48 protein-coding genes and 1 pseudogene (1 of these 49 running past the window's edge) are annotated in these 57,671 nt (G+C 64.0%); 29 read left to right on the forward strand and 20 right to left on the reverse strand.

What is annotated here, in order from left to right; all coding sequences use genetic code 11:
- Both SPMU_RS05695 and SPMU_RS05700 read left to right on the forward strand, forming a co-directional pair.
- A protein-coding gene (locus SPMU_RS05695; RefSeq protein ID WP_088332685.1) for an aspartate carbamoyltransferase catalytic subunit crosses the window boundary here: on the forward strand, positions 1 to 867 show its 3' portion. Its footprint begins 123 nt before the window's first position; the window shows 867 of its 990 coding nt (coding positions 124-990); the start codon falls outside the window, past its left edge; the stop codon is at positions 865 to 867.
- Positions 864 to 2,075 (forward strand): dihydroorotase, encoded by a 1,212-nt coding sequence (locus tag SPMU_RS05700; protein ID WP_088332687.1) that lies wholly within the window; start codon positions 864 to 866, stop codon positions 2,073 to 2,075. Before SPMU_RS05695 ends, SPMU_RS05700 begins: the two co-directional genes overlap by 4 nt.
- A gap of 47 nt (positions 2,076 to 2,122) precedes the next feature.
- On the opposite strand, the gene SPMU_RS05705 is transcribed toward SPMU_RS05700, so the two are convergent.
- Positions 2,123 to 3,412, reverse strand: coding sequence for an SPOR domain-containing protein (locus SPMU_RS05705; protein WP_088332689.1), 1,290 nt, complete (start codon positions 3,410 to 3,412; stop codon positions 2,123 to 2,125).
- A 241-nt stretch (positions 3,413 to 3,653) separates the two neighbouring features.
- Here SPMU_RS05705 and SPMU_RS17390 point away from each other — a divergent pair, with 241 nt between their 5' ends.
- On the forward strand, positions 3,654 to 4,661 hold the full coding sequence (locus SPMU_RS17390; protein ID WP_088332691.1) for an SPOR domain-containing protein: 1,008 nt from the start codon (positions 3,654 to 3,656) through the stop codon (positions 4,659 to 4,661).
- A 14-nt stretch (positions 4,662 to 4,675) separates the two neighbouring features.
- Here the strand turns inward: SPMU_RS17390 and SPMU_RS05715 are convergent, their stop codons facing one another.
- Positions 4,676 to 4,897, reverse strand: coding sequence for a hypothetical protein (locus SPMU_RS05715; protein WP_088332693.1), 222 nt, complete (start codon positions 4,895 to 4,897; stop codon positions 4,676 to 4,678).
- 51 nt (positions 4,898 to 4,948) lie between these two features.
- Between SPMU_RS05715 and SPMU_RS05720 the strand changes: the two genes are divergently transcribed.
- The 3 genes from SPMU_RS05720 to SPMU_RS05730 are packed head-to-tail and all read left to right on the forward strand — an operon-like array spanning position 4,949 to position 7,254.
- Positions 4,949 to 5,752, forward strand: coding sequence for a hypothetical protein (locus SPMU_RS05720; RefSeq protein WP_211275712.1), 804 nt, complete (start codon positions 4,949 to 4,951; stop codon positions 5,750 to 5,752).
- Between the two features lie 42 nt (positions 5,753 to 5,794).
- The gene (gene crcB, locus SPMU_RS05725) at positions 5,795 to 6,169 is read left to right on the forward strand and encodes a fluoride efflux transporter CrcB (RefSeq protein WP_088332697.1); all 375 of its coding nucleotides are present in this window, start codon (positions 5,795 to 5,797) and stop codon (positions 6,167 to 6,169) included.
- A complete protein-coding gene (locus SPMU_RS05730; protein ID WP_088332699.1) occupies positions 6,166 to 7,254 on the forward strand; it encodes an RluA family pseudouridine synthase in 1,089 nt (362 codons plus the stop codon). The genes crcB and SPMU_RS05730 overlap by 4 nt, the downstream gene beginning before the upstream one ends.
- A gap of 250 nt (positions 7,255 to 7,504) precedes the next feature.
- Here SPMU_RS05730 and SPMU_RS05735 read toward each other — a convergent pair whose 3' ends face one another.
- On the reverse strand, positions 7,505 to 7,681 hold the full coding sequence (locus SPMU_RS05735; protein ID WP_245832792.1) for a hypothetical protein: 177 nt from the start codon (positions 7,679 to 7,681) through the stop codon (positions 7,505 to 7,507).
- Between the two features lie 216 nt (positions 7,682 to 7,897).
- Between SPMU_RS05735 and SPMU_RS05740 the strand changes: the two genes are divergently transcribed.
- Both SPMU_RS05740 and SPMU_RS05745 read left to right on the forward strand, forming a co-directional pair.
- Positions 7,898 to 8,107: a hypothetical protein gene (locus SPMU_RS05740; RefSeq protein WP_088332703.1), complete on the forward strand. Its 210-nt coding sequence runs from the start codon at positions 7,898 to 7,900 to the stop codon at positions 8,105 to 8,107.
- The gene (locus SPMU_RS05745) at positions 8,107 to 8,790 is read left to right on the forward strand and encodes an ATP12 family chaperone protein (protein WP_088332705.1); all 684 of its coding nucleotides are present in this window, start codon (positions 8,107 to 8,109) and stop codon (positions 8,788 to 8,790) included. Before SPMU_RS05740 ends, SPMU_RS05745 begins: the two co-directional genes overlap by 1 nt.
- Positions 8,791 to 8,794: 4 nt before the next feature.
- On the opposite strand, the gene gmk is transcribed toward SPMU_RS05745, so the two are convergent.
- From gmk to SPMU_RS05765, 4 genes are all read right to left on the reverse strand, one after another.
- Complete coding sequence (gmk, locus tag SPMU_RS05750) at positions 8,795 to 9,469, reverse strand: guanylate kinase (protein WP_088332707.1); 675 nt, start codon at positions 9,467 to 9,469, stop codon at positions 8,795 to 8,797.
- Positions 9,470 to 9,612: 143 nt separating this feature from the next.
- On the reverse strand, positions 9,613 to 9,828 hold the full coding sequence (locus tag SPMU_RS05755; RefSeq protein ID WP_088332709.1) for a hypothetical protein: 216 nt from the start codon (positions 9,826 to 9,828) through the stop codon (positions 9,613 to 9,615).
- 46 nt (positions 9,829 to 9,874) lie between these two features.
- Positions 9,875 to 11,263, reverse strand: a complete 1,389-nt coding sequence (fumC, locus tag SPMU_RS05760) for a class II fumarate hydratase (protein ID WP_088332711.1) — start codon at positions 11,261 to 11,263, stop codon at positions 9,875 to 9,877.
- Between the two features lie 98 nt (positions 11,264 to 11,361).
- Entirely contained in the window at positions 11,362 to 11,847 is a 486-nt protein-coding gene (locus SPMU_RS05765; RefSeq protein WP_088333200.1) for an SspB family protein, read from the reverse strand.
- Between the two features lie 72 nt (positions 11,848 to 11,919).
- Here SPMU_RS05765 and hisB point away from each other — a divergent pair, with 72 nt between their 5' ends.
- The 11 genes from hisB to SPMU_RS05820 all read left to right on the forward strand — a co-directional run bounded on the left by hisB (position 11,920) and on the right by SPMU_RS05820 (position 25,316).
- A complete protein-coding gene (gene hisB, locus SPMU_RS05770) occupies positions 11,920 to 12,507 on the forward strand; it encodes an imidazoleglycerol-phosphate dehydratase HisB (RefSeq protein ID WP_088332714.1) in 588 nt (195 codons plus the stop codon).
- Between the two features lie 43 nt (positions 12,508 to 12,550).
- The gene (gene hisH / locus SPMU_RS05775) at positions 12,551 to 13,156 is read left to right on the forward strand and encodes an imidazole glycerol phosphate synthase subunit HisH (protein ID WP_088332716.1); all 606 of its coding nucleotides are present in this window, start codon (positions 12,551 to 12,553) and stop codon (positions 13,154 to 13,156) included.
- Positions 13,153 to 13,887 (forward strand): 1-(5-phosphoribosyl)-5-[(5-phosphoribosylamino)methylideneamino]imidazole-4-carboxamide isomerase, encoded by a 735-nt coding sequence (hisA, locus tag SPMU_RS05780; RefSeq protein ID WP_088332717.1) that lies wholly within the window; start codon positions 13,153 to 13,155, stop codon positions 13,885 to 13,887. The genes hisH and hisA overlap by 4 nt, the downstream gene beginning before the upstream one ends.
- 79 nt (positions 13,888 to 13,966) lie before the next feature.
- Positions 13,967 to 14,728, forward strand: a complete 762-nt coding sequence (hisF, locus tag SPMU_RS05785) for an imidazole glycerol phosphate synthase subunit HisF (RefSeq protein WP_088332718.1) — start codon at positions 13,967 to 13,969, stop codon at positions 14,726 to 14,728.
- Between the two features lie 281 nt (positions 14,729 to 15,009).
- A complete protein-coding gene (locus SPMU_RS05790; RefSeq protein ID WP_088333201.1) occupies positions 15,010 to 15,345 on the forward strand; it encodes a phosphoribosyl-ATP diphosphatase in 336 nt (111 codons plus the stop codon).
- Positions 15,346 to 15,355: 10 nt separating this feature from the next.
- Positions 15,356 to 15,748 carry a histidine triad nucleotide-binding protein gene (locus tag SPMU_RS05795; RefSeq protein ID WP_088332719.1) on the forward strand — a complete coding sequence of 131 codons (393 nt, stop codon included), beginning with the start codon at positions 15,356 to 15,358 and terminating at the stop codon, positions 15,746 to 15,748.
- A 127-nt stretch (positions 15,749 to 15,875) separates the two neighbouring features.
- Positions 15,876 to 17,453 carry an amino acid permease gene (locus SPMU_RS05800; protein WP_088332720.1) on the forward strand — a complete coding sequence of 526 codons (1,578 nt, stop codon included), beginning with the start codon at positions 15,876 to 15,878 and terminating at the stop codon, positions 17,451 to 17,453.
- A 109-nt stretch (positions 17,454 to 17,562) separates the two neighbouring features.
- On the forward strand, positions 17,563 to 19,674 hold the full coding sequence (ligA, locus tag SPMU_RS05805; protein ID WP_088333202.1) for an NAD-dependent DNA ligase LigA: 2,112 nt from the start codon (positions 17,563 to 17,565) through the stop codon (positions 19,672 to 19,674).
- Positions 19,675 to 19,839: 165 nt separating this feature from the next.
- Entirely contained in the window at positions 19,840 to 23,208 is a 3,369-nt protein-coding gene (locus tag SPMU_RS05810; RefSeq protein WP_088332722.1) for a TonB-dependent receptor, read from the forward strand.
- 103 nt (positions 23,209 to 23,311) lie between these two features.
- Entirely contained in the window at positions 23,312 to 24,430 is a 1,119-nt protein-coding gene (locus SPMU_RS05815; protein WP_088332724.1) for a sensor histidine kinase, read from the forward strand.
- Positions 24,431 to 24,515: 85 nt separating this feature from the next.
- Positions 24,516 to 25,316: a LytR/AlgR family response regulator transcription factor gene (locus SPMU_RS05820; protein ID WP_088332726.1), complete on the forward strand. Its 801-nt coding sequence runs from the start codon at positions 24,516 to 24,518 to the stop codon at positions 25,314 to 25,316.
- Positions 25,317 to 25,358: 42 nt separating this feature from the next.
- Here the strand turns inward: SPMU_RS05820 and SPMU_RS05825 are convergent, their stop codons facing one another.
- Positions 25,359 to 27,716: a TonB-dependent receptor gene (locus SPMU_RS05825; protein ID WP_088332728.1), complete on the reverse strand. Its 2,358-nt coding sequence runs from the start codon at positions 27,714 to 27,716 to the stop codon at positions 25,359 to 25,361.
- 201 nt (positions 27,717 to 27,917) lie between these two features.
- On the opposite strand from SPMU_RS05825, the gene SPMU_RS05830 reads away from it, so the two are divergent.
- Positions 27,918 to 29,768 (forward strand): ABC-F family ATP-binding cassette domain-containing protein, encoded by a 1,851-nt coding sequence (locus SPMU_RS05830; protein ID WP_088332730.1) that lies wholly within the window; start codon positions 27,918 to 27,920, stop codon positions 29,766 to 29,768.
- Between the two features lie 72 nt (positions 29,769 to 29,840).
- On the opposite strand, the gene SPMU_RS05835 is transcribed toward SPMU_RS05830, so the two are convergent.
- Entirely contained in the window at positions 29,841 to 30,302 is a 462-nt protein-coding gene (locus SPMU_RS05835) for a DUF1465 family protein (protein ID WP_088332732.1), read from the reverse strand.
- Between the two features lie 80 nt (positions 30,303 to 30,382).
- The gene (locus SPMU_RS05840) at positions 30,383 to 30,580 is read right to left on the reverse strand and encodes a YdcH family protein (RefSeq protein WP_088332734.1); all 198 of its coding nucleotides are present in this window, start codon (positions 30,578 to 30,580) and stop codon (positions 30,383 to 30,385) included.
- Between the two features lie 184 nt (positions 30,581 to 30,764).
- Here SPMU_RS05840 and SPMU_RS05845 point away from each other — a divergent pair, with 184 nt between their 5' ends.
- On the forward strand, positions 30,765 to 30,920 hold the full coding sequence (locus SPMU_RS05845) for a YdcH family protein (RefSeq protein WP_088332736.1): 156 nt from the start codon (positions 30,765 to 30,767) through the stop codon (positions 30,918 to 30,920).
- A 46-nt stretch (positions 30,921 to 30,966) separates the two neighbouring features.
- On the opposite strand, the gene SPMU_RS05850 is transcribed toward SPMU_RS05845, so the two are convergent.
- From SPMU_RS05850 to SPMU_RS05865, 4 genes are read right to left on the reverse strand one after another with little or no spacing between them, the layout of a single operon-like run.
- Positions 30,967 to 32,376, reverse strand: coding sequence for a coniferyl aldehyde dehydrogenase (locus SPMU_RS05850; RefSeq protein ID WP_088332738.1), 1,410 nt, complete (start codon positions 32,374 to 32,376; stop codon positions 30,967 to 30,969).
- A gap of 33 nt (positions 32,377 to 32,409) precedes the next feature.
- Positions 32,410 to 32,853, reverse strand: coding sequence for a hypothetical protein (locus SPMU_RS05855; protein ID WP_088332740.1), 444 nt, complete (start codon positions 32,851 to 32,853; stop codon positions 32,410 to 32,412).
- Positions 32,850 to 33,599, reverse strand: coding sequence for a prepilin peptidase (locus SPMU_RS05860; protein WP_088332742.1), 750 nt, complete (start codon positions 33,597 to 33,599; stop codon positions 32,850 to 32,852). Before SPMU_RS05860 ends, SPMU_RS05855 begins: the two co-directional genes overlap by 4 nt.
- Positions 33,592 to 33,843, reverse strand: a complete 252-nt coding sequence (locus SPMU_RS05865) for a hypothetical protein (RefSeq protein ID WP_245832793.1) — start codon at positions 33,841 to 33,843, stop codon at positions 33,592 to 33,594. Before SPMU_RS05865 ends, SPMU_RS05860 begins: the two co-directional genes overlap by 8 nt.
- A gap of 90 nt (positions 33,844 to 33,933) precedes the next feature.
- Here SPMU_RS05865 and SPMU_RS05870 point away from each other — a divergent pair, with 90 nt between their 5' ends.
- The 4 genes from SPMU_RS05870 (at position 33,934) to SPMU_RS05885 (ending at position 39,038) form a co-directional block, all read left to right on the forward strand.
- Entirely contained in the window at positions 33,934 to 35,118 is a 1,185-nt protein-coding gene (locus tag SPMU_RS05870) for a thiolase family protein (RefSeq protein WP_088332744.1), read from the forward strand.
- 4 nt (positions 35,119 to 35,122) lie between these two features.
- Positions 35,123 to 35,878: a polyphosphate kinase 2 family protein gene (locus tag SPMU_RS05875; protein WP_088332746.1), complete on the forward strand. Its 756-nt coding sequence runs from the start codon at positions 35,123 to 35,125 to the stop codon at positions 35,876 to 35,878.
- A 117-nt stretch (positions 35,879 to 35,995) separates the two neighbouring features.
- Entirely contained in the window at positions 35,996 to 37,816 is a 1,821-nt protein-coding gene (locus SPMU_RS05880) for a flavin-containing monooxygenase (RefSeq protein ID WP_088332748.1), read from the forward strand.
- A gap of 97 nt (positions 37,817 to 37,913) precedes the next feature.
- Positions 37,914 to 39,038, forward strand: a complete 1,125-nt coding sequence (locus tag SPMU_RS05885) for a zinc-binding dehydrogenase (RefSeq protein ID WP_088332750.1) — start codon at positions 37,914 to 37,916, stop codon at positions 39,036 to 39,038.
- A gap of 20 nt (positions 39,039 to 39,058) precedes the next feature.
- On the opposite strand, the pseudogene SPMU_RS05890 reads toward SPMU_RS05885, so the two are convergent.
- From SPMU_RS05890 to SPMU_RS05910, 5 genes and pseudogenes are all read right to left on the reverse strand, one after another.
- Positions 39,059 to 40,808, reverse strand: a pseudogene (locus SPMU_RS05890) (glycogen debranching protein).
- Positions 40,809 to 41,056: 248 nt separating this feature from the next.
- Positions 41,057 to 43,087, reverse strand: a complete 2,031-nt coding sequence (locus tag SPMU_RS05895) for a hybrid sensor histidine kinase/response regulator (RefSeq protein ID WP_245832794.1) — start codon at positions 43,085 to 43,087, stop codon at positions 41,057 to 41,059.
- Entirely contained in the window at positions 43,084 to 44,565 is a 1,482-nt protein-coding gene (locus tag SPMU_RS05900; RefSeq protein ID WP_169715638.1) for an ATPase domain-containing protein, read from the reverse strand. The genes SPMU_RS05895 and SPMU_RS05900 overlap by 4 nt, the downstream gene beginning before the upstream one ends.
- Before the next feature lie 761 nt (positions 44,566 to 45,326).
- On the reverse strand, positions 45,327 to 46,880 hold the full coding sequence (gene treA, locus SPMU_RS05905; RefSeq protein ID WP_088332752.1) for an alpha,alpha-trehalase TreA: 1,554 nt from the start codon (positions 46,878 to 46,880) through the stop codon (positions 45,327 to 45,329).
- Positions 46,877 to 47,935 (reverse strand): alpha/beta hydrolase, encoded by a 1,059-nt coding sequence (locus SPMU_RS05910; protein WP_245832795.1) that lies wholly within the window; start codon positions 47,933 to 47,935, stop codon positions 46,877 to 46,879. Before SPMU_RS05910 ends, treA begins: the two co-directional genes overlap by 4 nt.
- A gap of 154 nt (positions 47,936 to 48,089) precedes the next feature.
- Here SPMU_RS05910 and SPMU_RS05915 point away from each other — a divergent pair, with 154 nt between their 5' ends.
- The 4 genes from SPMU_RS05915 (at position 48,090) to SPMU_RS05930 (ending at position 55,701) form a co-directional block, all read left to right on the forward strand.
- Positions 48,090 to 50,588, forward strand: coding sequence for a TonB-dependent receptor (locus SPMU_RS05915; RefSeq protein ID WP_245832796.1), 2,499 nt, complete (start codon positions 48,090 to 48,092; stop codon positions 50,586 to 50,588).
- Between the two features lie 153 nt (positions 50,589 to 50,741).
- Positions 50,742 to 52,139, forward strand: a complete 1,398-nt coding sequence (locus SPMU_RS05920; protein WP_211275713.1) for a sulfatase family protein — start codon at positions 50,742 to 50,744, stop codon at positions 52,137 to 52,139.
- Positions 52,139 to 53,698, forward strand: coding sequence for a sulfatase family protein (locus tag SPMU_RS05925; RefSeq protein ID WP_088332758.1), 1,560 nt, complete (start codon positions 52,139 to 52,141; stop codon positions 53,696 to 53,698). The genes SPMU_RS05920 and SPMU_RS05925 overlap by 1 nt, the downstream gene beginning before the upstream one ends.
- 8 nt (positions 53,699 to 53,706) lie before the next feature.
- Complete coding sequence (locus tag SPMU_RS05930) at positions 53,707 to 55,701, forward strand: glycoside hydrolase domain-containing protein (RefSeq protein WP_169715639.1); 1,995 nt, start codon at positions 53,707 to 53,709, stop codon at positions 55,699 to 55,701.
- A 649-nt stretch (positions 55,702 to 56,350) separates the two neighbouring features.
- On the opposite strand, the gene SPMU_RS05935 is transcribed toward SPMU_RS05930, so the two are convergent.
- Positions 56,351 to 57,652, reverse strand: a complete 1,302-nt coding sequence (locus SPMU_RS05935) for a 50S ribosomal protein L11 methyltransferase (RefSeq protein WP_245832797.1) — start codon at positions 57,650 to 57,652, stop codon at positions 56,351 to 56,353.
- Positions 57,653 to 57,671: the final 19 nt, after the last annotated feature.

Consider the following 57,671-nt stretch of genomic DNA (forward strand, 5'->3'; position numbering starts at 1 on the left):
GAAGGCTGGATCGCCGCCAACCGCGAGCGCGGCACACCCGACAAGCGGCTTGCCGGTCTTACGCAAATCAACGCCTTTTTCGAGAACTCCACGCGCACGCTGCTGAGCTTCGAGATCGCCGGCAAGCGCCTGGGCGCCGATGTCGTCAACATGCACGCGGCGCAGTCCAGCGTGAAGAAGGGCGAAACGCTGATCGACACGGCCATGACGCTCAACGCCATGCGCGCCGACGTGATCGTCATCCGCCACATGTCCTCGGGCGCGGTTCGGCTCATCGCGGACAAGGTGGATTGCCCCGTCCTCAACGCGGGCGACGGCCGTCACGAACATCCAACCCAGGCACTGCTGGATGCCCTCACCATCCGCAGGCGCCGTGGCACCATTCATAATCAGCGCGTCGTGATCTGCGGCGATGTGCTGCACAGCCGAGTCGCCCGGTCGAACATTCTGGCGCTGACGGCGCTCGCGGCCGAGGTTCGGGTCTGCGCGCCGTCGACCCTCATGCCCCCCGCAATCGAGCGGATGGGCGTCACGCCCTTCATCGATTTCGATGCGGCGCTTGAGGGCGCCGACGTCGTGATGATGCTGCGGCTCCAGACAGAGCGGATGGCAGGCGGTTACGTGCCGTCCACGCGCGAATACCATCTACGCTACGGCCTCACGTTGAAACGGCTGGCACGTGCGAAAGCGGACGCCTTGGTGATGCATCCGGGACCAATGAACCGTGGGGTGGAGATCGACTCCAACGTCGCTGATCACGCGGAGCGCTCCGCGATCACGGAACAGGTGGAGATGGGTGTTGCCGTTCGTATGGCTTGCCTGGACGTGCTGACCCGCCGGTCGCGCGGCGTGGAGGGCTGGGCATGAGCGGCGCGCTCCATTTCCGGAATGCCCGGATCATATGTGCCGAGGGTGGCGAGCGCCACGGCGACCTGTTCGTAGCCGATGGGCGGATCGTCGACTCTGCCCGAGGCGCAGAAACGATCGACTGCCGCGGCGCGCTTTTAATGCCTGCGATCGTCGACCTCGGCGTTGCCAGCATCGATCGCGCGGCGTTTCGCGCGGGTGGCATCGTGCGTGTCGGGCTAATGCCCGATCAAAGCCCCGTGCTCGATGAGCCAGGGATCGTGCAGCGCTCCGCGCTGATCGGCCGGCCGGACCTGTGGATTCATCCGATCGCCGCTGCCACGCGCGGGCTGGCGGGAACGGATCTTGCCGAAATGGCGATCTGTGCTTCGGCCGGGGCACGCGCGGTGGGCACCGGTCGCGGCTGGATCACCGATTCGGGTGTCATGGCGCGGGTGCTCGCTTATGCCCGTGATCTGGGCCTTACCGTTGTCGCTCATTCCGAAGACGCCGGGTTGGTTGGCGATGCCGTGGCGACAGAGGGCGAAACCGCCACCCGGCTCGGCCTTCCCGCCGCCCCCGCGCTCTCGGAGCCGCTGGCAATCGCCCGCGACCTCATGCTCACGGAAGCGGCAGACGCGAGGCTTCACCTCCGGCAAGTCACAACGGCAGCGGGTTTCGAGCTCGTCCGGGCTGCCAAACGCCGCGGTGTCCGGGTGACCTGCGGGATCACGCCGGCGCACCTGCTGCTGTCGGACAATGCAATGAGCGATTTCCGCACCTTTACGCGGCTATCTCCCCCGCTCAGGTCGGAGGAGGATCGCAGGGCAGCACTCGCAGCGCTGGCTGACGGCACCATCGACGTACTGTGCTCCGGCCATGATCCGCGCGGCCCGGAAGAAAAGCGCCTCCCCTTCGCGGATGCCAGTGCCGGCGCCGCTGGTGCTGTCACTTTGCTTCCGCTGGCGCTCGGCCTCGCACGGGACGGGCACCTCAGCCTGGAACGACTCTCGGCGCTGTTATCGCGCAATCCCGCGGCCGTCCTGGGGATCGACGCTGGATCGCTTCAGCCAGGCGCTGAGGCAGACATCATGCTGGTGGATCAGAACGCGCCGTGGCAGATTTCCGCCGATACTCTCCCGGGCACCGCTGGAAATACACCGTTCGACGGTCTGCCGGTTCAGGGCCGCGTCCTTCGCCTCTTCAAAGGAGGCCGCGAACTCGGGTGAGTCCTGGCCCCAAGACCTGATCGAGTTCGGCCTCCGCCTCGCGTTGCTCAGCGTCCCGCGAGTTGCACCTTTGCCGCTTTTGCCCAGGCTGCCGTCTGATCGCCCGCGCTCGTCCGGACGAAGCATGCGCCGCCGTTGCTCCGATAGCCACGACACAGCTCATTGGCTTCCGCGCGCGAATACCCGCCGACCGAGAGGCGATAGAAGGACTTGAACGCCATGCCCGTGGGGGTTTCACCCGCGAACGCCGGATGGCGCCGCTGCGCCCGCTCCCACGCGTCCTTTGCGACTGCCGCCGAATCATAGGCGCCGAGCTGGACGAACCAGCGGCCTCCGCCTTTCGACTTCCCTGTGCTCTCCCGGTCAAGTGCCGCGAAGCGCGTCTGCGGCGCCTCCACGGCAGCTTGCCGGATGGGAGCGCTACCGCGGGGCAGCTGCTGCACTACCTCGCGCCGCTCCGCGAAGACGATGCGGGTGCCCGGCGCCGAGGTCTCGCCCGCCGCCGTCATCGCGGCCGGCGACGCTTCCCCAGCCGCAGCCACCGATGCGTCGGCGAGAAGCGTCGCGGCCGGCATGGCGCTTGCCGGCGAAAGCGTGTTCAGCGCGAGGGCGACTGGCTGCCCCGGATCCTTGACCGGCCGCACGCCGAGCAGCGCCGAGACCTGGTCCGCCGCGCCAACGGGCTTGGCAAAGGACGCCCATTGCAAAACGCGCGCATCCGCTTCGGTCGGCCCCATGTCGATTCCTGCGATCTGGCGCGATTCGGTCCAGCGACCGGCAAGCGCCAGCACCAGGGCAAGGTTCTGCCGGGTCTTCGCATCCGCGTTGGGTGAGCGTGCCGCAGCGGTGAGCAGCTCGACGCCCGTGCCCGGATCACCCGCCAGCGCAACCGCAAGGCCGCGATCACTGGCCGGCACGATGGCGGCATGCTCTTCCAGGCTGGCGCGCGCTTCATCCCATTGCCCTTCGGCGATCATGGCGAGCGCGAGATTAAGCGCCGCCTTGCCGTTCTCGGGCGACAGGCTCAGTACGTCGGCATAGGCAGCATGCGCAGACGTAAAGCGTCCGGCCTTCAGATAAGTCGATCCCAGCAGTGCGCGATAATTGGCGTTCCGCGGTTCGCCCTCCACCGCCGCTTCGGCAAAGCTGATCGCCTTCGTGAGATCGCCCTTGGCAAGCGCGTCTGTAGCCTGCTGAGCATTGCGCGCCGCCTGTTTCGCGAGCGCCGCTTCGCTGCGCGTGCTGACCGTGGAGATGCCGCCCTGTGCGCAGCCGACCATGGCGCCGCCCAGCATCAGGGCCGAAAGGCTGAAACCTGCAAGTGCACGCTTGTTCATCGTCGGATCCCCGAGCCATTTTCATGGGTGAAGCCGCGCCCACGTCCCAATGCGGGAATCCGCTGGTGCCGTGGGGCTTCCCCCTGTCCCGCGTTTGATGCCAATTTCTTCATAAGGAATGGTAAACACGCGGCGGTGCGGGGTATCGAGCGGGTGATCGAAGGGTTAGCGATAGAGTAACCTCGCGCGTCCACATCGTGCGCCATCGGCAGAAAGCTCGCGGATAATTCGGGGAAGACGGATGAAGAATGCGTATCTTGCTGGGGCGGTCGCCGCGGTTCTTGTCGCGGGGGTTGCCGGCGCGGATGTGAAGCAGGGCGTGGATGCCTGGAGCCGGGGTGACTACAAGGCAGCCGTCGACATCTGGCGTCCGCTTGCCGCGGCGGGTGACGCGGACGCGCAGTTCAACCTCGGGCAGGCGTTCAAGCTCGGCCGCGGCGTACCCGCAAATCTCCCGACCGCGACCGAATGGTTCCGCAAGGCGGCCGCTCAGGGCCATAGCCAAGCCATCGATAATTACGGGCTCGCGCTATTCCAAGACGGGAAGAAGACGGAAGCACTGCCGTGGCTGGAAAAATCGGTCGCGCGCGGCGAGCGGCGGGCGCAACTCGTGCTCGGCACCATGTTGTTCAACGCGGATGGCGTACCGCGCGACTGGGTCCGCGCTTATGCGCTGGTGACCCGCTCGTCGCAGCAGGATCTGCCACAAGCATCGCAAACGCTGGCCCAGATGGATCAATTCATTCCCGAAGCGCAACGGCAGCAGGGGCTGACGCTTGCCCGCAAATATGAAGCGGACGCTCGCGCACTGGCGATGCGCCTTCCGCCCACGACGCCGGGTGGAACGGTCGCCAACGCGGCCCCGCCACGCATCACCGCGCCCAGCCCTGCCGCTTCCTCGCCGTATCCCGCGCCAAGCGCGAGAACGTCGCCAGCACCAGCGACGGCAGTGCGCACCTCCCCGGCGCCCGCCCGGCCCACCACGACGGTCGCGACGCCGCCAGCCACCTCCGCCCCCGAGCGCGCGGCAGCTGCAAGCGGGCCATGGCGGATCCAGCTCGGCGCGTTCCGGGACGCAGGCAATGCCCGGACTCTGTGGGGGCAGGTCGGCAGCCGCACCGGCGGCAGCCCCGCTTACGTCCAAGGCGGCGGGGTCACACGCCTTCAGGCAACAGGGTTCGCATCACGTGCCGCCGCGCAGCAGGCATGCGCAAAGTCCAAGGTCAGCTGCGTCGTCGTTGCGCCCTGACGGCGCAAGGCTGTTCAGACGATCCCGCCGCCGAGCATGAGCCGAAGGGCGAAGATGATGATCAGCACGATGTTGAGGTTACGGCCGGCGTTTCCGGAAGAAAGCGCGCCGACTGCCGCACCCACGATGCCGATCGGGATCACCAGCCAGTTCATCCAGCCTAGCAAGGGCATGAACGCGACAAGGCCCAGCACAAGGGTGACGAGGCCAATCAGGATCGAAACGATGTTGAGCATGGCCTCAACATGGAGGGACAGTCAGTGTGTTACAAGGGCGAGACACATAGGATGCCACTGTCGCGCGGCTCTCGTCATGGCGTGATGCCGGCGGAAACCCGACTTCGCAACGGATTGCGTAGCACCGGTATCAGCACGTTAGCCGCGCTGGCCCTGCTCACCGCCTCGTGCGGCCAATCATCGGACGAGCAACCGGGCGACGCCACTGCAGCTGCAAACCGCACGCAAGGCGACGGGACGCTGGCGGAGAAGGACCCGGTGCTCGCCGGCGCGCTGCGGGATCAGATCATGGTTGATCCCAAGCTGGTGCAGCAGGCCAATGCGGATACGCTCCGTCCCCCCGCCCAACCCGAATCACTCGCGCTTCCGCCCGAGACGATCGCGGACGCCGCGTTCAAACCCGCCGCAGGCGCGCTGCGGTCAGCGCCCGCCCCCGGCGGCAGTTGCCCCCAATGCACGGCGGCTAAGCGGGCGCTCACCCTCGGCGCCCTTGCCGCTACCCAAGGCGCCTCGGCCAATTGCGTACGAAACGTCGCTTATTCCACCGATTGGGCCAATCGATTGCCGCAAGCGGTGCCGCTATACCCCGACGCGCGGGTGACCGAGGCGGCCGGCGCGGACCAGCAAGGGTGCGCGCTGCGTGTGGTAAGCTTCGTCAGCGCAGCGCCGATGCAGCGGCTGCTTGACTGGTATTACACCCGCACTGCCGAAGCCGGCTATCGCACCGGTCATGGTGTCGAGGGAGATGAGCACATCCTTGCCGGCACTCGCCCATCGGCGGCCTTCATGCTCAGGTTGCGGCCACGCTCCGCAGGGGGCACGAATGTCGACCTGATGGTCGACGACGCACGCTGACCACCCCTTCCGCGTTGCTGTCCATGGGTCTAGGGCGGGAGAATGAATGCATTGTTTCTGGTGATGGCGGGCGGCGCGATCGGCGCCGGGCTGCGCCATCTTGTTGGCCGCGCGACGCTGTCGGCGTTCGGCGCCGCCTGGCCGTGGGGTACGCTGTTCGTTAATATCGCGGGCGGGTTTGCCATGGGGCTGCTCGCCGCGTCGGTCGCGCGGGTCGCGAATGGGGAAACGTGGCGCCTGTTCTTGGCCGTGGGCGTGCTTGGCGGCTTTACGACGTTTTCGGCCTTCTCTTTTGATGCGGTGGTCATGATGGAGCGTGGCGCCTGGGTGCAGATGCTCGCCTATGTGCTGATCTCCGTCATCGGGTCGATCGCGGCGCTGGCGGTGGGATTCGGTCTGGCGAGGTCGGCGGCATGAGCGAGTCGGTTCGCCAGTTCACCGTCGGCACGGACGACGATGGCATTCGTGTCGATCGCTGGTGCAAGCGGCACCTTCCGGACACGAGCTTTACCACCGTCGCGAAATGGGCGCGCACCGGTCAGCTTCGCCTCGACGGCGCCCGCGTCGGGCCCGGCGATCGGGTCGTATCGGGTCAGGTGCTTCGGGTTCCACCGGCCGAACCGGTCCGCGTCGATGTTCGGCCCAAGCGTGAGCGTCCGCCGATCAGCGGGGATGAAGCCGCGTTCGCGCGCGACATGGTGGTCCACAAGGATCAAGCCGCGCTGGTGCTGAACAAGCCGCCCGGCCTTGCGACTCAGGGCGGCACCAAGACGACGTCCCACGTCGATGGCCTGCTCGATGCGCTGCAGTTCGAATCGGAAGGGCGGCCCAAGCTCGTTCACCGGCTGGACAAGGACACCTCGGGTGCCCTGCTGGTCGCCAGATCGGCACGGGCGGCGGCTTTCTTCGCCAAGGCGTTCTCCAGCCGCTCGGCAAAGAAGGTTTATTGGGCGCTGGTCGTCGGTGTTCCCTCGATCGACGACGGTACCGTCGACCTCCCCATCGCGAAGCAGCCGGGCACCGGCGGCGAGAAGATGCACGTCGATGAGGAGAACGGTCAGCCCTCCCGCAGCCGCTATCGCGTGATCGAGCGTGCGGGCAATCGCGCGTGCTGGGTGGAATTGCAGCCGTTCACCGGCCGCACCCATCAGCTGCGCGTCCATATGGCGGCGATCGGCCATCCTATTGTGGGCGACGGCAAATATGGCGGGCCGGCGGCCTTCCTCACCGGTGGAATAAGCCGCAAGATGCATCTGCACGCACGGCGCATCCGTGTTGATCACCCGGACGGCGGCGTCATCGATGTCACCGCCGAACTGCCCACGCACTTCGCCGAAAGCCTCACCAACCTCGGCTTCGAGGAGGCGCAAGGTGACGCCATGCCGTCTGATACGCGCCCGCCGATCACGCGGGAGATCCGCAAGGCCCAGGCGCGTGCGCATGCCAAGCAAGTGCGCAAGGGTCGCCGCGGCGAGCGTCGCGGCCGTGGATCTTCGGAATAGCGCGCTGCCACTGACCGTGTCGTGTAAATCAAGGGGCTCCGCAGGCCTGTCTCTATCGGACAGGCCACCTCTCCGGCGACGCGCACCGAATGCCGGCGGCAACGGGATCATCGGGGCGCCCTAAAGCGACAGCCTGCGGGCGTGATCCCACCCGCCTCCTCCGGTCATGACGGTGCAACGCCTCGCTGGGGCGGGGAGCAGCCAACGCTCACCGCGCTTCATCAATCCTGATGAAGCGCGCGCCTCCTCGTCAGAGTGTCAGCGCAATCAGCGGCTGTCCGATCGACAGGCCGATGGCATGGGCAAACAACAGCAACGATACACCAGCGGTCACACCTACCAGCACATAGCCAAGGTACGTCACCATTGGCGGGTTCGGGCGCTTCAGCTTCGCATTCTGCGACGCCCCCGAAAAAATGAAGCTCACCAACAAACCATATACGAATACTGCCGCGCCGACCATCGCCGTACCATTCCTGATAGAGATATGTGAGGCTCGCCCCCCCGGGCCCGCGCTCGCCAATTTGCCTTGGTGGAACTATAAAGTCCATGTGTCACCAAAGAGTTGACGACTGTTTGATCGCATATCGCGACCGCCTTGTCGTGGCTGGCGCCGTTCGTCAGGCTAGGCCATAGGCGCCCTATGGCAACTGATCTCGCCCGCTCGCGCTGGCTCATCCTGGTGCTCGTCCGCTTGGCTACCGCCGCCGCTGCCGTTCTCGGCATCATCCTGCTGGCGCGTTCGGAGGACGTGCCAGGCAGGATCCTTGGCGGCGCCGTCGTACTGAGCGCCCTGTGGAGCATGGCCGTGCTACCCAGAGCGTTGGCGCGCCGTTGGCGGAGTCCGTCGTAATGAAGCGCTTCTGGGCAGATGTCGCAATAGATACCGATGGCGTGATTCGCCTCGATGGTCGCCCCGTGCGCACGCCGGGCCGTGCGCCGCTCGCCCTTCCTACCCCGGCCCTGGCCGATGCCATTGCTGACGAGTGGCGCGCCGTTGGGGACACCATCGATCCTCGTGCGATGCCGCTCACCGGCCTCGCCAATGCTGCCATCGATCGCGTTGCTCCCGATCCGCAGGCATTTGCAGCGGGCCTTGCCGCTTATGCGGAAAGCGACTTGCTTTGTTATCGTGCGGAAGCGCCGGCAGAACTCGTCACTCGGGAAGAAGCGGCGTGGGATCCGCTGCTCGCCTGGGCGCGCAAGCGGTACGACATCCACTTCGAGACGATCAGCGGCGTGATGCACCAGCCACAGCCCGCGGCCACCATCGCCCGGCTTGCCGATGCGGTCGCGAGTCGCCCGCCGTTCGAGCTCGTCGCCCTTCAGCCGATCGTCACCATCGCCGGAACCCTCGTTGGCGCCCTCGCGCTAGCAGAAAAAGCGATTAGCGCGGACGATCTCTGGTCAGCCGCCATTGTTGACGAAACCTGGCAGGCCGAGTTGTGGGGCGAGGATCCGGAAGCTGCAAAGGCGCGCGCCGCACGCCGGCAGGACTTCGACTCGGCGGTGCGCTTCCTCTCGCTGCTCGAGTAGCGCCTCAGGCGGGATCGTTGGCTGCACTATGCTTCAGAAGGCTGCGGATGAAGCCGATAATGCCGGTCTGCCGCGAACGCTTGAGCCGCTCCGCTGCCAGGATCATGCGCACGCACTGGAAGCAATGCTCAAGGTCGTCGTTGACCAGGACATAGTCATAACCGTCCCAGTGGCTCACTTCATTCGCGGCCCGCGCCATGCGCGCGTCGATCACTTCCTGGCTATCGGTGGCGCGCTTCTGCAATCGGTCGCGCAATGCCGCCATCGACGGCGGCAGGATGAACACTCGGACTACGTCACCGCCGGCCAGCTGGTGCAATTGCTGCGCACCCTGCCAATCGATGTCGAACAGGATGTCATGGCCTTCGCTGAGCGTGTGAAAAACGTCAGCCTTGGGCGTGCCATATCGATTGTCGAAGACGTGCGCCCATTCGAGGAATTCGTGGTTACCCACCATTTCGCGGAATTTCTCGAGCGAGACGAAGTTATAGTCCTTGCCATCCACCTCACCAGGGCGAATCGGCCGCGTCGTGTAGGAAACCGACATCGAAAGCTCGGGCTCGGCCGCGAGCAACTTTTGCGCAATGGTGGATTTGCCGGCGCCCGATGGCGAAGAAAGAACGAACAGCACACCGCGCCGGCGCATGCCGTGCGGATCGGTGGGGGTGGAAGCGGCCATGCGCGCTACTGCCGCGCGAGAGGCGCCAGCGTCAAGGCCGAGTCAGCTACTGGCCGAAATCGGCCGTTTCGTGCCGGAGCACGCCTGTTCGGGTCAACGAGCAGGCCGGCGGCATCCGAGAGGATGCCGCGATCGGCCGCCGTTCAGCGCATTCCGCGCGCAGTGCCGCCCTTCCCGGTCTTGCGCCGGTCCAGCATCTTCTTGGCGACATAACCACCGCCCAGCAGCAGGCCCAACGGCCCCGTACGTGTTACCGCCCGGGCAGCGATCATGCCGATAGCCGCGCCCTTAAGCCCACCGCGGCCGTCGCGCCGATCCACTTCCTTGCCAACAAACGCGCCGATGAGGGTGCGAAGCATGTTATTCCCTTTCCGATATGATCTTGTTGAACCCCACGCCTGGCGATCAGGTTCCCAGCATCGCTTCGGGCCGCACGACTCGATCGAACGTCGCCTCATCCACCAGCCCCAGCGCGACGCCTGCTTCCTTCAGGGTAAGTCCTTCTGAATGCGCATATTTCGCGATCTTGGCCGCATTGTCGTAGCCGATCTCGGGCGCGAGGGCGGTTACCAGCATCAGCGAACGGTCGAGCAAATCGGCGATACGCCGCTCATCCGCCTCAAGATCGTCCACGCACCGTTCCGCAAAGCTTTCCATGCCAACCGCAAGCAAGTCCATCGATCGCAGCACAGCTGCGCCTATCAACGGCTTGAAAACATTCAGTTCCAAGTGGCCCTGCATGCCGCCCACCGTTATCGCCGTGTGGTTTCCGATCACTTGCGCCGCCACCATGGTCAGCATTTCTACCTGCGTCGGGTTTACCTTTCCCGGCATGATGGAGCTGCCCGGCTCATTCGCCGCAAGGATCAGCTCACCAATGCCGCAGCGTGGCCCAGACCCGAGTAACCTAATGTCATTGGCAATTTTCGTCAGCGCCACGGCAAGTGTATTCAGCCGCCCCGACAATTCTACCAAAGTGTCGTTGCTGGCGAGCGCCTCGAACTTGTTAGGTGCCGTTTCGAACGGCAAGCCAGTAAGATCTGAGAGCTCACCTGCAACGTCTTCCGCAAAGCCCTGAGGAGCATTGAGGCCTGTCCCGACAGCGGTACCACCTTGCGCAAGGCGTGAGACGCCGTGCGCGATCAGCGGCTCGATCCTTGTTCGCGCGAGCCGCACCTGCGTGTGATATCCCGAGAACTCATCGCCCAGCGTCAGCGGCGTAGCGTCCTGCATATGCGTGCGGCCGATCTTCACAATCCGTTGCCAAGCATCAGCCTTGGCGCCCAGCGCTTGCTCTAGACGCTCCAGCGCAGGCAGCAGCCGGCGGGTTGCTGCCAGGGCAGCCGCTACGTGCAGGGCGGTTGGGAACGAGTCGTTCGATGATTGCCCGCGGTTGACGTCATCATTCGGGTGAACGGGGGACTTTCCGCCGCGGCTGCCGGTCAAGGCTTCGTTGGCCCGCCCGGCGATCACTTCGTTGACGTTCATGTTGCTTTGCGTGCCGCTGCCGGTCTGCCAGATCACCAGCGGAAACTGATCATCCAGCTTGCCCGAAACTACTTCAGCCGCGGCAGCCTCAATCGCGTCCGCCTTCTTTGGCTCAAGCCCGTGTTTCCGATTAACTCGCGCGGCGGCCTGTTTCACGAACGCCAGTGCGTGAATGATCGCGATCGGCATCCGCTCGGTTGGCGGAAAAGGGAAATTCTCGATCGAGCGCTGGGTCTGCGCACCCCAATATGCATCCGACGGCACCTCGATGGCGCCGATCGAGTCAGTTTCTGTCCGCGTGGGCATAACGTTACGTTCCCGCAAAAAGCAGGACGACAAGCATCAAGCGCGCACTTCGGTTGCATTCGGTCGCCGGCGCTATCCGCCGAACGACCGGCCGCCGCTCATTTTTTACGCTTGAAATCCACGCTGACGACGTTCGACCCGTCCTCACTGGAGGGCGCTGGCGAGCCATCGTTCTCTGCCGGATCATGCGGCTCTGGGCCGTCGCCAGGACCTTCCTGCGCCTGGAAGCGCAGCTCGAAATTCACCGCGGGATCATGGAAGCCAGTGATGGCGGAATACGGGATCACCAGCTTGGAAGGCACCTGATTGAAGCTGAGTCCCACGGAGAACCGCTCACCGTCGACCATCAGGTCCCAGAAACGGTTCTGGAGCACGATCGTCATCTCGTCAGGGAAGCGCTCGATCAGCCGTTTGGGGATATCTACGCCGGCCGCCTGGGTCTTGAAGGTGATGTAGAAATGGTGCTCGCCGGGCAAGCCGCCACCCGTCGCGACCGAGCCGAGCACGCGTGCAACAACGGCGCGCAGCGCCTCCTGTACGATTTCGTCGTACGGAATCAGGCTATCGGGTGCTTGGTCGTCCATCCGCGCCATGGGTAACGGTCGCAAACGGCTGGTCAAGATTGCATGACGCACAGGCGTCGCTATGTGCGCGCAATGCGCACCGCCACGATCCGTCGCGACACCAGCGAAACAAAGATTGCAGTGACCGTCAATCTTGATGGCACCGGCAATTACCACATCTCCACTGGGGTGGGATTCTTCGACCATATGCTGGAGCAATTGTCGCGGCATTCGCTGATCGACCTGGAGGTGGAGACCAAGGGCGATCTGCACATCGATCAGCATCATACCGTGGAGGACACCGGGATCGCGATCGGCGAGGCCATCGCACGGGCGCTCGGCGACAAGCGGGGCATCAGGCGGTACGGCGACGCCCTTTCGCCCATGGACGAGACGCTGACGCAGGTCGCGCTCGACATCTCCGGGCGGCCCTGGCTGGTGTGGAAGACGGATTTCACCCAGAAGAAGCTGGGCGAGATGGACACCGAATTGTTCAAGCACTGGTTCCACAGCTTCGCGCAAGCAGCCGGGATCACGCTTCACGTCGAGACGCTTCACGGCGAGAACAACCATCACATCGCCGAGAGCGCCTTCAAAGGCCTCGCGCGCGCACTTCGCCAGGCGATCGAGATCGATCCGCGGAAGGCAGACGCCATTCCCTCGACCAAGGGGGTGTTGTGACACGGCGCCTCAATGATCCTTCGTTCGCTGTAGCGAGAGGCATCTGATGCTCGCGCTGGTGGATATCCAATCCGGCAACCTCCACTCCGTTGAGAATGCACTGCGGGCAGCGGCAGGAACGGACATCGTGGTGACGGCGGATCCCGAACTGATCAGCCGCGCAGACAGGATCGTTCTTCCCGGCGTCGGTGCCTTTGGTGCCTGCGCGGCGAACTTGCGCGCGATCGATGGCCTGGAAGGGGCGTTGCGACAGCGGGTGCTGAGCGAAGGCGCGCCATTCCTCGGCATATGTGTCGGGATGCAGTTGCTGGCAGATCACGGGGACGAACTGGGATACCATCGCGGCCTGGGCTGGTTTGGGGGCAGCGTACGGCGGCTGGATCCTAGCGGAACCGATGCGAAGGTGCCTCACATGGGATGGAACGATGTGCGCCCTCATGGTGACCATCCGTTGATCCCCGCGGGCGAAGCATATTTCCTGCACAGCTTTGCCTATGAGGGCGAGGCTGTCATTGCCGAGACCGAGCACGCCGGCCCCGTGACGGCCGCGATCGGCCGGGACAACATCGTCGGCGTGCAGTTCCACCCCGAGAAGAGCCAGCGCTATGGGCTGGATCTTCTCGCTCGATTTTTGAAGTGGCGCCCATGAGCCTGATCGTATTTCCCGCCATTGATCTGAAGGCCGGCCAGGTGGTTCGTCTCGCCGAGGGCGATATGGATCGCGCGACTATATATGGCGACGATCCCGCCGCGCAGGCGATGTTGTTCGCCGATGCTGGTGCCGGGCACCTTCATGTCGTGGATCTGGATGGGGCGTTCGCCGGTGAGAGCAGGAATGGCGAGGCCGTCCGCGCCATCGTCGATCGCTTTCCCGGGCACGTGCAATTGGGCGGCGGCATTCGTACACCGCAAAGCGTCGAAGCTTGGTTCGACGCCGGCGTGGCCCGTGTGGTGATTGGCACCGCCGCATTGGAGAACCCGCAGTTCGTGCGTGAGATGGCCGCTGCCTTCCCCGGCGGCATCGTGGTTGCCGTGGATGCCCGTGATGGGATGATCGCCACCAAGGGGTGGGCGGATGTTTCCACCACGCCGGTTGTCGATCTCGCGCGCCGCTTCGAGGATGCCGGCGTAGCGGCGCTTCTGTTCACCGACGTGGGCCGGGACGGCTTGCTCAAGGGCTGCAACGTCGAGGCCACCGTGGATCTCGCGCGCGCCGTTGCTATCCCGGTGATTGCCAGCGGCGGGGTAAAGGGGATCGACGAAATTCACGTGCTGGCTCTTCACGCGCGCGACGGCGTGGAAGGCGTGATTACCGGACGCGCATTGTACGACGGCAGGCTTGATCTCGCCGCCGCTCTCAGTGTCGCGGCCGCGGCGTGATGCAGTTGTTCCGCGCCAAGCAGGCGCGCCGTTGCAGTGATGCTCCAGTTTGTCAGCAAGCCGCTGTGGATGCGTTCCAATGACCGTTCGCGCCCGAGTGATCCCCTGCCTCGACGTGGCCGAAGGCCGTGTCGTCAAGGGAGTGAACTTTGTTGACCTGATTGATGCCGGCGATCCGGTGGAGCAAGCGCGCGCCTATGACGCCGCTGGTGCGGACGAGTTATGCTTCCTCGACATTACGGCAAGCCACGAGGGACGCGAGACCATCCTGGATGTCGTGCGGCGCACCGCTGCCGTGTGCTTCATGCCGTTAACGGTCGGCGGCGGCGTCAGGACCGCCGATGATGCACGTGCGCTGCTTTTGGCCGGCGCTGATAAGGTGGCGGTGAACTCCGCGGCGGTCTCGAGGCCGGAGGTGGTTGCGGACATTGCCGAGCGGTTCGGCAGCCAGTGCTGCGTCGCGAGCGTTGACGCCAGGCGGACGGAGAACGGGTGGGAAGTGTTCACGCACGGCGGCCGCCGCGCAACGGGCATTGATGCGGTTCAGCATGCCTTGCGCCTGGCGGACCTGGGCGCTGGCGAGATCTTGCTGACTTCCATGGACCGCGATGGCACGCGAAACGGCTATGATCTCGATCTCATAAGGGCCGTCGCTGACCGGACCACGGTGCCCGTCGTTGCTTCCGGAGGGGTCGGTAGACTCGACGATCTGGTTCGCGGCGTTACTGAAGGTCATGCGTCCGCGGTGCTAGCGGCCTCGATCTTCCATTTCGGGGAGGCGACGATTGCGGATGCGCACGCTGCGCTTGCGCACGCCGGAGTGCCAGTTCGATCCCATTGAAACGGCACGGCTGGAGCGAAGCTGATGCACTATGAGCGCCCGGTAACGCTTTGGTGAGAAACGGGAGTATGCAGCATTGACGTTAATATACGCGCATCTGCTCCTCCCATCCGCCGAGGCAGCAACCGCCAGCGCCGTTTCGACTCCCCGTAAGGGTCCGGAGCTATCCGATATCGTTCTGTTCCTGGTAGCAGCCGTCGCCGTTTGGCTCGCGCGCCGTGCGTTGCGCAATCGTGGCCGTAGAGGTTGACCTGAGCGAGCGTGCGCGGCACCTCGCCGCGATGGCCGATGACATTCTCGAGCGTTTGGAAGCGACGATACGTGCCCGCAAGGACAACCCAGCCGTGCGGTCCTACACTGCCAGCCTGTTCTTTCAGGGGCGACACAAGATCGCGCAGAAAGTCGGCGAGGAAGCTGTAGAAACTGTCATTGCCGCTTGCTCCGGCGAGGATCAGGACATCGTGCCTGAGGCCGCGGACCTTCTCTTCCACCTCCTGATCCTGCTCGCCGATGCTGGCCTTAGCCTGGACGATGTGCGCCGGGAGCTGGCGCGGCGGGAGGGCCAGTCCGGTCACGACGAAAAGGCCGGCCGACCCCTTTCATTCCGTCCGGAGTAAGGTCAAGCACATGCCCGTTGACGCCACCCTGCCCTATGACGACCAGAACATCTTCGCCCGGATCCTCCGCGGTGAGATACCGGCCCGTAAAGTGTATGAGGATGAGTTCGCGCTGGCGTTCCACGACATCGCACCGTGGTCACCGACCCACATTCTCGTCATCCCGAAGGGACCCTACGTCAGCTGGGACGATTTCTCCGCGCGCGCCAGCGATGCCGAGATAGCGGGCTTCGTTCGCGCGGTCGGGCATGTTGCTCGGGATGCTGGGCTCGTCGGACCCGGTTACAGGTTGCTCGCGAACGCCGGGCCGCACAGCCATCAGGAAGTGCCGCACCTGCACGTTCACATACTTGCGGGACGGCCGCTGGGCCCGATGCTGATCGAGAACGACAGCCGAAAGTAACCGAGCAGCCGCAATTACACGGGGGTAACGCTGTGAGGGATTGCGCGCCGCCGATCTCCCGCTAGTTTCGCCCGATTCAAGAAATTGGGCGGCCAGCAAGGCCGCACCTCCTGGGGGAAAGGGCCGCATGATCTTTGGCCGGGTAAAACCGCTCGATGCCATCTTGGCGACTGCCGAGAAGAAATCGCTTCATCGTACCTTGGGCTGGTTCCAGCTCACACTTTTCGGCATCGGCTGCGTCATTGGCACGGGTATCTTCGTGTTGACCTCGGCGGGCGCGCAAAAGGCCGGTCCCGGTCTCATGCTCGCGTTCGCGATTGCTGGCGCGATCTGCATCGTCGCGGCTTTGTGTTATGCTGAGATCGCGGCGATGATCCCGGTCGCCGGATCGGCTTACACCTACAGTTACGCCACCATGGGCGAACTGGTCGGGTGGACTGTCGGATGGGCGCTGATCCTGGAATATGCCGTGGCCGCAAGCGCGGTGTCGGTGGGATGGTCCGGCTACTTCACCGGTACGATCCTCAACGAGTTCCTTGGCATCAACCTACCGCCTTGGCTCTCCGGCGCGCCGCTTGCGCTCGGCGGCGTCGAGGGCGGGTTCATCAACTTGCCGGCGGTGGTGATATCCCTGCTCATCACCTGGCTGCTGATGGTTGGTACGACCGAGAGTGCGCGGGTGAATGCCGTTCTCGTCGCCATCAAGGTGACCGCCTTGACGGCCTTCGTCGCGCTGACGATCCCCTCAGAGGCTTTCAGCGCAGATCGCTTCAATCCCTTCCTGCCGGCCGGCGTCTTCGGCGGCTTCGGCACTGGCGTTGGCGCAGTGGGTGCTGCGGCGACCATTTTCTTCGCGTATGTGGGTTTTGACGCTGTGTCGACCGCGGCAGAAGAAACCAAGAACCCGCAGCGCAACGTCCCGATCGGCCTGGTCGGCTCTCTACTCTTCTGCACCGTCTTCTACATTCTGGTGGCGGCGGGCGCGATCGGCACCGTGGGCGGTCAGCCGATCATGGGGCCGAATGGTGTGCCTTTCCCGGCCGGTTCGGAAGAACTGGCGCGCCAGTGCGCCACCTTCGCTACGACCGATCTGCCGCTCGTCTGCTCCAACGAGGCGCTTGCCCACGTCCTGCGTCAGATCGGTTGGTCGGGCGTCGGAAACATGCTCGGCATCGCCGCCTTTCTCGCGCTTCCGTCGGTGATCCTGATTCTCATGTTCGGCCAAACGCGCATCTTCTTCGTGATGAGCCGCGACGGTCTCCTTCCGGAGCGGCTGTCGGCGGTTCATCCCAAGTGGAAGACGCCGTACATCGTCACGGCGATCACCGGTGCCGCGGTCGCTTTCGCTGCCGCCTTCCTGCCCGTCGGCAAGCTGGCGGACATCGCGAATGCCGGAACGCTTTATGCCTTCATGATGGTGGCCATCGCGGTGATGATCCTTCGTCGCACGGAGCCGAATCGCCCGCGTAGCTTCCGCACGCCCGCGCTTCTGATCGTGGGCCCCTTGACGATCGCCGGCTGCGTCTTCTTGTTCTTCAACCTGCCAGTGGACGCGATGCTGGTGCTCCCGATCTGGGGCATTGTCGGCCTCGTGATCTACTTCGCCTACGGTTACCGCGCGTCGCACCTCGGCCGCGGATTGGTGGAGGTTCATGAAAGCGAAGCCGTGCACGACGTGAACCCGGAGATCCCGGGCACCCACTGATCACGTGATTAGATGTGCGTTTAAAGGCCGGTGCATCGCTCCGGCCTTTTCGCATCGGCTTGGCGACGCACCCGGCGTCGCCTAACCAGCGCACATGACTGCGCTTCCGATGACCGACGAAACCGCCGCTGCCGAACTGGCGCATCTTGCCGCCGAGATCGCGCGTCACAATCGCCTGTATCACGCCGACGATGCGCCGGAGATCTCGGACGCCGATTATGACGCCCTAGTTCGCCGCAACAACGCGATCGAAGGCGCCTTTCCCCATCTGATCCGGGCCGACTCGCCGTCGCGTCAAGTGGGAGCGGCGCCGGCAGGGCACCTGGCCAAGGTCGCGCATGCCCGGCCGATGACCAGCCTCGACAACGCCTTTTCTGACGAGGAAGTGGAGGAGTTCGTCGCCCGCGTCCGGCGGTTTCTCCGCCTCGAAGACGATGCATCCGTGGCGCTTACCGCCGAGCCGAAGATCGACGGTCTCTCCTGTTCCCTGCGTTATGAGAACCGCCGTTTGGTTCAAGCATTGACGCGCGGCGACGGCACGACTGGCGAAGATGTCACGGCCAACGTGCGCACCATCACTGACATTCCGGGAACGCTGCCGCCAGAGGCGCCCAATGTATTCGAGGTACGTGGCGAAGTTTATATGGCGAAGGCAGACTTCGCCGCGCTCAACAAGCGCCTCGCCGACGAGGCTGTCGACGCCGGCAAGCAGGCGCGCCAGTTCGCTAATCCGCGCAATGCAGCGGCAGGGTCGCTTCGGCAGAAGGAGGCGACCGTTACTGCCCAGCGTCCATTGCGGTTTCTTGCGCACGGATGGGGTGAAACCGCCGCGCTGCCAGGAGAAACGCAAGAGGCGGTCGTCGCAGCAATCCGCCGATGGGGCTTTCCCGTCGCATCCGATTTCGCCAGGACCGAAAGCGTCGGCGACGCGCTCGCGCGATATCGTGAAATCGAAGCAAAGCGCGCGGACCTGCCATTCGACATCGACGGTGTCGTGTACAAGGTTGATCGGCTCGATTGGCAAGAGCGGCTCGGCTTCGTCGCGCGCGCACCGCGCTGGGCGATCGCCCACAAGTTTCCGGCCGAGCGAGCCCAGACCACGCTCAACAGCATCGACATACAAGTCGGCCGCACCGGCAAGCTCACACCCGTTGCAAAGCTTGAGCCGGTCACCGTCGGCGGGGTGGTGGTCCGGAACGCCACGCTTCACAACGCTGACGAGGTGGCGCGCTTAGGGGTGCGGCCCGGCGATCGTGTGGTCGTGCAACGCGCCGGCGACGTGATCCCGCAGATCGTCGAGAACCTTACCGCCGCCGAGGAGCTCCAGCCGTGGATCTTCCCGACGCATTGTCCGGAATGCGGCTCCGAGGCCGTGCGCGAGCCGGGCGAAGTCGATTGGCGCTGCTCCGGCGGCCTCGTGTGCCCCGCACAGCAGGTGGAGCGACTACGCCACTTCGCCTCTCGCCACGCGCTCGATATCGAGGGGCTCGGGATCACAACGATCGAGAGCTTCTTCGCGGATGGCTTGATCGCAACACCAGCGGACATCTTCCGGCTGAGGGAGCAGCAACTTCTCGCGCGCGAGCGCTGGGCCGAGGTGTCGGCCCGCAATCTGATCGCGGCCATAGACGCGAAGCGCCAGCCGCCACTGGATCGGTTCCTCTTTGGCTTGGGCATTCGCCATATCGGCGAAGTGACCGCGCGGGATCTGGCGCGGCGCTGGACCAGCTGGGACGCCTTTCGCGCCATGATCAGGGCCGGGGTGAAAAAGCGCGACAGCATGTTGCAGGCGATCGGCGAGACTGACGATAAACTGCTCGCGCGAACCGCCAAGGAACTCGCAACGATCGTCGATACGAAGCAGGTCGGCCCCGAAGTTGCACTGGCACTGATCGACTTCTTCGCGGAACAGCGAAACGAGGCCGCGGTTGCAGACCTGTTGTCGCAATTGCAGCCCGCAGACGTAGTCCATGAGACTCGGTCATCCGAGGTGTCAGGCCAAACAGTGGTATTCACCGGCACCTTGGAGACGATGAGTCGTGACGAGGCAAAGGCGCAGGCCGAGTCCCTCGGCGCACGCGTGGCCAGTTCCGTGTCTGCCAAGACCGACCTCGTCGTTGTTGGGCCTGGCGCCGGCAGCAAGGCAAAGAAGGCTGCAGAACTCGGCATACGCGTGATCGACGAAGCGGCCTGGCAGCAGTTGGTCGCCTCTGCCGAATAGTCTCAATACACCTGTCGCCTTTTTGCAACGCAGCACATTCAAAATCGGTTCCCCCGGAATTCTGCTCGCCGCCGTAATCGAACAGAAATATTGCGAGCGCAGGGGCGCGGCAGGCGGTTCAGGCACCGCGTGCCAGAGCATGAGCTCCAAGGGGAATTTTGATCAATGCGACATAACCTGTTTCTGGGTGCAGCAGCTGTTGCGCTCATCGCGCCGGCTGGGGCGATGGCTCAGGAAACCACGTCGGTTATCCGCGGCACGGTGACGGCTGCAGGTGCACCGGTTCCAGGTGCAACGGTGACCATCGTGAACGTTCCGTCGGGAACGACCAGCACGGTGACGACGGGCGCCAACGGCTCGTTCAACGCATCTGGTCTCCGCGTCGGCGGCCCGTTCTCCGTAACGGTCGCTGCCCCCGGCTACCCGCAGGTTACCGTCACCGACATCTTCACCGTCGTCGCACAAGCCTTTGATCTGCCAGTCGAATTGCAGGCAGAGAGCACCGACACTGCTGGCGGCGATATCGTCATCACCGCATCGCGTGTGGCCAACGCCCGCACAGTCAGCCAGGGTCCTGCGACGGTTCTAACGGCCGCTGACATCGCCAGCGTAGCGTCGGTGAACCGCGACGTCCGCGACCTGATGCGCCGTGACCCGTTTGCACGCCTTGACGATACGCCCAACGGCCGCGCTGTCAGCTTCGCGGGCCAGAATGCGCGTTTCAACCGCTTCTCGGTTGACGGTGTCCCGGTCACCGATAATTTCGGCCTCAATCCGGACGGTCTTCCCACCCGTCGTTCGCCCATCCCTTTCGACGCGATCGGCCAGTTCCAGACCAAGGTCGCGCCATATGACGTGCGCGAGGGCAACTTCCAGGGCGGCGCGATCAACGCTATTCTGAAGTCGGGCACCAACAGCTTTCACGGCACCGGCTTTTACGCCTATTCCGAAGACGGGTTGACCGGCAAGGAAACCAAGGCAGGTCCGGGTGTACCGACCGGTCGGGTGACGCTCCCGAACTTCAAGGTCGAAAATTACGGCGCGCAGCTGTCCGGCCCGATCATCAAGGACAAGCTGTTCTTCATGATCGCCGGTGAGCGCATCCGCGACAACAGGCCGATTGCAGAAGGTACTGCCGGTACCAACGCCGGTGCCGTTGTCCCCAACATCACCGACGCGCAGGTCGCAGAGATCCAGCGGATCGCGCAGTCACGCTACGGCTATGACTCTGGCGGTATTCTCAGCGAGTCGAACGATCGCGACGATCGCCTCGTTGCCCGTATCGACGCCAACCTGTCGGATACGCAGCGTGCCTCGGTGACGTATCTGTACACCAAGGATTCGATTCAGATTGGCCAGAATACCTTCTTGACCGGTACGCCGGGCTTAGGCCTTGAGTCGAATGGCTACATTGGTTCGAACCGTCTTCACACCGGCGTTGCTCAGCTGAACAGTGACTGGACTGACGAATTTTCAACCGAAGTTCGCGGGTTCTACAAGGACTATAAGCGCGGACAGGATCCGATCCTCGGCCGGGGCTTTGCGCAAATGCAGGTCTGCACCGCACCGACCTCGGATCGCGGCACCAGCACGAATCTGACCAGTAACGATCTGGCTGGCACCTGTCAGTCTGGCTTCGGCAACGTCTCGTTCGGTCCGGACGTGTCGCGTCAGTCCAACGAGCTGACCAGCCGCACCTATGGCGGTCTCGTCCAGGCGCGCCTGACACGTAACAACCACGACCTGCGCATCTTCGCCGAATTCCAGGACACGAAGATCTTCAACCTCTTCGTGCAGCGCACCGCCGGCGACTACTATTTCGACTCGCTCGCCGACTTCGCTGCCGGCAACGCGCAGCGTTTCCGCTACGGCAACGCGGTGCCCAGCCTCGATCCCATCAACGGCGCGGCGCGCTTCCGTTATCAGTCCTACACCTTTGGCATTCAGGACACGTGGTCGATCAGCGACGTCCTGACGCTCTCCTATGGCGCGCGTTATGACCTGTTCGGCGGTGACAGCCGTCCGGAGCTGAACGCAAGCTTCCTTACCCGCTACGGCTACCCCAACACTTCGTACATCTCCGGTCGCGGCGTGTTCCAGCCGCGCGTCGGGTTTGACTTCAAGCCGGTCTCCGACGTGTCGCTCCGCGGTGGCATCGGCATTTTCTCGGGCGGCTCGCCGGACGTTTACGTATCGAACAGCTTCTCGAACACCGGGTTCCTGACAAACGCGATCGACGTGCGTCAGCTGAACGGCGGCGGCTATACGGTCCCCGGTTTCACCGGTCCTGCCGCGGCCGCAGCGGGTGCGGCGATCCTCAGCAACGTCAACGGCACGACGATCCCGACGGCGGCGAATGGCGTTCTCACCAACGCCTCCGTCAATACGCTGTCACCGACCAACGCACTTGATCCCAACTTCAAGGTTCCTTCGCAGTGGCGCGGCACCTTGTCTGCCGATTGGGATCCGAACTTTGGCGGCACCTTCGGCGACGGCTGGCATCTCGGCGCAGACTTCCTGTGGTCGGAAGTACGCAACCAAGTGTTTTTCACCGATCTGCGCGTCGTCCCGACTGCACTGCGCACTCCGGACGGTCGCGTTCGCTACACCTCTGCCGCCGGCAATCTGGGTGACACCAACCAGGATCTGATCCTGACCAACACGCAGCGCGGTCGCAGCCTCATCGGCGTGGCTCGCATCGCAAAGGACTTCGACTTCGGTCTGCGGGCGTTCGTTAGCTACAGCTATCAGAGCGTGAAGGATCAGGCGCCGGCGACCTCGTCGACCGCGTCGTCCAACTACGGCAACGGCGCGTTCCTCGATGCCAATGGCGCTGCCTACGGCATCTCAAACGACGAAGTGCGTCACAACCTGAAGTACAACCTGAGCTTCAACCACGCGTTCTTCGGCGACTATAAGACCAACTTCACCTTGTTCGGTGAAACTCGCATCGGTCGCCCGTACAGCTTTACGATGCAGGACCAGGTCAACAGCGGCCGCTCGCCGGTGTTCGGAACGAACGGCAGTGCCTCGCGCTACCTGCTCTACGTGCCGACTTCGACCACTGACGCACTGGTGTCGTATGACAGCACCGAGACGCGGGATTATATCGAGAACCTGATCAACACGACGAAGCTGAACAAGTATCGTGGTCAGATCGCGCCGCGTAATGCATTCAACTCGAAGTGGTTCACCCGGTTCGACCTTCACATCGGCCAGGAAATTCCGACATTTGTTGGCAACAGCCGTGTCGAATTATTCGCGGACATCGAGAACCTCACCAATCTGATCAACAAGAACTGGGGCCAGGTTCGCGAGTATCAGTTCCCTTACACGATCCCGGCGGTGCGCGTTCAGTGCCTTCAGACACCGGTTACAACGGGAACGGCGCCCACTACGGCAACGTTGACCGCAAACCCGACCCAAGCTTGCGCGCAGTACCGGTACAACGCGCCCGCTGCGACCCCGACCGATCAGATCTACCCGCGTCAGTCGCTGTACTCGATCCGCGTGGGTGCGCGCTTCACCTTCTGATCACGTTGAGCTGAACTGCAACGTCAGGGCCGTCGCTTTCCTCCGGGAGAGCGGCGGCTCTTCGTTTTTGCGCCGCGGCGAGTGGACGTGTAGAGGAGCCGGGATGGCGACTACCCTTCCCGCTCCCGCGTCCGGCTCATCGCCGATCCGGCCGAGCAACCTGGCTGTTCGGCCGTTCTTCGAGGACAAGGCGCGCGCGTTTTGGATTCTGCAAGCCGCCGGCTGGACGGGCTATCTCGTCCTCAGGACCGTGTCCTCGATCTCGAACGGTTTCACGCTGCAGGGCGTGATCAGCACCATTGTCGAAACTATCGTGGGCTATTGCATCACGTTGCTGTTGTCGGTGCTTTACGGCTTCTATCGCGGGTTGCCCCGGATCACGGCGATCATCCTCACCGTCTTCACCCTCGGCGCCGCGACCTTCATCTACGCGCTACTGGACACTTTCTCGTTCAGCTTCATCAAGCTGTCCGCGCCTGGCGTGGACGTGAAGCTCCTGATCGGTGCCTTGTTCCTCAATTTTACCGTGCTCGCCGGCTGGTCCGCGCTATACTTCGGGATCAACTTCTACCTGATCGTTGAAGAGCAGATCGACCAGCTTCAGCATTTGGAGACACAGGCGTCGTCGGCGCAGCTGGCGATGCTGCGCTACCAGCTGAACCCGCACTTCCTGTTCAACACGCTGAACTCCATCTCAACGCTGGTGCTGCTGAAGCAAACTGAGCGAGCGAATGCGATGCTCAGCCGCTTGTCGAGCTTCCTGCGCTACACGCTGGCTAACGAACCGACGGCGCACGTAACCCTGGCGCAGGAGGTCGAGACGCTGAAGCTGTATCTCGAGATCGAGAAGATGCGCTTCGAGGATCGGCTGCGGCCCAAGTTCGAGATCGATCCGGCGGCGGAGCGTGCCCGCTTGCCCTCGCTGCTGCTTCAGCCGCTTGTCGAAAACGCCATCAAATATGCCGTCACGCCGAAGGAAGAAGGCGCCGAAATCTGCGTCACCGCGCGGCTCAACGGTGATCGAGTGCGGATCGGCGTATCGGACACTGGCCCGGGCTTGCAGCCGACAAAGAACAGGCCAAGCCTTTCAACCGGCGTTGGGATCGCCAATATCAGGGAGCGACTGCAGCAATCTTTTGGGACGGATCACCGCTTCGAGCTTCGCGCCATGCCGACAGGGGGCTTCGGTGTGGAAATCGAGATACCGTTCCAGGTGGAGTGAGGGGGTACTAACGGGGGGAGTTGATTAAGACGGCCGCCAGTCTCGTCGGGACGAGGCGGCATACGTATCGGAGATCGAGCAGACCATGACCATCCGCACCATTCTCGTCGACGACGAGCCACTCGCGATCCAGGGCCTTGAGCTCCGGTTGCAGGTGCACGACGACGTCGAGATCATCGCCAAGTGCCAGAACGGGCGCGAGGCGATCAGCGCGATCAAGACTCACAAGCCCGACTTGGTTTTTCTCGACATCCAGATGCCCGGATTTGACGGCTTCTCGGTGGTCCAGGGTCTGATGGAGGTTGAGCCGCCGCTTTTCGTCTTCGTCACCGCCTATTCCGATCACGCTTTGCGCGCTTTCGAGGCACAGGCGGTCGACTATCTGATGAAGCCGGTTGAAGAGGCGCGGCTCGCCGACACGCTGGATCGCGTGCGGCAGCGTTTATCCGAGAAGTCGAGCGTCAACGAGGCGGAAAAGCTAAAGGAGGCGCTGGCGGAGCATGCGCCCGAAGCCGCTGCCGAGATCGTCGATGGCGGCGAAGGCCCCACGGCCAACCGGTTTGAAAAACTGATCAACGTAAAGGATCGTGGCCAGATCTTCCGGGTCGACGTCGATACGATCGAGATCGTGGAGGCGGCCGGCGATTATATGTGCATCAAGACGGCGGACAACACGCTGATCCTTCGGGAAACGATGAAGGATCTTGAAAAGCGGCTCGATCCACGCCGCTTTCAGCGCGTCCATCGCTCCACCATCGTCAATCTGGATCAGGTGCGACAGGTGAAGCCGCATACGAACGGTGAGTGCTTCCTCGTCCTGGACTCTGGGGCGCAGGTAAAGGTCAGCCGCAGCTATCGCGACGTGGTCGCGCGGTTCGTTCACTAGGCATGAAAAAGGGCCGGGAGATCGCTCCCGGCCCTTCTCGTGTTAGCGCGTTTTCAGTGCGAAGGACACGCCGATGATCCGCGGCTCATTGTACACCGCGGCATTGTAGTTCTCGATCACGCCCTTGAGGTTCTTCTCACCCGACAGGTTGCGGCCGAATGCGGCAATTTCGTAGCGATCATCAGGATCGGTATAGCCAATCTTCAGCCCAGTTTCGAAGTTGCCGTTCGAGTAGAACTCGCGCGTGCGGTAGAGGACGAAGTTCGTATAGCCTTGGACGTTGAAGTCGCCGGCCACGAACAAATTGCCCTCGTTCCACAGCGGAATGTCGTAGCGTACCGCCGCGTTGAGCTGCCACTTCGGGGCGTTCGGCAGCGGATTGCCGTCGATTTGCGCAAGCACCGCAGGCGCACCGAAGATCGAGCGCGTGACCGTCGGATCCTGCACCGTGCAGGTGACGCGTCCGTTCAGCGCGCAAACCTGCGCATAAACGCGATCGTCCTTGATCTCGGTCTTCAGCACGTTGCCACCCAGCGAGAAGCTGATGTTGCGGATCGGCCGCCACTCCAGCTCTGCCTCTACGCCCCATGCATCTGCTTTGTCGGCGTTGAAGAGCACGCCGTTGCCGTCAGCGTCGTTGCCGTTCAGCTGGATGTCGTCGACGCGCCAGTGGAATGCAGTCGCGTTCAAACGCAGGTTGGAGAAGGGTTCGCTCTTGAAGCCGAGCTCGTACGACATGATCGTCTCGGAATCGGCTGTCGTGAACGCCGAACCGAACACCGCCGAGCGGCCCTGAATGGTGGGTCCGCGGAAGCCGCGCGCAACGCGCGCGAACACGTTTACCTCCGGCGCAAGCTCATACAGTGCCGACAGGTCCCAGCTGGGCTCCTTGCCAACTAGCCGCACATTTCGCGGCGCGGTGGCCGGGAAGTTGACCGTGGCGCCCGTCATTGCCGCCTTGACCAGATCGGTGCGCTTGCGATCCTCCGTATAGCGTGCACCGCCGGTCAGCGTCAGCCGATCGCCGATCGTGTAGCTCGCCTGGCCAAACACGGCCCATGAGGTGTTGACGTTGCGCAGCCGCACCCAATTGCCCGGGTTGTTGGTGTTTGAGTTGGAGGCGACGAACGGCGCGGTCAAGAAGAAGCGGCGCTGATAAAAGTCCGTCGTGTCTCGGCTGTCGAAGTAGAATCCGCCGACCTGCCACTTGAGCGCCGTGTTCCCGCTGCTGGCGAGGCGCACTTCCTGGGTCCATTGGTCAAGGTCGCGAACGTTGCCCTGGCTTTGCCCATAGCCATTGGGCGCGCCGTTCACCGGGAAGTCGGCAGCCGCACCACCATCGGTGTCACCACGGCTGAAGCCGGAGGTCGTCTCGTAGCCTGTGATCGACGTCAGCGTGATCCCGCCGAAGTCCCACGCGATGTTGGCCGAACCGCCGTATGTCTCATAGGCCTGCGGATTGTTCGCCGCCTCGTCCTGGCGGATCACGTCCCGGCGGCGGGTCGGCTTGTTCGAGCCGCGCGGCAGCGCGCTGCGGTAGAAGACCGTCGAAGTGCCGTCATAATCGCGATAATGGCCGGACAGATTGATCGATAGGTCTTCGGTCGGCGTAAACAGCAGCTGGAGACGGGCGTCCTTCTCCTCAAATCCGCCCAGCACGTTCTTGCCGCCGCGCGTTCCATCGAAGCTCGGGCCGGTATAGGCGTTGTCGATCCAATCGTCCCGGCGCTGGTACAGGCCGGAGACGCGGAATGCGAGCTTGTCCTGCACGATCGGGCCGCCGACGCCCACATCCGCCGTCAAGGTGTTGTAGGTGCCGTAGGAGAAATTCCCACGCGCCCTGAAGTCCATCGAGGGACGGATCGTGTCAAACTTGATGATGCCCGCCGTGGTATTGCGGCCGAATAGTGAGCCCTGCGGGCCACGCAGAACCTCAACCTGTGCCACGTCAAACACCGGGTTTGATTTCAGGACCACATGCTCCAGCACGACGTCGTCCTGGATGATCGACACCGGCTGCGATGCACCGAGATAGAAGTCGATGTTGCCCAGGCCGCGGATGTAGAAGCGCGGAAAGATACGACCGGTGGTCGTTTCGGCATACAGGCCCGGCACGCGGCCAGCGAGGGCGATGATGTCCTCGCCGCCACTCTGGAATTGGCGCAGCGCGTCGCCGCGAACGGCAGTGAGCGAGACAGGTACGCGCTGCTGGTTCTCTTCGCGGCGCTCTGCAGTGACCACGATCTCGTCAAGGCCGCTGTCTGTAGCGGTGGCGACGCTCGCCCCCTGGTTCGTCTGTGACGGATCTGTTGCTTGCGCCGCGGCAAGGCCGGGCAGCGCCAGCATGGCGGTCGCAGACAGAAGAAGCGCGCGGCGCGCGGTAACGGAAGACACTCTCATTCCCCTTTCAAATGATCATGGGGGCGCATGCCGTCATGTGCCTGTGATCAGGCCTGACGGATCGTCTATGCGGCCGTGGCTCGGCTTTCCCCAACTCCGCCGTTACGCGGCGACTGCGACCGCTTTGTGACAAAGTATGTCCTAAACCGCCGCGCATCAGAACTGTACGTTCTGCGCCCAAGTCTGCTAAGAGCTCGCGCCATGCTTACGATCAATGGTATCACCGTGCGCCTGGGCGGGCGCGCGATCCTCGACGGCGCGTCGGCCTCGCTGCCGCCAGGGAGCCGGGTCGGCCTGATCGGGCGCAATGGTGCCGGCAAATCGACCATGGTGAAGGTGATCGCCGGTCAGCTAGAGCCGGATGGCGGATCGATCGACATGCCGCGCGGCGCGCGGATCGGCTATATCGCGCAGGAAGCGCCGGCCGGCGATGCAACGCCGTTCGAAACGGTGCTCGCCGCCGACCTCGAACGTGCGCGGCTGATGGAGCAGAGCGAGACCGAAGCCGATCCGGAGAAGCTCGGCGACATTTACGAGCGGCTGATCGCCATCGACGCATATACCGCGCCGGCGCGCGCGTCGCAGATCCTGCTGGGTCTTGGCTTTGACGAAGACGCACAGAACCAGCCGCTCGACAGCTTCTCCGGCGGCTGGAAGATGCGTGTGGCGCTGGCTGCCCTGCTCTTCTCCCAGCCCGATCTGCTCCTGCTCGACGAGCCCTCCAACCACCTCGATCTCGAAGCAGTGATGTGGCTGGAGGACTTCCTACGCTCCTACCGCGCAACGATCGTGGTCGTGAGCCACGAGCGAGACTTCCTGAACAACGTGGTCGATCACATCCTGCACCTCCAGGGCGGCAAGACGACGCTCTACGTCGGCGGCTATGACGCGTTCGAACGGCAACGCGCAGAACGCATGGCGCAGATCGCTGCGGCCAAGGCCAACCAGGACGCGCAGCGGGCGAAGCTCCAGGACTATATCGCGCGCAACTCCGCACGCGCTTCCACGGCGAAACAGGCTCAAAGCCGGGCAAAGATGCTGGCAAGGATGCAGCCCATCGCCGAGTTGGCCAACGATCCTACTCTGTCCTTTGGCTTCCCGGATCCGGAACCACTTCGCCCTCCGCTGATCACGCTGGATCATGCGAGCGTCGGCTATGGCGAGACACCGATCCTGAAGCGGCTTAACCTGCGGATGGATCCGGACGATCGCATCGCGCTGCTCGGGCGCAACGGTAACGGCAAGACAACTCTGGCGCGGCTGGTGGCGGCACAATTGGCGCCGATGGACGGCGGCATGTCGGTCAGCAATCGAATGCGGGTCGGCTATTTCACGCAATATCAGGTCGAGGAGCTGGACTCGGACGATACGCCGCTGGCGCACATGACGCGCGTCATGCCCAGCGCAAGTCCGGCGGCCGTTCGCGCGCAGCTCGGCCGGTTCGGCTTCTCGGGCGATCGTGCGACGGCAAAGGTCGGCAAGATGTCGGGCGGTGAGCGCGCGCGCCTGGCGCTTGCGCTGATCACCCGCGAGGCCCCGCACCTCCTGATCCTCGACGAGCCTACGAACCACTTGGACGTCGATGCCCGCGAGGCGCTCGTGCAGGCGCTGAACGACTATAAAGGCGCCGTGCTGATCGTCAGCCACGATCGTCACATGGTGGAGCTGACGGCCGATCGGCTGGTGCTGGTCGACGGCGGAACGGCACGCGAGTTCGACGGCAGTCTTGATGACTATGTCGCATTCGTGCTCGCCAAGGAGTCCAAAAGCGAGGCGAAGGCGCGCAAGGGCGATCGAAAGGCAGCGGCAGAAAAGCGGGAAAGCGACAAAGCACGGCAAAAGGACGCGAAAGAGGCCGAGGCGGAGATCGCGCGCCTTCAGGGGGAGCAGTCAGCCGTCGATCATGCGATGTTCGATCCGTCTCGTGCCGACAAGTCGCTTGCCGGCCTGACCATGACCGAGCTCATGAAGAAGCGCGCGGACTTGGTTGAACGGATCGAGGCGGCGGAGGCGCGCTGGCTGGCGGCCACGGAAGCGCTCGAAGCCGCTTAAAAAGGGTCGCCCGCTGCTGCGCAGCGCCGTAAAGGCCATTGCGTCAGCGCAACGGGTGTTCCCGTCCCTGCCTCAGAACGAAAGGGCGAGCCGTTCGAACATTTGTCGGGCCGGGCTTTGCTCGGGAGCACCCGCGACCTGCGCTGCATCGAGCCGCGCTACGCGCCGGTGAAGCTCGGCGCTCGCCGCAACCAGGCGTTGCGCGCGAAGCGGCAGTTCAGCGGTAATTGCCGGCACGGTGACCGGCGCTTCACCCAAACGGCGCGAGGGATGCAGCGCATCTCCTGCGCCCAGCTCTCCCGCGAAAACAGCACGCTGCGTAAGCAGCCAGGCGATCACATGCATCAGGCGGGTCGTGACCTTCAGCGATTCACAGCTGAATGTCACACGCGCCATCGGTGTCAGGCCCTCGCGCTCTTCTCGGCCGCCTTCGTCGAAATAGCTGCGGGCGTCGTCCGCTAGCACCATCGCCTCGACATAAAGCGAATCGATCAACCGTCGCTGAACCGACGAATCCTGCGCACCTTCATTCATGGGCCCCAGTATCCCTCCTCGCCGCCGGGATCACAGGATCTTGTCAGCGGTGCGTCGCTCCTGGCGTCCCAAAGCGATACTCAGGCGATGATGTCCGGGATGAGTTGATCCTCGATGGCCGCAATTTCGTCGCGCAGAAGCAGCTTGCGCTTCTTCAATCGGGCAAGCTGCAGCTGGTCCAGCGGCCCTTCCCTGGAAAGCGCCGCGATAGCGGAATCGAGATCGCGATGCTCGATCCGAAGCACGCCAAGCCGCGCAATTAACTGGCTGTCGTCCAACACCCTGCCTCCCTCGTCCGGCTTCGTAGCAGAGAGTTCCGCCCCGTCGCAGTTTGTCGTTACACGCGCGAGACGTCTTGTGCGAAGCCCAGCCGGTCGATCGTTAACCCTTTTTGCCGGGGACTTTCAGCGCAATCGATGATTTACTCCTGAGTCCCGTCAAGCAAGCAAGGAGGTTCCTGATATGGAGACTGCGCATCGTTCGGCTTTGGAAGCCAAGCATGCCCTACTCGATCAGCGCATCGACGACGAACGGCACCGGCCCAAGCCCGATAGCATGTTGATTGCAGACCTCAAGAAGCAGAAGCTGCGTCTCAAGGAAGAGATCACAGCTCACTGACGATATCCGCGGGTTCGGCGCGGAAGATCCCGCGCCGAGTTCCCGGTCAGCCGCCAATCTGCCGTGCCACTGCCTTTCGCGTCGCGGCGCCATAAGGCGGCTTCAGCCCGGCCAGCTTCGCCACATCCAGCTTCGATTGTTGGAAGACAGCCTTGGCGTGGCTGAAGGTCCGGAAGCCGTCGAGACCGTGATAGGATCCCATGCCCGACGGCCCGACGCCCCCGAACGGCAGATCCTCCATGGAAACGTGGAAAATTACATCGTCCAACGTTACGCCGCCAGAAATGGTGCGATCCAGCACCCGCCGCCGTTCGTCGCCATCCTTGCCGAAATAATACAATCCCAGCGGACGATCGCGCCGGTTCACTTCCGCGATTGCGCCGTCGATCCCGTCATAGCGACGCACCGGCAGTACCGGGCCAAAGATCTCCTCCTGCATCAGCGTCATGTCGTCGGTGACGTTGCGCACGATATGGAGGGGCATCTTGCGGCTGTTGGTGCTCCCGAAATCCTCGTTCGCGGGGTTCACCACGTCGATCTGCGCACCCTTGGACCGGGCGTCCTCGATCCAGTCGTTCAGTCGCTGATAATGGCGATCATTCACGATGCTGGTATAATCGGGATTGGCGAGCAACGTCGGGTACATGGCACTGGCCGCGGACTTTAGTTCATCCACGACCGCACTCTCCTGCTCGGAAGGAACAAGCACGTAATCGGGTGCCAGGCAGATCTGGCCCGCGTTGAGCATCTTGCCCACCGCGACCCGCTCGCCGACCTGCGTCACGTCTGCGCCCTTGCCGACGATCACCGGCGATTTGCCACCAAGCTCCAGAGTTACGGGCGTCAGATTATCGGCAGCGGCATGCAGGATATGGCGGCCGATGCCGGTGGCGCCAGTGAACAGCAGGTGATCGAACGGCAGCTCTGCAAAGGCCTTGCCGACCTCCGGCCCGCCTGAGACGAAGGCAAGCTCCGTCGGATCGAAATAGCGCGCGGCGATCTCCTCGAACAACGCGGCCGTTACGGGCGTATACTCGCTGGTCTTCACCATGGCTCGGTTACCCGCGGCAAATACGCCGGCGAGCGGCGACATGACGAGGTTCACCGGGAAGTTCCACGGCGCGATCACGCCAATGACGCCCTTCGGCTGATATTCGACCCAGGCCTTTGCACCGAGCAATCCTAGCGGAAACTGCACGCCGCGCTTCTCCGGCTTGGCCCATTTATCCAGCATCTCCAGTGCATGGTTGATCGGCGCGATGGAGCCGCCGATGTCGGTAATCATCGACTGTTCGCGGCTGCGGTGGCCGAAATCCTCGCTTAGTGCGTCACAAAAGCGCTCCGCATGGTCCCGGATCATTGCCGAGGCGCGTTTCAGCCGGTCCTTGCGGATGGAGAGCGGCTCGGGCAGCGCGGCCATGAAGCTCTCGCGCTGGGCATCCAATATCTCTCTCATGACGTCTCTCCCCTTTTTTATGATGTCTGATGTTCAAGGTGTCTGGGCAGCGCAGCCGATCAATCCGGCCACCGGCAGGATGATGGTGTCTTCGCCCGGTCGGTCCAGACGCAAGGTCCCTTGGTCGATCATCGCGCCCTGGGTCAGATCGCGCCGCGTTTGTAGCGACAGGTCGAGCGTGGCCGAGAAGCCGGCGCCCGCATATTCGGTGGTCGCGGCAAAGCCATAACCGGCGCTGCCGTTCTGCCCGGTTCGGACAAGATCGGTTGGCGTGCCATTGATCGACACTCGCAGCGTGCCCGCCTCGGCGCCGGCCATTGCGGCAAGCACGCGCGTCTTCCCCGCGCTGAATAGATAGGCCGCGCATCCCTGTGCCGGCAGCGACTGCGGCGGCAATCCGCCGATCGGCAGGCCATCGATCGACGCAGGCGTCTTGGGCGGTTCGGCAGCCGCAAGTGCGAGCAGCAACGTAATCATGGCGCGAGATGTACCATGAGGAGCAACGCCGGGTAAGCCGCCACCGCCAGATACGTGCCAAACGGAAGCGCATCGTCACCGGCCACCGTGCGACCAGTAGCCAGCTGCCAAGCTACCAGGCCCAGTCCGACAAGCGCGGCGGTCAGCAACACGGCGGGCAGCAACTGCCATCCCAGCCAAAGCCCGATCGCACCGAACAGCTTCGGATCCGCGCCGCCCAATCCTTCGCGACCACGCAGCCGAAGATACCCGAAGCCGATCAGCCAAAGGGCACCAAAACCCACCGCCCCGCCGATCAGCCGGTCTATCAACGGCGGTTGTAGCACGAGGCCGGCCATCACACCCGCGATCGCCAGCGCGGCGACAAGAGGGTCGGGTATCCACATCTCGGTCGCATCAAGTGCCGCGACGAGAACCAGCATCCACCCGAACGATGCGATCAAAACCCCCGCGATGCCGCTCGCCACGATGCCAGCCAGCAATCCGACCAGAGCACAGGCGATCTCGACGCGGCCGTGGAGCGGGTCGATCCGCGCGCCGCAGCAACGCGCCGTTCCTCTCAGCCACAGAGCGCTGACGACCGGCACCAGGTCTTGGGCGCTTACAGGCTCACCGCACCCGTCGCAAAGCGAGCGACCCGCCAGCGACGAGCGGCCGGCCGGCCAGCGGATTGCTACCGTCGCAAGGAAGCTGCCGATGATGGCGCCCAGGCCGGCAAGCGCCATAGGCCAAAGAAGGTCAGACACCCTTCTTTCGTATCAGATACCGGTAGACGCCCAACAGGTTGATCCCGAACAAGACCACATTTTGCGTGCCCAGCGCCCAATCGTCCGTCATGGCCGCGCCGCTGATCCAGCAGATCGACGATCCGACGAAGAGGACGAAGCCCCACCCCGTCACACGGCGACCGAGATCGAGCGAGACCATGAAGGCTGCAATCATGCCGCTGATCGAGGCCGACCATTTGAGCACGTCGATGAGTGTATCCATCGCTGCCCAACGCTGGCGACGCCCCTTTGTATTCCCGTTTGTTCGTGACTAGATCGGCATCAACGAGATTTTCCGCGGAGCAGCATTCACATGGCCACCGACCCCGTCGTGATTCTTTCCTACGCCCGCACGCCGATGGGCGGCATGCAGGGTGCGCTTGCCGACGTTTCCGCCACCGATCTCGGCGCAACAGCAGTGAAGGCGGCGGTCGAGCGCGCGGGCATTGATGGCGGCGACGTGGAGCGCATCTACATGGGCTGCGTGCTACCGGCCGGGCTCGGTCAGGCCCCGGCGCGTCAGGCAGCCATCAAGGCCGGCCTGCCCAAGTCTGTTGAGGCCACCACCGTCAACAAGGTCTGCGGCTCGGGCATGCAGACGGTGATCATGGGTGCCGAGGCAATTGCCGCCGGCTCCGCCGACCTCATCGTGGCTGGCGGTATGGAGAGCATGACCAACGCGCCATACATCCTCAAGAAGCATCGCTCGGGCGCCCGCATCGGCCACGACACAGCATATGATCACATGTTCCTCGATGGCCTGGAGGACGCCTACGAGCAGGGCCGCGCCATGGGCACCTTCGCGCAGGATACGGCCAACGAGTATCAGCTGACGCGGCAGGCGCAGGATGATTACTCGATCGAGTCTCTTCGCCGTGCACAGAAGGCGATCACGTCAGGCGCATTCGCCGAAGAGATCGTTCCGGTCACCGTCCCAACGCGCAAGGGCGACGTGGTGGTCGACACGGACGAACAGCCCGGCCGCGGCATGCCGGACAAGATCCTGTCGCTGAAGCCGGCCTTTGCCAAGGATGGCACGATCACGGCCGCTACCAGCTCGTCCATCTCCGACGGTGCGGCCGCTTTGGTGTTGACCAAGGCCAGCGTCGCGGAGGCAAAGGGGCAAAAGCCGGTGGCACGGATCGTCGCGCATTCGGCGCATGCGCAGGAACCCGCCGCTTTCACCACGGCTCCCGTCGGCGCCATCCAAAAGCTGCTGGCAAAAGCTGGCTGGTCGATTGATGACGTTGATCTGTTCGAGATCAACGAAGCTTTCGCTTGCGTCGCGATGTTCGCGATGCGCGACCTCGGCATTCCGCACGACAAGATCAACGTCCATGGCGGCGCGACCGCGCTCGGCCATCCGATTGGTGCGTCCGGCGCCCGGATTATCACCACGCTGATCGCCGCGCTCAAGCATCACGGCAAGAAGCGCGGCATCGCGAGCCTGTGCATCGGCGGCGGGGAAGCCACCGCCATCGCTGTCGAGCTGGTATAAGAGCGTGGGAGCGGATCACGCGGCCGAGGATCACGACCTTCAGGTCGCGCTGGTCCGCTACCAGAGCTGGGCTGCCACGACGGGTGCGCGGGCGGTCGTCGTGCTGGAAGGGCGCGACACCGCCGGGAAGGACGGCGCGATCCGCACGCTCACACGGCACCTCGCCGTCCGACAGACCCGCGTGGTCGCGCTCCCTAAGCCCAATCCGCATGAGCGCTCGCAATGGTTTTTCCAGCGCTATGTCGCGCACCTGCCCGCCGCGGGTGAGCTCGTGATCTTCAATCGCAGCTGGTACAATCGCGCTGGGGTCGAGGTCGTGAACGGGTTCTCCTCGCCGGAGGAACAGGCACGTTTCCTCAATGACGTTCCCGGCTTCGAGGCGATGCTGGTCGATGACGGCATCAAGTTCGTGAAGCTTTGGCTCGACATCTCGCGCGACGAACAGGCCGCCAGGCTCGAGTCGCGGCGCAGTGATCCGCTGAAAGCGCTGAAGGTTTCTCCGCTTGATCTGGTCGCGCAGGAGAATTGGGACGCTTACAGCACTGCGCGTGACACGATGCTCAGCCGCACCAGCACGCCCGTGGCGCCCTGGACATGCGTGCGCGCCGATCACAAGAAGCGCGCCCGCCGCGCCATTATCCAGCATCTGCTGCATGAGCTTGCGCCGGCGGAAATAAGCGGCGACATCAGTGTGCCCGATCCCGACACGCTCTTTCGGTTTGAGGCGTCGGCGATCGGCGACGGACGGCTGGAGCGCTAACACCGGGGCGCCACTCGGCTGGTGCTTCCCCCGCGGCTGACTCAAGCAAAAACAGACTACCTCTCCGCGGAACGCTAAGTCATAATGCGTTCCAAGAAAGAAAAAACGGAGAGGCAAATGACACTCGAATCGCAGGCCGTGCACAGCGCGCCGGATGAGCAATTCGGCTTCGATCCAGCGGCGCTGAAGGCGAAGTACCTTGCGGAGCGGGACAAGCGAGTCCGGGCGGACGCTAACGATCAATATGTCGAGATGACCGGCAAGTTCGCCCATTATCTCGAAGATCCTTACGTCGAACAGCCGATCGAGCGAGCGCCGCTCGCGGACGAAAAGGACGTCGTGGTCATCGGCGGCGGCTTCGGCGGGCTGCTGGCCGGTGCCAAGCTGCGCGAAGCCGGCATCGCTGACGTCCGCCTCATTGAGAAGGGCGGCGAGTTCGGCGGGACCTGGTATTGGAACCGCTACCCCGGCGCCGCCTGTGACATCGAAAGCTACGTCTATCTTCCCCTTCTGGAAGAGACCGGTTTCATGCCCGAGCGCAAGTACAGCCAGGGCCCAGAGATCCGCGCCTACTCTCGCCGTATCGCCGAGCACTTCGATCTATACCGCGACGTCCTGTTTCAGTCCGAGGTCACCGACATGGCCTGGGACGAGGACGAACGACGCTGGACGGTATTCACCAATCGCGGTGACGCCATCCGCGCTCGCTTTGTAGTCATGGCGAACGGCCCGCTGCACCGTCCCAAGCTGCCGGGCATCCCGGGTATCGAGCAGTTTCAAGGCAACACGTTCCACACCAGCCGGTGGGACTATGCCTATACCGGCGGCGATCAGAACGGCGGTCTCAACAAGCTCGGCGACAAGGTCGTGGGGATCATCGGCACCGGCGCGACCGCGGTTCAGTGCGTTCCCCATCTCGGCGCCAGCGCCAAGCAGCTTTACGTCTTTCAGCGCACACCGTCATCGATCGACGTGCGTGGCGATCGGCCAACCGATCGCGAATGGGCTGAAGCGCTCACCCCCGGCTGGCACCGTCACCGAATGGAGAACTTCAACACGCTCGTGTCCGGTGGATGGGCCGAGGAAGATCTGGTCAACGACGGCTGGACTGACATCATCCGCAACTTGGGCATGATCGCCCGCATGAAGGCAGTAAAATCGGGCGCGGAAAACCCCGACGAGCTGGTGCAGCTTGCCGACTTCCAGAAAATGGAATCGATCCGTGCGCGCGTCGATCAAGTCGTTCAGGACAAGGTGACGGCGGACGCGCTCAAGCCCTGGTACAACCAATTCTGCAAACGACCCTGCTTCCATGACGATTACCTCGCCACCTTCAATCGCCCCAACGTCACGCTCGTGGACACGCAGGGTCAGGGCGTCGAGCGGATCACCCGCGGCGGCGTGGTGGTCGCCGGCAAGGAGTACAAACTCGATTGCCTGATCTTCGGCACCGGCTTTGAAGTCGGCACCAGCTACGCGCGTCGCGCCGGATACGACGTGCGCGGCGTCGGCGGGCGCACGCTGGAGGAGAAATGGGCCGATGGCGGCAAGACGCTGCACGGCATGACCGTGAACGGCTTTCCGAACATGTTCATCTTCTCGGTCATTCAATCCGGTTTCACCGCCAATTATCCGCACGCGCTGCTGGAGCAGGCCGGCCACGCGGCGCACATCATCGCCGAAACCATGCGGTCGCAGAAATCCCGCGTCGAACCGACCGAGGAAGCGGAAGAGGCGTGGACGCAGCAGATCCTCTCCGCGGTGCTCGATCGTCGCAAGTTCCTGGAGGAATGCACCCCGGGCTATTACAACGGCGAGGGACAACTCAGCCCCAAGGCGGCCAGCTTCTCCAGCTATGGCAAGGGCCCCAACGCCTTCTTCGACATCATCAAGAGCTGGCGCGAGGACGGCCGCACGGAAGGAATGACGCTCGCGTGAGCGCGGGCCCGGCGCGCCGGACCTCTTTTTGTCTCGACATCGCGGGGCACGGGCGAGAAGGACAGCGGCATAAGCATAGCCTGCAAGAGGAGCCTGCATGACTGACTTGCCCGAAACCTTTCGTCGCCTCGTGTCGACCGTGACACGCGAGGGAGAGGTGAAGCTGTCGCTGAAGGACACGCCCATGCCTTCCGTGAACGACGAAGAAGTGCTCGTTCGCGTGGAGGCGACCCCGATCAACCCATCGGATCTCGCCGTGCTCCTGGCGCTGGTTGATGGCACCCAGTTCACCCGAGACGGCGATAGCGCCACAGCACCGCTCAATCCTGCGGTTCAGCGCGCGCTCGCTGCCCGCGCTGGGGTCGATGTTCCGGTGGGCAACGAAGGCGCCGGCGTGGTGGTGGCGGCGGGCACGTCCCCGGCGGCGCAGGCGCTGATCGGCAAGACGGTCGCGCTGGCGGGCGGCGGCTTCTATGCGCAATATCGCAAGGTGCGCGCGGCTGATTGCATGATCGTGCCGGAAGGAACCAGCGCAGAGGAAGGCGCCTCGTCCTACGTCAATCCGCTCACCGCGCTGGGCATGGTCGGCACGCTGAAGCGTGAGGGCTACAAGGGCCTCGTCCACACTGCCGCCGCCTCGAACCTCGGCCAGATGCTGGTCAAGCTGTGCGCAGCCGACGGCATCCCGCTCGTCAACATTGTCCGCAGCGAGGCGCAGGCCGATCTGCTGCGCGGCCTTGGCGCCGAGCATGTCGTCGACATGACCGCTGAGGATTTCCTGCCCAAGCTGATCAACGCGATCGCGGCCACCGATGCCTATCTCGCCTTTGACGCAGTGGGCGGCGGCAAGCTCGCCGGACAGATCCTCACCGCCATGGAGCAGGCGGCGCTCCGCACCCAGCGCGCCGACGGCCCGTACGGATCGCGCCAGATGAAGCAGGTCTATGTGTACGGCGGCCTCTCCCCCGCCCCGACGGAGTTCAACCGCGGATTCGGCATGCGGTGGCGCATGGGCGGCTGGCTGCTCACTTACTTCCTAGAAGATATCGGCGCGGACGCCGCCAAGGAGCTGCGCGATCGTGTCGCCCGCGAGCTGAAGACCACCTTCGCCAGCAACTACACCAAGCGGATCAGCCTCAGCGACATGCTCGATCCCGCCACCATCGCGGCCTACGGCAAGCGCGCGACGGGCGAGAAGTACCTGGTCGTGCCTCAGGCCTGAGCGCGTCCGCCGCGCCGGGCTCACGCCTGGTGCGGCGGCAGCACCTCGACGCAGCGCCGGCCCCGGTCGACCCGGACGCCGGCGCCGTCCCCCACCCGCATCACGAAGCCGTCCGCCCCGTCCCAAGCCGCCGGCGTCATCGCGTCGCCCCGAACGTCGGACCACGACAGGTCATGGCGAACCTCAGGCGCGCCGATCGCCGGATGCGCGCGCCGCCAGGCCGCAAGCTCCGCCACAAAGGCCTCCAGCTCGCGATCCCGAGCCTCCCAATTCAGCCAGGAGGTGGCGTTGTCCTGTGCATAGGCGTTGTTGTTGCCGCCCTGCGTCCGGCCGAACTCGTCCCCGGCCGCCAACATGATGGTGCCACGTGACGCAAACAGCGTGGCAAGCAGCGCCCGAACGTCCTCCGCTCGGCCCTGCCCCTCTTCCCCGGCGCTCCAACTCACCTCGTCAGCATGGCCGTCGCGGTTGTCTTCGCCGTTGGCATGATTGTGCCGTCGCGCGTAAGCGACCGCGTCCGCAAGCGTGAAGCCGTCATGCGCCGCCACGAAGTTCACCGTCCGCGTCACCGTCGGCCCGAATATATCCGTCGACCCCGCCATCCGCGTCGCGAGCGCCCCTGCGCTGCCGTCGCCCCGCCAGAAGCGGCGCACGTCGTCCCGGAACCGGTCATTCCATTCCAGCCACGTCGCCGGAAAAGCGCCTAGCTGATAGCCACCCGGCCCGATATCCCAAGGCTCGGCAATCATCACGCGATCGGCGAGCACGGGATCGGCGGCGATGTCGGCAAAGATCGCCGCCCGTGGATCAAAGCCAGGCGAGCGCCCCATGATCGGCGCCAGATCGAAGCGGAAACCATCAACCCCGGCCTGCGTGACGAAGTGGCGCAAGGCAACAAGCGTCATCTGCCGCACCGGCGCATAACCGAAATCCAGCGTGTTCCCTGTGCCAGCATCATTGATCAGCGAGCCATCCTGCCCTCGGGCGTACACGGCATCGTCCAGCCCCCGGAAGGACAACGTCGGCCCCTGGAGGTCACTCTCGCCCGTGTGGTTGAACACAAGGTCGAGAATCGTGCCAATCCCCGCCTGCCGCAACGTCTCCACCGTGGCGCGCAGTTCCGCCATGCCCCCCGGGGCATAGCCGAGGATCCAGCGCCATCGGCACAACCGGGTTATAACCCCACGCGTTGCGCAGGCCGAGCGGCGGCAGATGCCGCTCGTCGATCCACGCTACGATCGGCATCAGTTCCACGGCATCGACCCCGATGCAAAGGAGGTGATCCAGCACCGCAGGATGCGCGAGCGCCGCAATCGTGCCGCGCAGCCGCTCCGGCACGTCGGGATGCCGCATCGTAAACCCGCGCACGTTGAGCTCGTAGATCAGCCCCCTCGCCTTGAAGACCGGCGCGCGTGGCGGCAGCGGCGGCAATGGCGAGGTCAGCACGGCTTTCGGGACCAACGCTGCCGTATCGACCCCCGCCATCCCGAGTTGCGGATCATAAGCAAACGGCCGATCAAGATGCGTCGCATAAGGATCGACCAGCAGCTTCGACGGGTCGAACGGATGATCCCCCTCCGCCCGAAATCCGTAACACACGCCGGATGAGACGAGCGCCTCGCACCACCAGTCATCGCCATCGCGCGTCATCATCTGTCGGCGCTCACGCGCCCCCTCAAAGAGGCACAGCCACACCTGACGCGCTCGCGGCGATCGCACGTGGAAACGGTGGCTTACCGGCGAACCTCGGCAGTCATACTCGTCAAGCATGACATCGACCTGAGACGATGTCGGGTTCGGCCGCAATCGGGCGTAGACACATGAGCAAACGTCCGGGTAAGAGTCGTGAGCAGTCCGTCAGCTTTGGCGAAAAAGGTAGATCAGTGGACATTGCATCGCGCAACCGTCCGGCTACGCTAGATACATGGGGCAGGAACGCTCTCAGCGTGATCCTGACGATTGATTTCGCGACGTTGACCGTGCGCAGAGGAAATTGCGAGCCTGCGCGGAACCTGCCGTCACTGACGCTGGCGAATGGCAACCACGTTGGTCTTATTTCCAACTAGACGCTCAAGCGCAATCGCGAGATCTGAACGACGGAATGGCTTCGCCAACTGTGGCAAGCTAATCTCCAAGTCGCCACCAGCGTACCCGGTGACCACTAACACAGGCAGGCCAATATCAAGGCGACTGAGCTCGGCAGCGAACTGCGCTCCATTCATGCTCGGCATCATGTAATCAGTGAGGATCGCATCGAAGTGACCGCCCTCTTCCAACGTAGCAAGGGCGTTCTTAGCTCCGTCTACGGCAACTACCTCATGCCCCATGTCACGAAGCATCTCCGCCGTGCCATCACGAACGAGCTGCTCGTCATCCACGAGCAGGATCTTGAGGAACCTGCTTACGCTTACGTCCTCCATGTAGCGGGCGGCCATGGGTGCGTTTTCCGCCGAAGCTGGAAGATAGAGGTCGGCGCGCGTGCCCTTCCCAACGGTGCTGCTCAGGATAAACGCTCCACCGAGCTGCGCGGCTAGTCCGTGCACCATCGACAGCCCTAGTCCAGTGCCCTTGCCGAGTTCCTTGGTGGAGTAGAAAGGCTCGATCGCACGAGCGAGCGTTGCCTTGTCCATACCGGTGCCAGTGTCGACTACCGAGAGCCGGACATAAGCGCCGGCTGAAAGACCTATATGTTCGTCAGAGCCGACGATTACCTCGTGGGCTGAGATTCTGATCTCGCCGCCGCCCGGCATGGCATCGCGCGCGTTCACGCAGAGATTGAGCAACGCGAGCTCAAGCTGGTTCGGATCTGCGACCGCTGATTTGAGCTTGGCCGCAGACAATATCTTCAGTTCAATCCCGGACCCGATCGAGCTGGCAATTAGATCGCGCATGCCGTCGAGCAGCCCGGCGACATCGACGGGCCTGGTTTCCAAAGCCTGCCGCCGCGCAAAACCGAGAAGTCGGCTGACCAAGAGCCGTGCACGCTCGGCAGACTGCAAAGCACCGTCGATCCATCGTGCCGCGCGCGGGTCTTCGCGTGCATACTTGCGATGCAGAAGGTCCAGCGCGCCAGTTATGGGGGTCAGCAGGTTGTTCACGTCGTGAGCCACACCGCCCGTCAGCTGCCCGAGCGTCTCGAGCTTTTGCGCTTCTACCAACTGCGCAGCGGCGGCTTCGCGCTCGGCCACGGCTTCGCTGACGCGCCGCTCCAGTGTTTCGTTCAGTTCTCGAAGTTCCAGCTCTGCTCGCTTACGTGCAGTGGTATCCTGGAAGATGACCGCAACTTCCGGCTGGTCCGATCCTTCAACGCGAAAGGCCGACAATTCAAGAAAACGGCCGGTAGCAATCAGCTTGCGTTCAAATCGGATCGCCTCGCCGGTCAGCAGAACCTCGCGGTAGAGCGCCACCCAGCCGTCCGCCTCATCGGGCACCATGTCACGGACACGCTGCCCCACGGCGTTGGCGATGCCAGCATGCCGCTCATAGGCGGCGTTCACCTGGACATGCACATAGTCACTCAACGGACCGTGCTCGCCATCCAGAAAGCGGATGACGCAAAAGCCCTCATCCATGGTGTCAAAGAGCGTGCGGAATCGGTGCTCGCTGCTGCGCAATGCGAGCAGGCGCGCGCGCGCGTCATACTGCCGACGGCGACCGCGCAACGCCGAGTGAGCAAGGCTGATCAGCGTCGTCGGGTGAAACGGCCGCTCCAGAAACGTGACGTTGCCGAGAAGACCGAGGTGCCGCGCAGCCGCTGGATTACGTTCCAACCCACCGCCACGGGTCGTCAGGAGCACGAAGGGCAGATCGGACCATTCTTCCTGATCAGCCAGCCAGGAAGAAAGTGGCGCAAGATTCGATGTCGTGATCGCCTCTTCAGTCACAACGACGAACGCCGCGCCTTCATTGAGCCGCTGGATCAGTTCAGGCAGCGATGCACAGGCGTCCGCTTCGATCCCGGCCTCCGCCAGCATCGCCGTCGCGACCGCCGCGTCGCGGCCGCGCGGTGCCAGGACAAGCGCGCGTTCGGAAACGGTGGACCGCTTCACGCGTCCTCGCGCTTGAGGAGAGCGACGTCGCCGACCAGCACCGGTATACCACGGAGAATACCCTGAAAGTCGGTCAGTGGAGCGCCCAACGTCAAGCCGCGACTTCCGATCTGGTATTCGCGGATCGTGTCTTCGTGATGGCCCATCCGCTTCTTGACCACCGCTATCGCACGGCGGACCCGACCGAAGGCTTCGAAATACCGGAGCAGAATGACGGTGTCCGCAAGATAGGTAACGTCGACCGGCGTCTTCATATCGCCGACCAGCCCGTGCTGCGCGACCGTCAGGATCGTGGTCGCGCCCTGACGGTTCAGATACTGCAACAACTCATGCATGTGCAGGATAAGAGCATGCTCGCCCGGCATCGACGCCTGATAACCATTAAGGCTATCGACGATAACGGTTCGCGCGCCTGCCACTTCCACGCAGTGACGCACGCGGGCGGAAAACTCGCCGGGGGTCAGTTCGGCGGCGTCCACCTGCTCAAGCACGAGCTTACGTTCGTCGATCATCTGCTGGAGATCGATCCCGAGGCTCTTGGCGCGTTGGATCAGAAGGCCGACTTCTTCGTCGAAAACGAACATGGCGGCCGTTTCGCCCCGCTCAACTGCCGTTTTCACGAATGTGAGCGCCAACGTCGACTTGCCCGTGCCGGCGGGCCCAAGCACGAGCAGGCTGGAGCCGCGCTCCAGACCGCCACCGAGAAGCCCGTTCAATTCCGCGGAGTCCGTTGTCAGCATGGTGCGATCGTAGTCGGTACGGTGCTCCGCGGATACGAGCCGGGGGAACACGCGAACACCGCCCGTCTCGATGGCGAAGTCGTGATAGCCGCCACGAAAGCGACGGCCACGGTACTTGACCACCCGTAGCCGCCGGCGCTCAGCGCCGTATTCAGGTGCCAATTCTTCGAGCCTCACCACGCCGTGGGCAACGGAGTGCACCGTTTTGTCGTTCGCGTCCGACGTCAGATCGTCCAGCATCAGGACGGTGACGCCGCTTCGCGAGAAATAGTGCTTAAGCGCCAGGATTTGACGTCGGTAACGGAGTGAACTCTGCGCGAGCAGCCGGATTTCCGACAGGCTGTCCAGCACGACCCGGCTCGGTTTCACCCGTTCAAACGCCTCGAATATCCGCCGCGTCGTTTCACCAAGCTCAAGATCGGACGAGTAGAGGAGGCTTTGCTGCTCATCATCGAGAAGGTTTTCGGGCGGAACAAGCTCGAAGATCTCGATGCCGCTAACATCCCAGCCGTGGGACCGGGCGGTAGCGAGCAGTTCCTCCTGCGTTTCGGAGAGGCTGACGTACAGGCACGTCTCACTCGCAGCGGCACCCTGCATCAAAAACTGCAGCGCGATAGTGGTCTTGCCCGCACCTGGCGATCCCTCGAGTAGGTAGGTGCGGCTCCGCTCCAAGCCGCCACCGAGGACGTCGTCCAGCCCGTCTATACCCATTTGGGCCTGACCCGTGTTGCCAGTCATCGTCGTGCATCCCATCCGAGCGAACATCGTCTGCCCGACACGGTAACACACTCTGATCGTTAGCGAGAGCGCGGTAAGCGAGAACAATCAGCTTGACCCACGCTGACGAGCGAAAGCTTGCTTGCAAGGTGCATAGTCGCCGCAGAACCGAGCAGCGCAGTCTGACCCATAACCGACCGTTCAGCTGCCGTTTTCAGCTTTCCTAAACTGCCATTTGTTCAGGTATCTGAACACTTCATTCGCGCATGGCGATGCACGAGGATGGCTCACGCACGGCTCGATCGGGGATCGGCCGTTCTGCAAGCTCGATGAGATCTTCAAGCCTCACGTCGCAGTTGGTGTGCTTTAGGATGTCGCCTCAACAACACGTTGCAAAGCCAACTGGCAAAAAAGCCATCACTGCAGCCCTGAGCATGTCAGGTGCGAAATCGCCAGTTGTGACGCGTAAAGGCAGCAGTGTGTGGCGCCAGGAGACGACAAGTATCACCTCCTCGCTTAGGTCAGCGTTGGTGAATGCGGGGTCTTGTTGGGTCTTGAGATCCTCGACTACCACCCTCTCGCGCCACTTCTCCACCGTTTTCAGGCTGGTTCCCAGCTGATAGCTCGGTTTCTCGAGCGAAGCTTGCGGTCACTGTACTGCTGCTCGGACGGCGTTCGTGGTCGTGCCGCTTCCATGACGTACCTGTCCCTGTACCGTCTTCTTGCTGTCAGCCTCCACATTTGCCGGGCGGAAGCCAGAACAAGCTCGGTATGACGAACAGTCACGGCAGCGGATACCGCTCGAGGATCGCGCTGGTCACGCCGTTGGTCCAGCCGAAGCCGTCCTGCGTCGGATACTCCCCGCCGCCGCCAGGCTTGCGCTCCTCCACGTCATATTTCTCCAGCATCTTGCCGGTGTCCGCATAAGCCGCCTCCACCGTGCCGAGCCAGCGCTTGGCGATCTCCCGCGCCAGTGCCGGCTGGCCGCTCCGCTCCAGCGCGGCGATTGCCACCCATTGCAGCGGCGCCCAGCCGTTGGGCGAGTCCCATTGCTGCCCGGTGCGGATCGGCGTGGTGCGCAGCCCCCCGGTCGCCAGAAGATCGCGGCGCACGGTAGTCGCCACCGCCGCCGCCTGCTGCGGCGAGGCTGCGCCCGCGAACAGGGGGTAGAGCATGGCAGCCGAGACGCGCGGCGTCGGCTTGCGCGCCACGCGGTCCCAATCGGCGTAACGGCCTTGGCGCGCCACCCAGAAGTAGCGGTTCAACGCAGCTCGGCGCTTATCTGCCATCGCCGTGAACGACTGGGCGCCCGCCTGATCGCCCGCAGCGGCGCTGCGCCTGGCGATCGCTTCCTCCATCATCAGCATCAAGCTGTTGAGATCGACCGGCACGATGTCGGTAGTCCGGATGGAGGCAAGACGCTGCGGATCGGACAGCCAGCGGCTGCTGTAATCCCAGCCGCTTTCCGCCCCGGCGCGCAAGTGACGGTACATCTCCTCGGCCGGGCGGCTCGGGTCTTCCCCAGCGGTGATCACATCCTCGGCGTAGGATTCATCGCGCGGGAGCGGGCGATCGTCCCAATAGCGGTTGAGCAAGGTGCCGTCCGGCATCCGCACCACCCGCGCGCACGCGCCGCTGGTATCGAGGCACTCGGCGCCCTTCATCCAATAGGCATGTTCCGTCTTCAGCGCCGCCAGCCGCTTTGCCGCCGTCGCGGGGTCGGCGTCCTTGGACAGGTCCAGCATCAGCGCAAAGAACGGCGGCTGCGCGCGGCCGAGATAATAGGTCCGCATGCCGTTGGGGATGTGGCCGTAGCGCTCGATCGTGTCTGTGAAGTTCGCCAGCATCGATTCGACGAGCGGCTGCTGCCCGTCGACGGCGAGCCCCAGCATGGTGAAATAGCTGTCCCAATAATACATCTCGCGGAACCGGCCGCCGGGCACTACATAAGGCTGCGGCATCGGCAGCAGGGACGAGCCCGCGACCGGCGTATCGGCCTGGCGCACCAGCATCGGCCACAGGTTGCGGATGTGGCGGCGCAGATCGGTTGCGCCGCGATCGTTGACGCCTGGAACCGTGAAGTTGGCGAGGACGAACGCGCGCAGCGCCTCGGGCGTCGTTGGCCGCTGCCGCTGGTAATCGGCCATGATCGCCTGCGGATCACGCTTGGGCACCGCATCGACGAAGGTCTTGCCGTCAGGGAACAGCCGACCCGTCTGCACGGCGCTGAACAGCTCCCCGTAAAGCGCGGCAGGCGATTGCTGCGCGCGGATCGGCTCGGCGACCAGCGTACACACCGCCAGAGATGTCCCGATCAGCGATTGCCAAAACTTCATCGTTCGTCACCCTTTTTGACTGGATCTGCCGGTGCCGCACCCAGATGCCGATCGAAAAACGCGGAAACAAGCCGGAATGCCTCTATCGATTCCGGCATATTGGGCCAGACAAAGAACGCGTGGCCAAGCCCGTCGAAGATCTGAAGCTCACTCTTCACCCCCAATGCCGACAGCCGACGATGCTGCCAGGTCAGCACACTGGAGGCGAAATCACGGCTGCCGGCGAGGTGAAGCGTGGGCGGAAACTGCCGCATCACTGCGTCTGAGCCAAGCGGGTAGGCGAGCGGATCGTCGGCCGGAATACCTTTCATGTACGCAGCTTGCAGCTCAGTTGGCAGCGCTCCTGCACGCATCGGCTTGCCGGTGGTCAGCGGGTCGGAGAGATAGGCGCTGTCCCCGGCATACGCGCCGCCTGTGCCGCAAAACGTGCCGACGGCCCCCGGGCGCGGTAGGTGGTGGCGCTGGAACCAGGCGACCGATTGCGCGGTAATGACGCCGCCCGCCGAACATCCGTAGATGCCGATGTTCTCCGGGCGATAGCGTTTCAGAAGTTCGCGATACACCGCCGCGATGTCCTGCGAGGCGGCGGGGTAGCGATGCTCAGGGGCCAAACGATAGTCGACGGTTACCACCGTGATTCCCATGGTCGCTGCGATCGGGATTGCCTCCACCAGCGCGCCGCTGCCGCTGCCCCACATGAAGGCGCCGCCATGCACGTTGATCAGCACGCGTTCCGCGTTGCGCATGGACGGGCCATTGGCCGGGGTGACCACGTCCACCACAACGCCGCCTAGACGTTCACGACGCTCGGCCGTGCGGAAGTGGCGCCGCATCTCCGCCAGACGATCGTCATTGTAGCGCCCCCAGAAAGCACGTGCTGCGGCAATGTCGTCACCGAAGTCAGGCGGGCGGATCGCCTGCTGTTGGACAATCACGCGCTTTGCCTCATTACTCAGCAACGTGGACGGCGGCAGCGTCATCGCCGGAACCTTCACCGTCTGCGCCGCCACCGGCGCGGCCAGCATCAGGAGCGCCATCACCAAGCCTGACTTCACCCTCGCCTCCTCATCAACTGTTGCAGAAAGGCTGCACCATATGCAGGATTGCGCAACACCCTTTTGCGCTCCTCGACGGGAACAAACCTCGTTCCTATCTCGCGCATATCAGGCCGCTACCGGGAGGAGCGGCTCAAGCAAAAGGGTAAAGATCATGCTTTCCACATTGATGGGCCGTCTCATGATCGGCACTGCCGCCGGCGCCATGCTCGCTGCCGGGTCAGTTGCTGCGCAGACCGACACGTCTGCCGCTCAGTCCGCGGATAGCGCGCAACGCGCGCAACCGGACACGGGTCTGATCGATACGTCCGCTCAGAACGGGGATGATATCGTTGTTGTCGGTACCGCTGGCGGCGGCACGCGCCGTCAGGACGCGTCCTTCGCCGTCACGACCCTCGGCAACGACGCAATCGAGCGCGCCGCCCCGAACAGCACCGCCGATCTGCTGCGCACGGTTCCGGGCGTGATGGCGGAAAGCTCGGGCGGCCAGAACGGCGCCAACATCTTCGTGCGCGGCTATCCGTCGGGCGGCGACGCGCAGTTCGTCACCTTCCAGTACGCCGGCACGCCGATCTTCGCGCCGCCGACGCTCTCGTTCCTGGAGAATTCGCAGCTCATCCGCCTCGACGAGACGGTACAGCGCGTCGAGGCCGTCCGCGGCGGCACTGGCTCGCTGTTCTCCAACGGCCAGCCGGGCCTCACCGTCAACGTCGTGCCGCGCATCGGCGGCAGCGAGCTCCACGGCCTGGCCAAGGTTTCGTACACCGACTTCGACGAGATCCGCGGAGACGCCTGGATCTCTGGTCCGCTCGGCGAGAACACCGGCTTCATGGTCGGCGGTTATTACGCGCAGAGCAACGGCATCCGCGATCCGCGCTACCGTGCCGAGCAGGGCGGCCAGATCACGGCGAACATTCACCATGATTTCGGTGACAAGGGCTCCGTGGAAATCTACGCCCGCTACTTGAACGACCGCGGCCAGTGGCTCCTGCCGATTCCGGTGGTCGTGGATGGCAATAACACCAGCCAGTACCCCGGCTTCGATCATGGCACCGGAACGCTGAACGGCCCGGATACGCGCGCCGTGCAGAACGTCGTTGGCCGCACCGTGGATCTGCAGGACGGTCGCGGCGCCAAGGTCATCAACACCGGCTTCAACTTCGATTACGAGGTGGTCGATGGCCTGCGCGTGCGTGAGCGCATGAGCTACATGGGGGGCAACGCCGACACGCGTGGCTTGGTGCCGGCCGAGGCGCCAGTTGCCGCTTCAGTGATGGCGACACGGCTCGCGGGTGCGGGCGCCACGGTATCGTCGCTCGTTTATGCCGACGGCAGCGGCGCGCTGGCTACCGGTGCGGGCACGCCTGTTCTGCGCGCCGGCATCTGGGAAGTGCGCAAGAAGATTTCGTCCTTTGTCGCCGACACGGCGCTGGAGTGGACGGCCGGCAACAACAAGCTGACCGGCGGGTTCTATTACACCAACTTTACCTCACGCGATCAGTGGGCGCTGGGCAACCAGGTGCTGCTCACGGCAGAGCCTAACGCCCGGCGGCTCGACATGGGCGTGACCAGTGCAGCGGGCACGGCGCAGCAGGCGACGCTGCGCGGCTTCACCAGCGGCCCGGCCTTCCAAGTGCGCGGCTGGTATGAAGGCCAGGATCTGGCTTTCTATGCGGTGGACGAGTTCCAGATCACGCCGGAACTGCGCATCGATGGCGGCATTCGCTGGCAGCGCCACATCGTGGACGGTACGCTCAGCACGCCGCGCACCGCAGCGCAGGGCGGCAACGTCAACCTGGATGGCAATCCCAACACGCTGTACGACAACAGCGTCACCGTGCTCGGGCCGCTGCGCAATATCCGCTATCGTGACGACGCATGGTCGTGGACCGCAGGCGTCAATTACGACTTCAGCCGCAGCGTGGGCGTGTTCGCCCGCTACAGCCGCGGCAACAGCTTCCCGCAGTTCGACAATCTGCGCGAAGCCAGCGCGGCCGACATCGCCAACAACACCGGCTTGGCGGTGGTTGCCGAAGTCGACACCTACGAAGGCGGCCTGAAGGTTTCGACCGACATCGCCAATCTCTACGCCACCGTCTTCCACAACCGCTTCGACGGTTTGGCGACCACGACGATCATCAACGACGTGCCGACCAGCTCCAACGGCGGCGCGAAGGCGACCGGCGTCGAGCTGGAAGGCGTGGTGCGTCCGTTCCGCGGCTTCAGCCTGGCGGCGGCCGGCACGTTCCTCGACGGTACCTACCGTGATTTCTTCACGGGCAACGGGCTGATCGATAATACCGGCAATCGCGTGCAGCGCCAGCCGAAGTGGATGTGGCGCGTGACCCCGGCCTATGAACTGCCGGTCGGCAGCATTCGGCCGTCGCTGTTCGCCACGCTGCAATACACCGGTGATCGCTTCTCCGATCCGGAGAACAATCAGCTGCTGCCGAACTTCTATCAGCTCGACGCTGGTGTCTCGGTAACGGTGGCGGATCGCATCCGCTTGCAGGTGACCGGCAACAACCTGACCGACGAGCTGGGCCTGACGGAGCAGAACCCGCGCATCATCGGTGGCCAGGGCCAGGGCGTGATCCTCGCTCGTCCGATCCTGGGTCGTTCGTTCCGCTTCAGCGCGGCGTTTGAATTCTGATCTGACCACTGCCAATATCTGGGCGGCGCTTTACACGAAGCGCCGCCCTTTTTTCTTTCCGCGGCACTTCCCCGACGGCTGTTTCCCGCCTTCGCGTAGATGATGGATGACGCTATCGTCTGTGCCATGGATAGACGTAACGTATTGAAGGGCATGGCCGGAATCGCCGCCGCCAGCGCCGCCCCCGGCTTCGCCCAGACCACCACCCCGCCGGGCAAGAAGCCGCGCAACGTCCTCTTGCTGATCTCCGACGATCAGGGCCTCGATCTTGGCTGCTATGGCGTTGCGGTGAAGACGCCGCGGCTCGATCGCCTCGCGCGCGGCGGCACGCTCTTCCGCCACGGCTATGCCGCCGTTTCCTCGTGCAGCCCCAGCCGCGCGGTGATCAACACCGGGCTCTACACGCATCAGAACGGCATGTACGGCCTGCAGCACGACGTGCATCACCAGTCGCTGCTGCCGGGGATCGAAACGCTGCCTGCGATGCTGCGCCGTGCCGGCTATGCCACCGCGCTCGTCGGCAAGAAGCATGTCGGGCCGGACAGCGCCTTTCCCTATCAGGCGGAACTCGTTCCCGAACGCGGCGGCATCCGCGACGTGCGCGAACTCGTCATCGCCGCGGCGAGCTTCATCCGCTCGACTGATGAGCGGCCGTTCTTCGTCACCGTCGCGTACAGCGATCCGCATCGCGCCGCGGTGGATTACGGCAACGATCGCGCCTGGCCGGGCGTGAAGCCGGAAAGCTACGATCCGCGCCGCGTGCAGATCCCGTCGCATCTGCCCGATCTTGCTGCCGTGCGGCAGGACATCGCCGAATATTATGAATCGCTCAGCCGCCTCGACGCCGGCGTCGGCATGATCCTCGACGATCTCGCCGCCACCGGCCGCGCCGACGATACGTTGGTCATCTTCCTCAGCGACAACGGCCGGCCCTTCCCCGGCGCGAAGACGAACCTCTACGATGCCGGCCTCCACCTCCCGCTCATCGTCCACGCGCCGGGCAGCGCCCCGGCCGTGAACGACGCGATGGTCAGCTGGACCGACATCGCCCCCACCGTCCTCGATTGGGCCGGCGTCGCCCCTCCTGCCGCCTATAAGCTGTCCGGCACGTCATTGCTGCCGATCCTCGGCAAGGCCGGCGATCCCGCGCGCGACGCGATCGTCGCCAGCCACGATTTCCACGAGATCAATCAATATTATCCGATGCGCAGCATCCGCACGCGCACCCACAATTACATCCTCAACCTCGCCTGGCAGCTGCCGTACCCGATCGCCGGGGACGTGGCGGGCTCGCCATCGTGGAAGGCGATCAGCGCCGATCCCGCGATCCCGCTCGGCAAGCGCAGTCAGGCGGCGTACCTTCAGCGTCCGCCGGAAGAATTGTACGATCTAACCCGCGATCCGGACGAGCTGGTGAACGTCGCCGCCGATCCTGCCTATGCCGCGATCAAGGCCCGGCTTGCCGAACGGCTGCGCACGATCCGCGCCGAGACCCGCGACCCCTGGCTCGCCGGGCAGACCGATCCTTACTCCCACGTGGGCCAGCATTGATGACTAAGGGTATCGACCGCCGCGGCGTGCTTCTCGCCGGCACCGGGGGCGCGTTCGGCCTCTACAGCTTCGCCGCCGGCGCCGCGCCCGCGACGAAGCAATTGAAGCTGCGGCGCAAGCCGGGCGTGAAGCCCAAGAACATCCTCGTCATCCTCACCGACGATCATCGCTACGACGCGATGGGCTTCATGAAGGCGCAGGATTTCGGCGAGACGCCGACGCTCGATCGCCTGGCGCGCGGGGGCGTGCATTTCCGCAACGCCTTCGTCACCACCGCGCTCTGCTCGCCCAGCCGCGCCTCGATCTTCACCGGCCTCTACGCGCACCAGCATCGCGTGGTGGACAACAATCACCCGATCCCGCCCGGCCTCACTTACTATCCCGAATATCTCCAGGCCGCCGGCTATGAGACCGCGTTCATCGGCAAATGGCACATGGGCATCGAGACGGATTCGCCGCAGCCCGGCTTCGATCACTGGGTCAGCTTCAAGGGCCAGGGCAATTATCTGCCGCACCCCGACGGGCTCAACGTCAACGGCCGGCATGTTCCTCAGAAAGGCTATATCACTGACGAGCTGACCGATTACGCGCTCGACTGGATCGGCCAGCGCGACGCCAAGAAGCCGTGGATGATGCACCTCGCGCACAAGGCGGTGCATTCCGAATTCATCCCGGCGGAACGCCACAAGGGGCGCTACGACAAGGAAACCTTTCGCTATCCGGCCAACATGAAGCCGGGCGTTCCCGGCCGCCCGATGTGGGTCGAGAACCAGCGCAACAGCTGGCACGGCGTCGACTATCCGTACCACGGCACGCTCGACATCGCGGATTATTACAAGCGCTACATGGAAACGCTGCTGGCGGTGGACGAAGGCATCGCGCGGATCATGGATCTCCTCGACCAGCGCGGCGAGCTCGATGACACCCTTATCCTCTACATGGGCGACAATGGCTTCATGTTCGGCGAACACGGCCTGATCGACAAGCGCGCCGCTTATGAGGAATCGATGCGCGTGCCGATTCTGATGCGCTGCCCGTCGCTGTTCGGTGCCGGCACCGTCGAGCACGTCGTCGCCAACATCGATGTCGCCCCCACCATGCTCGCCGCCGCCGGGCTGGAGGCGCCGGACGGCCTCGCCGGATCGAACATGCTCCCGTTGGTCACCGTCTCGCCGGCAAGCGGCGGCGCGGCCGAGGTGCCGTGGCGCAAGGAACTGATGTACGAATATTATTGGGAACGGAATTTCCCGCAGACGCCCACCGTCCACGCGCTGCGCGAGGATCGCTACAAGTACATCCACTTCCATGGCATCTGGGATCTCGACGAGCTCTACGACCTCGCCGCCGATCCGCACGAGAACGACAATCTCCTCGCCCGCCCCGGCCATGAGGATCTCGCCGAACGGATGAGCGCCAAGCTCTTCCGCCTGCTGGAAGAGACCAACGGCATGCAAATCCCGCTCAGCGCCGACGCTGGCGAGCGCAACAAACTGCGCGATCCAAACGGCCCCGCCATGGCGCCATTCCCGCCCAGTTTCTTCCGTCCGCCGCACAAGTGATACCGCTAGTGACCGATTATCGCGCGCGATGGCGCCGCGTCTGCACGGCTGTCGCGGCCGCCACCGCCCTCCTCGCCGCCGCGCCCGCTGCTGCGCGGGAGAAGGCCGTCGACCTCGTCGATCCGTTTGTCGGCACGCTCGGCGATTTCGGCCAGCTCACCCCCGCCGCCGTCGCGCCTTACGGCATGGTGCAGCTGGGCCCGGACACTGACCCCAGGAATCACGCAGGCTACGACTTCGCCGCCCGCCAGCTTCGCGGCTTCTCGCACACCCGCGCGGTCGGGGTCGGCTGCGGCGGCGGGGGCGGCGACTTGCTCATCTCGCTGCTCCCCGAAGGCGCCGCGCCGCTCGCGCCGCTCGACAAGGCGAGCGAGCGCGCCTCCGCCGGCCGCTACCGCGTCAGCTACGCCAACGGCATCACGGCGGAAATGACGGCAACGCGCGGCGCGGGGCTGCTGCGCTTCACCGTCACGAAGCCGGGCCGCTACGTCCTTCGCCTCGACGCGGCGAACGCCTATACCCGCCGCCACGCCGCCACCGTCACCGCGGATCTTCGCGCCAGCATGACGGCGGGCACCGTGTGCGACGAAGGCGCCTACACCATCCACACCGCCAGCCGCGTCACGATCGACGGCAAGCCCGCGCCCGCCGCCACCGTCTTCGGCGCTGCCGCCACCCTGCCGCTCACCCTCAGGCGCGGCGCGATGGTGGAGGTGCGCACCGGCCTATCCACCGTCGATCCCGCCGCCGCCGCGGTGGTGCGCGATACCGAGCTCGGCGCCCGCCCCTTCGCCGCCATCCTCGCCGCCACCCGCGCGCGCTGGCAGCACGAGCTCTCCCGCCTCGACGTCACGGCCCCGCGCGATCGCCGCGCGCTCTTCTACACCTCGCTCTACCGCGTCATGCAGACGCCGGTCGCGATCCAGGATCCGGACGGCCGCCACCGCGGCAGTGACGGCCGCATCCACCGCTCCCTTCCGGGCGAGACGCGCTACGCCAGCTGGGCGCTGTGGGACAATTACCGCACCCAGCTCCCGCTCATCGCGCTCATCGATCCCGCCCGCGCCGCGGACATCGCCCGTTCGCTCGTCGCGCTCTACGGCGAGGGCAAGCAGCGCTGGGCGACGCGGACCGAGCCCTTCCTCACCGTCCGTACCGAGCATGCCGGCGTCGCGCTGCTCGATTTCCGCCGTCGCGGCATCACCGGCTTCGACGCCCACGCCGCGCTCGCCGGCATGGTGCGCGAGTCCGACACGCTCCAGCGCGACACGCCCGATCAGCAGATCGAGGCCGCCTATGACGACTGGGCCATCGCCGAGCTCGCCGCCGATCTGGGCGACACCGCCACCGCCGCCCGCTTCCGCGCGAAGGCGCTCGCATACCGCCCGATGTGGCGCGCCACCTGCGAGACGCTCGGCGCCGACGCGGACGTGGTGAAGGCGCGGGGCCTCTACCAAGGCACGCTGTGGCAATATCGCTGGGCGCCGGTCTTCGATCTCGACTGGATGGTGGAGACGCTCGGCCGCGACCGCTTCGTGCACGAACTCGACACCTTCTTCGCCAGCGGCCTCTACAACATGACCAACCAGCCGGACATCCACGTCCCCTGGCTCTACGCCGCGCTCGGCCGGCCGGCGGCGACCAGCGCGATCGTCCACCGCTACCTCACCCAGCCGGTCGATCACCCTTATGCCAACGAGGGTAAGCGCCCGCTGCCGTGGCACGGCCGCAGCTTCGCCCTCGCGCCGCAGGGCTTCGCGGACGGCATGGATGATGACGCCGGCGCGATGACGGCATGGTACGTCTGGGGCAGCCTCGGCCTCTACCCGATCGTTCCCGGCAGACCGGAGTGGTCGGTCAGCGCGCCGTTGGTAAAGCGAGCGGCGCTGCGCCTAAAGAACGGGCGAAATCTGATAATTACGCAAACCCCAGATAACCCGATCGGTACGCCCCTAATCACAGTGGACAGCGTCAATCAGAATAAACAATCGCTTACATTCTGACCCGCCGGCGACAAGCTTGGAGTCTGGCTGGTCGCTTACCGACCTGTGGCGGCAGGCGCAGCTCTGGCGAGTACCCGCATCGAGCTATGGACAAACCTTGGTCTCGCCGACGCGCACAGCACCTACGAGCGTGCCAGCTTCAAGCCGATGGAGAATCACGAAGCAATTCTATGGAGCCGAGCTCATAAGCCAATATGGTCATTGGTCCTGGAGCCAGACTGGCGACAGACACGGCTGATCAAATTCACGTGCTGGCGGCTTATCAGCTCAAATCCTCAGCAAGGTGCCTTAGCATAGCATCGCCTACCTGTTCAGGAGCCTCGCACTCCCGAGAATGAATGACGTTATCGGCGCGCACGTCCTTATCAGCGGCGAGCTAGCGCTCCTGTCCATCGGACCTGACGGGCGGATGGCAGCGGTCATCGCCACCCTGGATCTGCGCTCAGTTCGGAGAAGTGGACACGTGATCTGCTTGCTACCTCCCTACGAATGCTCACGCGCCAGACGCTGCCAAGGAGCAGCTGTTGCACGTCTACACGCGTCTGTCTTCGAGGGGCATAAGGATCAGCGTGATCCGGTCATGACCAACCGCGACATCGAGCGTCTCACCCGCGACGACGTCGATCGGTTCTGGAAAGCTGTGCAGCACCTAAAGCCACCCGCCGTCAGTGTAGCGATCGGGGTGATTGTCGAACGTCACGCCTTGCCACAGATCGATGTGCATCCATTGAACGATACCGAGCGCGCGCCCGCTCGCCGTGACGGGAATGCGCAGCCGGGCGAGCGTCGCGTCGTGCTTGTTCTGCCTTAGGTCGAGGCGTACCAGTTCCAGATCATCGGACAGGCGCTCCCATGCCGTCATCGTACCATGGATCGGCAGGCGTTGTGGCGCGAAGGCAGTGAAGGCGGAAAGATCAAAACCCGACACTTCGCCGACGAAAGCGTAGGCGCCGAGGTTCTCGCTAGCTACAAGGCAGCCCATGGCGCTTGCCATGCGAGGTATCACGATCGCGTTGTGGGCGAGTAGGCGACGATGAGCATCCTCGAACGTGTCGAGAACTTTCTCCGTCAGCAGGTCGCTCGAGAGGATTTCCGAGACCAAAACATCGGCCGGTGCGTCGAGCTCCGCGCCAATCACAAGCTCGGTTGAAGGCTTCGCGTAGACGGTGATGCGATCCGCATAGCCGTTTTGAGAGACGATCTGCTGTGCCATATCGGCAATCATCGGCTCCATCTCGCACGCTACAACTTTCTGTGCGCCTGCGCGTGCCGCCATCAGCGACAATAGGCCGCTGCCTGCGCCGATATCGATCACGCGCGCCTCCGGGCCTACGACGCCGATCGCGGCCTTGATCGCGGCTTCGAACGCATCATTGCGTCGCACATCGTTCATCATCGGGATGTGCCAGAAAGGCACCGATCCAGAGCCGAGCCGGCGAACCTGGTGCCGTAAATGAAGATTGTCGGGCTGCAGCGTAAGCGCGAGGCGGAAATGCCGAATGGCTTCAAGGTTTCGCCCTGCATCTGCTAGAACCACGGCCAGATTACCAATCGTGATCGGATTGTCAGGGTCCGCCGCGCAGGCGCGCTCAAGCATTGTGATCGCCTCGACGGTACGGCCGAGCCAGTGCAGCGTGAGCCCCGTTTCATGTAGCGCAACGGCGTGGTCAGGCTCGAGCGTGAGGAGCTGGTCCCAAGCGGCCAAAGCATCTTTAGGACGCGAGAGCCTACCTAGCAGGCCCGCAAGCAAAGGGAGCACTTCTGCGACGCGATACTTCTGCGCCAGCACCTCACGATAACGCGATTCAGCGCCTTCGAAGTTCCCCTCTTCGTGCAGAGCCATCGCTTCGGCGAGCGCCGCGCGCGCGCTCAACGGGCTGTCAGGGAGTTCCAGGTCGGTCACGTTCATGGTCCTTGGTAACGGTACTAGGGCGTCCTGCTCGACTGGCACATCGTACGCTAGTCAGAAC

Source organism: Sphingomonas mucosissima (assembly GCF_002197665.1).
GTDB classification, from domain to species: domain Bacteria; phylum Pseudomonadota; class Alphaproteobacteria; order Sphingomonadales; family Sphingomonadaceae; genus Sphingomonas; species Sphingomonas mucosissima.

Bases quoted from the DNA above. Each gene is read 5' to 3' on its own strand.
- SPMU_RS05700 (WP_088332687.1), top strand. From the start codon at position 864: ATGAGCGGCGCGCTCCATTTCCGGAATGCCCGGATCATATGTGCCGAG.
- SPMU_RS05705 (WP_088332689.1), bottom strand. From the start codon at position 3,412: ATGAACAAGCGTGCACTTGCAGGTTTCAGCCTTTCGGCCCTGATGCTG.
- SPMU_RS17390 (WP_088332691.1), top strand. From the start codon at position 3,654: ATGAAGAATGCGTATCTTGCTGGGGCGGTCGCCGCGGTTCTTGTCGCG.
- SPMU_RS05715 (WP_088332693.1), bottom strand. From the start codon at position 4,897: ATGCTCAACATCGTTTCGATCCTGATTGGCCTCGTCACCCTTGTGCTG.
- SPMU_RS05720 (WP_211275712.1), top strand. From the start codon at position 4,949: ATGCCACTGTCGCGCGGCTCTCGTCATGGCGTGATGCCGGCGGAAACC.
- crcB (WP_088332697.1), top strand. From the start codon at position 5,795: ATGAATGCATTGTTTCTGGTGATGGCGGGCGGCGCGATCGGCGCCGGG.
- SPMU_RS05730 (WP_088332699.1), top strand. From the start codon at position 6,166: ATGAGCGAGTCGGTTCGCCAGTTCACCGTCGGCACGGACGACGATGGC.
- SPMU_RS05740 (WP_088332703.1), top strand. From the start codon at position 7,898: ATGGCAACTGATCTCGCCCGCTCGCGCTGGCTCATCCTGGTGCTCGTC.
- SPMU_RS05745 (WP_088332705.1), top strand. From the start codon at position 8,107: ATGAAGCGCTTCTGGGCAGATGTCGCAATAGATACCGATGGCGTGATT.
- gmk (WP_088332707.1), bottom strand. From the start codon at position 9,469: ATGGCCGCTTCCACCCCCACCGATCCGCACGGCATGCGCCGGCGCGGT.
- SPMU_RS05755 (WP_088332709.1), bottom strand. From the start codon at position 9,828: ATGCTTCGCACCCTCATCGGCGCGTTTGTTGGCAAGGAAGTGGATCGG.
- fumC (WP_088332711.1), bottom strand. From the start codon at position 11,263: ATGCCCACGCGGACAGAAACTGACTCGATCGGCGCCATCGAGGTGCCG.
- SPMU_RS05765 (WP_088333200.1), bottom strand. From the start codon at position 11,847: ATGGACGACCAAGCACCCGATAGCCTGATTCCGTACGACGAAATCGTA.
- hisB (WP_088332714.1), top strand. From the start codon at position 11,920: ATGCGCACCGCCACGATCCGTCGCGACACCAGCGAAACAAAGATTGCA.
- hisA (WP_088332717.1), top strand. From the start codon at position 13,153: ATGAGCCTGATCGTATTTCCCGCCATTGATCTGAAGGCCGGCCAGGTG.
- hisF (WP_088332718.1), top strand. From the start codon at position 13,967: ATGACCGTTCGCGCCCGAGTGATCCCCTGCCTCGACGTGGCCGAAGGC.
- SPMU_RS05790 (WP_088333201.1), top strand. From the start codon at position 15,010: ATGGCCGATGACATTCTCGAGCGTTTGGAAGCGACGATACGTGCCCGC.
- SPMU_RS05795 (WP_088332719.1), top strand. From the start codon at position 15,356: ATGCCCGTTGACGCCACCCTGCCCTATGACGACCAGAACATCTTCGCC.
- SPMU_RS05800 (WP_088332720.1), top strand. From the start codon at position 15,876: ATGATCTTTGGCCGGGTAAAACCGCTCGATGCCATCTTGGCGACTGCC.
- ligA (WP_088333202.1), top strand. From the start codon at position 17,563: ATGACCGACGAAACCGCCGCTGCCGAACTGGCGCATCTTGCCGCCGAG.
- SPMU_RS05810 (WP_088332722.1), top strand. From the start codon at position 19,840: ATGCGACATAACCTGTTTCTGGGTGCAGCAGCTGTTGCGCTCATCGCG.
- SPMU_RS05815 (WP_088332724.1), top strand. From the start codon at position 23,312: ATGGCGACTACCCTTCCCGCTCCCGCGTCCGGCTCATCGCCGATCCGG.
- SPMU_RS05820 (WP_088332726.1), top strand. From the start codon at position 24,516: ATGACCATCCGCACCATTCTCGTCGACGACGAGCCACTCGCGATCCAG.
- SPMU_RS05825 (WP_088332728.1), bottom strand. From the start codon at position 27,716: ATGAGAGTGTCTTCCGTTACCGCGCGCCGCGCGCTTCTTCTGTCTGCG.
- SPMU_RS05830 (WP_088332730.1), top strand. From the start codon at position 27,918: ATGCTTACGATCAATGGTATCACCGTGCGCCTGGGCGGGCGCGCGATC.
- SPMU_RS05835 (WP_088332732.1), bottom strand. From the start codon at position 30,302: ATGAATGAAGGTGCGCAGGATTCGTCGGTTCAGCGACGGTTGATCGAT.
- SPMU_RS05845 (WP_088332736.1), top strand. From the start codon at position 30,765: ATGGAGACTGCGCATCGTTCGGCTTTGGAAGCCAAGCATGCCCTACTC.
- SPMU_RS05850 (WP_088332738.1), bottom strand. From the start codon at position 32,376: ATGAGAGAGATATTGGATGCCCAGCGCGAGAGCTTCATGGCCGCGCTG.
- SPMU_RS05855 (WP_088332740.1), bottom strand. From the start codon at position 32,853: ATGATTACGTTGCTGCTCGCACTTGCGGCTGCCGAACCGCCCAAGACG.
- SPMU_RS05865 (WP_245832793.1), bottom strand. From the start codon at position 33,843: ATGGATACACTCATCGACGTGCTCAAATGGTCGGCCTCGATCAGCGGC.
- SPMU_RS05870 (WP_088332744.1), top strand. From the start codon at position 33,934: ATGGCCACCGACCCCGTCGTGATTCTTTCCTACGCCCGCACGCCGATG.
- SPMU_RS05880 (WP_088332748.1), top strand. From the start codon at position 35,996: ATGACACTCGAATCGCAGGCCGTGCACAGCGCGCCGGATGAGCAATTC.
- SPMU_RS05885 (WP_088332750.1), top strand. From the start codon at position 37,914: ATGACTGACTTGCCCGAAACCTTTCGTCGCCTCGTGTCGACCGTGACA.
- SPMU_RS05900 (WP_169715638.1), bottom strand. From the start codon at position 44,565: ATGACTGGCAACACGGGTCAGGCCCAAATGGGTATAGACGGGCTGGAC.
- treA (WP_088332752.1), bottom strand. From the start codon at position 46,880: ATGAAGTTTTGGCAATCGCTGATCGGGACATCTCTGGCGGTGTGTACG.
- SPMU_RS05915 (WP_245832796.1), top strand. From the start codon at position 48,090: ATGCTTTCCACATTGATGGGCCGTCTCATGATCGGCACTGCCGCCGGC.
- SPMU_RS05920 (WP_211275713.1), top strand. From the start codon at position 50,742: ATGGCCGGAATCGCCGCCGCCAGCGCCGCCCCCGGCTTCGCCCAGACC.
- SPMU_RS05925 (WP_088332758.1), top strand. From the start codon at position 52,139: ATGACTAAGGGTATCGACCGCCGCGGCGTGCTTCTCGCCGGCACCGGG.